Raw genomic sequence first — 57326 nt, 5'->3', positions numbered from 1 at the left:
GGAATCTCTAGATTTATTTAGTGAACAAACTGCTAAATTAATGTCTTTAAGTCCTCATAAATTACCTTATTATCAACGAGGTCATCGCGCCGAAATGCTTATCCAGTCTACCTTTGAGCTATAGTTGTCGCCCCGTCAGGCGATTATTGCGAAATTTTTGGGTATGACGCAACCTAAAGACTTTCTTTATCAACTTCTTCTTGGGTAAATTTGACTTTATTATATATATCATCTAAGGGAATTTGAAATTCTACCGAATTGAGTGCGAGCGCTTCGTCTTCTGCATCATATTCGCCAAATGACCAGCGCTTTTTCCCAGTCTTATAAAATTGTTCGACATGAACTTTGGTTTGGTCGATTAAGATATACTCTTCAAAACTAGGCAGAGTGCGGTAAGCCTCAAATTTACCACTTTTGTCATATCCCTTAGTTGACTCTGACAAAACCTCAATAACCGCTTTCGGATTTACAATCGTATCAATGCGGTTATTAAAATATTCTGGTTCTCCTGCTACTATCATTACATCAGGATAAGTGTAGATGCGTCGCTTGGCTATCCACAGGCGCACGTCACCCATATACACTCGATAATCCAGCTTTTTGAAAGCAAAGTTCAGTTCGGCATAAAAATTGCCAGCAATTTGATTGCGATCGGTAGATCCGCCTGTCATAGGAAAAATTTGACCGTCAATGTATTCGCTTTTATAGTCAGCTACTTCTTCCAGTGCTAGGTATTCTTCTGGGGAGTAGTATCGCTGTTCGGTAAGCTGCATAGTTCAACAAAGCAAACGCTTCATCTTAGTATAACATTGGCGCTCGCAATAGTGTATGGACAATTATAACGATGAGTTGTTTTTCATAGCAGTTAATTTAAAATAGAATAAGCGCCGGATAGCGTCCAAAGGATAAACTATTTAAATCTCATATTGTGACACAAGATTTGCCGCTCAAAGAACGTTACCGCTTGGTTAAACCAATCGCTCAAGGCAGATTTGGCAGAACTTTCCTGGCTGTGGATGAAGCTCAATCTCCTGCATCTGCTTGTGCGATCGAACAATTGCGACCCCAAGAGCAAACGCCAGCAGCTTTAAAAAAAGCTGCTGAATTATTTTATCGGTCAGCGCAGCGACTAAAAGAATTAGGTAAACATCCACAAATTCCGGCAGTTTTAGATTACTTTGCATCTGAGGGAAATTTCTACTTGGTGCAAGAGTTTATTGATGGCAGCAATTTGGCGGAGGTCGTCGAGTCGGAGGGTGTTTTTAAGGAAGATCGAATTTGGCAACTTTTAGATGAGTTGTTGCCAATCTTGCAGTTTATCCATTCTCAGCAAGTAATTCACGGCGATATTAAACCACAAAATATCATTCGTCGCAGTTCGGATAATCGCTTTATATTGGTTGATTTTAGTGCTACCGAAGCTGTGACGATCGGCACGAGTAGCGGTAGTGCGGAATATGCCGCACCGGAACAAGCGCAAGGAAAGGCGATTTTTGCCAGCGACCTTTACAGCTTGGGAGTAACTTGCATTTACCTGCTGACGGGGATTTCTCCGTTTAATTTGTTTGATGTGGGGAATAATTGTTGGGTTTGGCGACAATATTTGACCGATAATGTGAGCGATCGCCTCTCTTACATTTTAGATAAACTCCTCCAAAATGCCGTTAACCTTCGCTTTCAATCCGCTGACGAAGTTATGCAAACAATCGGTATCCAATTCAAAATCCCAAATCCCAAATTCCAAATCGAAAATTCTGGTTGGCGCTGCATACACACCCTCACCGGACATTCTGGTTCATCTGCTTGTGTGAATGCAGTTGCCATCAGCCCGGATGCTAAAATTATAGCCAGCGGTGGCGATGACAAAACTGTTAAATTGTGGAATTTAGAGACTGGGGAATTGATTTCTACTTTCTCCGGACATTCGCACTTTGTTAAATGCGTTGCCTTTAGTCCGGACGGGTCAATTTTAGCAACGGGAAGCGACGATCGCACAATTAAATTGTGGCACGTCAGCACAGGTAAGGAAATGGCCACCCTCACCGGACATTCTCATGCTGTTAAGTCACTCGCGTTTAGTCCATCCCATCTCACAGGCGGGACGCCTCTGCTAGCCAGCGCAAGTTGGGATAAAACAATTAAATTGTGGGATATTAATAGCAAACAAGCTATTTGCACATTAGTTGGGCATCAGTTGCAGGTGACTGGCGTTGCTTTTAGCCGATATAATCTCACAGGGGGGACATATAATCTCACAGGCGAGACGCCTGTGCTACTCGCCAGTACCAGTTTCGATCGAACTGTGCGATTGTGGGATTTAACTTCTCTCGATCGTTCCGAATTTTGCCCCCAACTTCGTTATACCCTTGCAGGTCATTCCTGGCCGGTCTTTACCGCCGCATTTAGCCCTCAAGGTAATCTCCTCGCCACCGGTAGCGACGATAAAACCGTCAAATTGTGGGATGTAAAGACCGGACGAGAAATTCGCACGCTTGCGGGTCATTCTTGGACAGTCGTCGCACTTACCTTTAGTCCTGATGGCGAAATGCTGTTTAGCGGCAGTTGGGACAAAACTGTAAAAATATGGAGGGTAAGCACTGGTGAAGAAATTGCCACCCTCGCCCAGCATTCAGATTCCGTTTCTGCACTTGCGATTAGCCCTTATGGAAATATCCTTGCCAGTTGTAGCAAGGACAAGACCATCAAAATATGGCAACTTGTTGACAAATTTTAAGCGCTACCTGTAAAAGCTACTTCTGGGAATTTACCCTGAGCTTCAGACATCGGGCGGCGTCTGCCTTCTTCCTGCCAGTAGTTAATCACTTCTGTAGCTTTGTTGAGCAGATCGACACGTTCGTGCTCGGAGATCCAATGTTTGGCTTCCAGCTCGCTTTTGAGTTCTTCCCAAGCATCGTTCCTGGGCCAGAAAAAGTATTTTGTTAAAGGGCTGGTTCCTTTACCTACAACTTGGTCAACAGCGATCGCTACATCTTTCTCCAGCCAGAGAACCTTTAAAATGAACCTCGACAATCACACCTCCGAGTTCGACTCAGACTTTCAGTTACTGTACAACCTTACTATAATAGCGTACTGATTGAGTCTATCGACAAATAGATTAGACATCTCCAAAAATTCTTGTGGGATAGGCATCCTGCCTGTCTTTTCGATTCTTTTCGAGGAGATGTCCATTCCCAAAATATTACCAGGTACAGAACATTGACCCAAGCAACTAGCCGCCAATCAAACTCAACCGATGCGATCGTAGTTTTCGATATTGATGGTGTCGTCCGCGACGTGGCGGGGTCGTATCGCAGAGCGATCGCCGATACGGTAGAGCATTTCACTGGTGGCGCTGATCGCCCAACACAAACAGATATGGACAAGCTCAAGTCGGAAGGCATCTGGAATAACGACTGGGAGGCTTCCCAGGAGTTAGTGTATCGATATTTTGAGGAACAAGGCCAGCAACGCCATCAAGTTGCGTTAGACTACCAAATCCTCATCGACTTTTTCCAGTCCCGGTATCAGGGGCCAGATTCTCAAAATTGGACAGGTTATATCTGTGACGAAGCGTTATTGCTACAGCCAAGCTATCTGGAAAATTTGACCGCAGCTGGCATTCCTTGGGGCTTTTTTAGCGGTGCGCCGCGTGCTGAAGCTGCTTATGTTTTGTCAGGACGCCTCGGTTTAAACTCGCCGGTACTGATCGCGATGGAGGATGCACCCGGTAAACCCGATCCTACAGGTTTGTTGGCAGCTGTGCATCAGTTGGAGAACCAGTCATCAATAAATGCTGCAACACCTGTTATCTATGTGGGAGATACGGTTGCCGATATGTTGACTGCTGAGAAGGCGCGTTTAGTCCAACCCACTCGCCGTTGGATTGGTGTCGGAATTTTGCCACCCCATCTTCAGCATACGCCCGATCGTCTCGATGCCTATACCGCCAATCTCAAGCAGGCTGGTGCAATTGTAATTTTTAACAACGTGCAAGAGTTGACTCCAGCTCGAATTCGCGAATTGTTACAGACATCACTATAGTATTATTTTATACATAACCATGCGGTTGTCCCTACTACTATTTGCTTGATAATTTAGAGTTATTAATTAAAATAAATGCTTGTGTGGCAATGCTTTTTCTCTGCCATACGCAGCATTGACCTTTAGCTCTAAAAAAGTATTTCAAGCTGAAATACATAGTCTTTTGTTTGTTTTTATACTTATTTTAAATTTGTGCAAAATAGAAAATATATCCGCGACTTCCTGGAATTTACTAATAATTTTTGTTGTAACTTTATATATTTTTCACACGCTTAAGCTTTTGCGTGCTAATTATTCAAGAAGAAGGTTAGATAAATAGCTTTATATTGCCAAAATACAAGTATGATAAAACTGATCGGTTACGATATTTCCGCTTTAATTTATGAAAGTACCAATTCCCTTGTCTATCGGGGACGCCGAAGTCGGGATAATTTACCTGTGATTCTCAAAGTTCTCAAACAAGACTATCCGACGCCGCAAGAACTCACGAGATATAAGCAAGAATATGAAATTACCAGCAACCTGGACTTAGAGGGTGTTATCAAAGCTTATGATTTGCAACAATATCAGAACACTCTGGTGATGATACTGGAGGACTTTGGCGGCGAATCGTTAAAAATATTGATGAGTCATCGAGAGTTCACGCTATCAGATTTTTTCGTAATAGCCATTCAGGTAGTTGATATTTTGGGGCAAATCCACCAGCAGAATATCATCCACAAAGATATTAACCCATCGAATATTGTTTTTAACCCAGAAACACAGAAAGTTAAAATTATAGATTTTGGTATTTCCACAGTTTTAACACGCGAGCAACTGACATTAAAAAATCCCAATCTTTTAGAAGGAACTTTGGCTTATATGTCGCCCGAACAGACGGGCAGAATGAACCGATCGCTAGATTACCGGACAGATTTTTACTCGCTGGGAGCCACTTTTTACGAACTGCTGACAAACAAGCTACCTTTTGAGGCGATCGATCTCATGGAGTTGGTGCATTGTCACATCGCCAAACAGCCAAATGAAGTCAAAAGTCAAAATTCAAAAATCAAAAGTGAAGAAATTCCACAGGTTATTTCAGATATTGTCATGAAATTGATGGCAAAGAATGCAGAAGATCGCTATCAAAGCGCCTGGGGAATCAAAGCAGATTTGGAAAAGTGCCTTTGGCAATTAGAAACAGGTAATCTTGCCGAATTCCCCCTTGGCACCGAAGACATTTCCGATAAGTTTCAAATCCCGCAGAAATTATATGGCAGAGAACGAGAAATAGAAACTTTACTCGCCGCGTTCGATCGCGTCAGCCAAGGCGAAATAGAAATGATGTTAGTGTCGGGTTATTCCGGCATCGGTAAATCCGCACTCGTACAGGAAATTTATAAGCCTATTACCCAGCAGCGAGGCTATTTCATCAGCGGAAAATTTGACCAATTGCAGCGCAATACTCCCTACAGCGCCGTAATTAAAGCCTTTCAAGAATTAGTCGGGCAACTGTTAACTGAAACTGAAACTCAGCTAGATTCATGGCGGAAAAAATTAAGCGCTGCTCTGGGGCAACAAGGTAAAGTCATAGTAGATGTAATTCCCGAAATAGAATTAATTATTGGGCCTCAACCACCAGTCGCCGAACTTGGGCCATCCGAATCGCAAAACCGCTTTAATTTAGTCTTCCAAAACTTCATCCGGGTATTCAGTCAACTGCAACACCCCTTCGTTATCTTTCTAGATGATTTACAGTGGGCTGACTCCGCTACGCTCAAATTGATAGAGTCGATCGTGACGGATACCTATACTCATTCTCTGTTTCTGATCGGCGCGTATCGAGATAACGAAGTCGATCCCACCCATCCGTTAATGATAACTCTCGATCGTCTGCGTTCCCAGTCTGAGCCTGGGAAAGAGGGAGTGATTATCAACGAAATTAGTTTATTTCCCTTGAACATTATCCATATTACTGAGTTAATTGCTGACACTTTGCACGCGGAGCGGAAATCGATCGCACAATTTGCCGAACTCGTACTGCGTAAAACAGAAGGAAATCCCTTCTTTATCAATCAATTTCTCAATACTTTATATGAAGAAAAGCTACTTGTATTTGACTTAGATCGCAAAATTTGGCAATGGGATATAGCTCAAATTGAGGCGATGGGCATCACTGACAACGTAGTGGAGTTGATGACAGCAAAATTAAAGAAACTCCCAGAGTCAACGCAGCAAGTTTTACGCTTAGCAGCTTGTGTGGGGAATGAATTCGATTTAAAAACGCTTTCGATCATTTATGAAAAATCTGAGGCGGAAACTTTTACAGAACTTTTACCAGCTATTCAGGAAGAATTAATTGTTGCGACTTCCGAGTTACAAGCTACAACGGAAGAGAAAGCGATCGATTCTCATTTGGTTATTTTAAATTATAAATTTTTGCACGATCGCGTGCAACAAGCTGCTTATATCCTAATTAATGAGAAACAAAAAAAAGCAACTCATCTTAGAATTGGCAGGCTCTTGCTGGCAAAGGTCACATCAAAAGAACGCTCGGAAAGAATTTTTGAGTTAATAGACCATCTCAATGCTGGGCGGGAATTGATAACTGCAAAACCAGAAAAAATCGCCTTGGCCAAATTGAATCTAGAAGCTGGCAAAAAAGCCAAACAAGCTACGGCTTATATTTCTGCTATAGGCTATCTAAAAGCAGGTATGGAAGCTTTGACTGACAATAGTTGGAAAAGCCAATATAAATTAACTTTAGATTTGCACACAGAAAGAGCAGAGGTAGAGTATTTAACTGGTAGCTTTGCTTATTCAACCAGCTTAATTAATTTGATTCTGTCTAAAGCGAGATCCGCAATTGAGAAAGCAGAAATATATAATTTATTGATTGTGCAACACACACTAAACGGCCAGTATCAAGAGGCTATACAAGCTGGGAGAAAGGCTCTTCTTTTGTTGGGAATTGAATTGGCGAATTCAGATTTTCAAGCAGCGCTATTTACAGAAATTAATGAAGCAAAATTAAATTTGCAAGACCGAAAAATCGCCTCGTTGCTTGACGCAAATATAATGGAAATACCAGAAAAAATACTAGCTTTAAAAGTTCTGTCAACACTGATAGCGCCAACAAGTGTATCCGATCGAGATATTTACCCTTTAGTTGCTTTAAAAATCGTTAATATTTCTCTCAAATATGGTAATCAGCCAGAATCTTCTTTCGGCTATTCATCTTACGGTCTGATCCTATCTTGCTTTTTGGGAGATTATGAATCAGGGTATGATTTCGCTTTGCTAGCTTTAAAGCTGAGCCAAAAGTTTAACAGCCTAGCTTATAAATGTAAAGCTTGTTTCATGCTTTCCGAGTGTTTTAATCATTGGTTTAACCATACGAAGGAAGCCCAGGTTATTTGTCATGAGGGATATCAAGCCGGCTTAGAATGCGGAGATTTACAATTTGCCGGCTACATACTGGCATCTAAAACATTTCATATGTTCTATCAAGGCAAAAATTTGAAACAAATCGTTCCCGAAGCTGCTAATCATTTAGTTTTTTTACAAAAAACTAATAATTATTTATCAAGCGATCTAATTCTGGGATTAGAAATATCGATATTCAACTTAATTGGGTTGGCTGGCGAAAAATTTGTTTTTGCCTCGGGTCGTATTAGTGAAAAGCCGTATGTAGACAATTGCCATACCAATAACAGCATGGGTGCGATTTGCTTATATTATATTTTAAAATTACAAATTTTATATCTGTATGGCCAGTATTCAGAGGCACTAAAGTACTCTTTATTATCAGAAAAAACTATTTATTTTATTTTTACCCATATATCAGTCGCGGCACGTAATTTTTACCTATCTCTCACCCTGGTAGCGCTATACCCAGAAGCTACCGAATCCGAACAAAAACAATATGATGAGCAATTATCGGAAAATCAAAAACGGATGAAAACTTGGGCAGACAGATGTCCTGAGAACTTCCTAAATATGTATTTTTTAGTAGAAGCGGAAATAGCCCGCATTTATGGTAAATATTTAGAGGCAATAGATTTGTACGATCGAGCTATTCAGTCAGCCCATGAAAATGGTTTTATTCAAAATGAAGCATTAGCCAATGAACTAGCAGCTAAATTCTGGTTAAGCCAAGGAAAAGAAAAGTATGCCAAAACCCATATGACAGAAGCTTACTATGGCTACCAGCATTGGGGAGCCAACCGCAAAGTCCAAGATTTAGAAGAAAAATATCCCCATTTGATTGCCACAATACAAAAGGGCTTGCAGATGACAGCAGTCTTAAACTCTGTCACATATACCTCTAGTGGCAGCGATGCTACCCTGCTAGATTTAGATACAGTAATGAAAGCATCGCAAGCTATTTCCGGCGAAATTGTGCTGGCAAAATTATTGGCTTCTTTGATGAAAATATTGATTGAAAATGCCGGAGCGCAAAAAGGATTTCTTATTTTGATAAGGGATGGAAAACTGCTGATAGAAGCATCATTTTCAGTGGATGAAGAAGAAGTAATCGTACAACAATCTACTCCAATCGAATCCAGCCAAAATTTGCCTCTGACAGTAATTAATTATGTGGAAAGAACTCGCTCTGATGTAGTATTAAGTAATGCTGCCACAGAGGAAAAATTTACTGCCGATCGCTATATTGCAGAGCAGCAATTAAAATCAGTATTATGCACTCCTATCCTTAACCAAGGAAAACTTATCGGCATCCTTTACTTAGAAAATAATTTAACATTTGGGGCGTTTACTCCCGATAGGCTAAAAGTTTTAAGGTTGCTTTCTTCCCAGGCGGCTATCTCTCTAGAAAATGCTCGCCTCTATGCTTCGGTAGAGCAAAAAGTGGCTGAAAGAACCCAGCAATTAAACGAAAAAAATATCCATCTCGAACAAATGCTGCACGAGCTTAAACGCACTCAATCTCAACTTATTCAAAATGAAAAGATGTCTAGTTTGGGACAGATGGTGGCGGGTGTGGCTCACGAAATTAACAACCCGATCAATTTCATTTACGGGAATGTTGATTACGCCAGCAACTATGTGCGCGATCTGCTCAATCTGATTGATGTTTATCGGCAAGAATATCCGCATCCTACACCTTTAGTTCAAAAGACAAATGAGGATATAGAACTGGAATTTTTGGTAGAAGATTTGCAAAAAATCCTGGATTCGATGAAAGTCGGTGCAGAACGCATTCGGAATATTGTACTGTCATTGCGAAATTTCTCGCGCCACGATGAGTCGGATATGAAGCTGGTAGATATTCACTCTGGTATTGATAGTACTCTGGTAATTTTGCAGCATCGACTTTCGCAGGCAAAGTTTAATATTGAAGTAATTAAAGAGTACGATCGGCTACCTAAGATTAGCTGTTTTGCTTCCAATCTCAATCAGGTATTTATGAATATTTTGAGTAATGCGATTGATGCTTTAGAGTCACGCTTCGCGATCGATACTTTGTCAGAAGGAAAGAATAAATCCCAACTCGAACGTCTCCCCGTTTTACAACCAGGGGAGAAAGATAGAGGGGCAGTGGAGGATTTTTTAACCCTAAATCTAAAATCTTCTCTTGCGAAGGTGGACATCGTGACGGGAACCGCCAAGACGCCCACTTCGCGCCAAATCGAAAATCCCCAAGTTCGTATTCGCACAGAAGTTAAAGATAGCGATCGAGTGCTAATTCGGATTGCAGACAATGGGCCCGGTATGAGCGAAGATGTCCAAAAAAGAATTTTTGACCCCTTTTTTACGACAAAGCCGGTGGGTAGTGGCACCGGCTTGGGATTAACCGTTTGTTATGAAATTGTGGTACAAAAACACGGTGGGAAATTGACTTGTGTTTCTGCACCAGGAAAGGGAACGGAGTTTATCGTTGAGATTCCCATTCAACCGAAAGATTAATTCGGCACGACAAAATTAATTAAATTATTTGCGATCGCAACTATTCAAGGTTAATGAACTTTTCCAAAGCACTCACCACCGTAGGAGGCCAGCGGCGGATATTTTTGACCCAGTTGATATCTTTATAACGCGGGTCGAGTCCAACAGCTGCTACCCAGTTACTTTCTGCTTCGCCGTGTTGTCCGTTTACCCAAAGAGCTGCTGTCAAAGCTGCCCGCATATCAGGGAATTGAGGATATTTGCGAATGATATTTCTCATCGTCCGAATCGCTACTTCTATTTGACCTGTTTGATAGAGCGCGAGGGCGTAGTTGGCACGAGCAAAGGCAAAGTTGGGTTCTAATTCAAAGGCTTTTTCGTAATCTGCGATCGCTTCTTTCCATTCTCCCAAACCCGCTTTCGCATTCGCCCGGTTGTTGTATCCCATCGCATCGTTGGGACTCAGTTCCAGGAGATGATTGTAATCGGCGAGAGCTTCATCAAATTTTCCTTGCGCTTCTAGAACTGAACCCCGATTCAAATAAGGATCGGGAGCGTTGGGTGCCAGTTCCATCGCTTTGTTATAATCTGCGATCGCTTCTTCTAATTTATTTTGACTAGCCTTAGAATTACCCCGGTTACTCCACAGCGCTGGGTTATCCGGTAATAATTCGATCAGCTGAGTCCAATAAGTTTCAGCCGTCGCAAAGTCACCATTTTCTGTAGCGCTAAACGCTTTTTTTCCCAGTTCGTTTACCTTTTCCTCTAACTCCTTTTCGCTAATACTCGATGGCGTTTCCGTTTCCGTAATACTCGATGGCGTTTCGCTGACGCTTGATGGCGTTTCCGTTTCAGTAATACTAGCTGGCGCTTCGGTTTGTGCCATCACTGGCGAGATATTAACAAACCCAATTGAAATAGCAACAAGCAGTACAGTCAGTAAAGTTAGAATGCAACGAATCATAGAACGATCGCAAAAGCTAATGTTGTGTTTTGGGCTGGTATGTAGGGACTGTTGTCAGCAGTCAGCCTTTACTTACATTACACCATATATAGTCATTTTTTTGTAAATCGCCTTTTTTAACTGTCAACATATTATTTGTAATCGTCATATTTAAGCAATCCTTCAAGCTTTATTTTTTTATCGTATGCCTCCTTTAATGCTTCAGGAGTTGTTGCCAGTCCTAACACCAGTGTAATCCCTTCATTACTAATAGTGAATGTATTAATAAACCATTGATTATCTTGCTTAATAATCTGGCCCTTTATTTTAGCTGATTTTTTGGTAAATTTTGCCTGTGCAACATAATCACCGACAATTAATTGGCCAAATTCTTGTTTGTTCAGCCCAGAAACTCCATTACAAATAGCTCCCGTGTAGGACTCCAGTTTACCGATCTGTTGGAAAAAATAATAGAAAACCCGTTCTAATTCTTCAGGCTGCACAGATTCAAGAAATTGTGGTGTAGCTCTTTTCAATAGTTCTAAATAATTCCAGTCTTTGATAATTTCCGAGACAGCAGAATCAACGTAATTTTGTGCATCCAGCCATATTTCTGCTCCTTGTGACATCATCTTAGCTGCTTTGGGCAGAAAAACCTTCAAAAGAACGACGATCGCAACTACCAAAGCCAGTACTAAAAGTATAAAAACAAGCAAAATCCCACCCAAAGCCGTCAGTAATTCTTTCATAAGTTTAGCCTCTTCTTTATATAATTTATCTCAACTACTTGTATCCCATATGTTGCCAAGCCGCTGGGGTAACCATACGACCGCGAGGCGTCCGCAGCATAAATCCTATCTGCATCAAGTAGGGCTCGTAAACTTCCTCAATTGTTTGCACATCTTCACCAGTTGCCGAGGCAATAGTTTCGATTCCCACTGGCCCCCCTTTGAAATTGTCTATCATTACACTCAGCACTTTGCGGTCTGTCCAATCCAAACCGCGAGGATCGACATTGAACACTTCTAATGCTTCGTCGGCAATTTTTCGATCGATCTTCCCCAGGTTTTTCACTTGGGTGTAATCGCGCACCCGTTTGAGCAAGCGGTTGGCAATGCGCGGCGTACCGCGACTTCGACCGGCAATTTCCTCTGCTCCCCCGCGATCGATCGGAGTTTTGAGAAGATCGGCACTTCGCAGTACAATCTCTGTTAATTCTTCTGGCTCGTAAAAGTGCAGCCGATGAATTAAACCAAAGCGATCGCGCAACGGCGAAGTCAGCGACCCCACGCGAGTTGTTGCCCCCACCAAAGTGAACGGCGACAGCGGCAAACTGCGAGTCCTCGCGCTCTGACCTTTACCTATCGCGATTTCGACTCGAAAATCTTCCATCGCAGGGTAGAGAAGTTCCTCTGCCATGCGCGTCAGGCGATGGATTTCGTCAATAAACAAAATTTCACCCGGTTTGAGACTCACCAGCAAGCCGACAATATCTCGCGGACGTTCTAGAGACGGCGCAGCTGTGATTTTGCAGGTGGTGCCCATTTCCGCCGCCAGGATCAGTGCCATTGTCGTTTTACCCAAACCGGGCGGGCCGTACAACAGCAGGTGATCCATCGTCTCGCCTCTACCTTTAGCTGCTTTGATGGCAATTTCCAAGACTGTTTTCAGGTCTTTTTGACCGATATAATCGGCAAATCGCTGGGGTCTGAGTCCCTCTTCCAGCTTCTCGGTTTCATCGCTTGCGGCTGTTGGTTGAAGTAAATCCGATTTTGGCGACACTTTTGGAGTTTTGCGATCGCCCTTTGACTCCTGACGCTGCTGCGGTTTGGGGTCTGGTTCTAAAGGCTGCTGTTTCGAGGAAATTATCGCCATAACTAGATATCTATATCAATAAAGATTAATTTTCCGATAGTCTCTAATTATCGTCACTTGGGGAGCGCAAGACACTGCCATGCTAGCTAAACGAATCTTACCTTGCTTGGATGTAAAAGCGGGGCGAGTTGTCAAAGGCATTAATTTTGTCAATCTCAAGGATGCTGGCGATCCGGTGGAACTGGCACAGGTTTATAACGACGCCGGTGCGGATGAGTTGGTATTTCTGGATATTACGGCAACTCACGAAGACCGGGAAATTATCATCGATGTGGTGTACCGCACCGCAGAGCAAGTTTTCATTCCTCTGACAGTTGGGGGCGGCATTCAGTCCTTAGAAATGATTAAACAATTGTTAAGAGCCGGAGCGGATAAAGTCAGCATCAATTCAGCGGCGGTACGCGATCCGGATTTTATCGATCGGGCAAGCGATCGCTTCGGCAATCAGTGTATCGTGGTAGCAATTGATGCCAGAAGGCGACAAGACCCAAATAACCCAGGTTGGGATGTCTACGTGCGCGGCGGGCGAGAAAATACTGGCAAAGATGCGATCGCCTGGGCTAAAGAAGCCGAGCAACGCGGCGCTGGAGAGCTTCTCGTCACAAGCATGGACGCCGACGGCACCCAAGCTGGCTACGATTTGGAATTGACCCGCACCATTGCCGAAAACGTGCAAATCCCCGTAATTGCCTCCGGGGGAGCCGGTAACTGCGGACACATTTACGACGCCCTCACCGAGGGTAAAGCCGAAGCCGCGCTTCTAGCATCTCTGTTGCATTACGGGCAACTTTCCGTAGCAGAAATTAAAACTTACTTAACATCCCATCACGTGCCAACCCGGTTGCTGTAGCATCTAAGAACTATACACTGAGATAGATTCAGCCCTTGCCACATCCCATCAAGTCAGCCGTGGCATATATTAGAATAGATAAAACTGTTACATTTCGTAAATATATGTTGATTGCTATTCTAATGTTTGATGTGGCCCTAGTGGCTTGGTCGCTGCACCTGATGCAACAGGCATTCGATCGCCAAGAGTTTTCCTTAATGCTCGCCGGTACTCTGGTCGCCATGTCCGCAGCCGCCATGTTGGTAGTATATTTCCTCATCGGAGGCTGCATGGGCTACCTAGCCCAGATGAGTCAGCACACTTATCCGCTTTATTAACGAAATTTGCGGCAAAGGTACTTGACAACATGGGGAGAAATAAGGCAATATAGAAAAGCATCGAAAGGGGCTATAGCTCAGTTGGTAGAGTGCTTCAATGGCATTGAAGATGTCAGCGGTTCGAGTCCGCTTAGCTCCATACAGAAATGTCGATTAACAAATTATTTGTCGTCGTTAACAAATTAATTCAGTTCAATCATAACCTAACGCAATTTTTCTGTTTGCCAATAGATGTAAGTCATAAATTGCTATACGGAAAATTATTTGGTTATAAGTAGACACAACACTACGCTTTATTCAGGCAATTAATTTACCATAAATTAGTTATGTTATATGATTTTTTAGTCAATTTACACAATCAACCATTGCTCGAATTACCTAAAACGGTTCAAGAAATATATTCAAGAGTAATTCAAGAAGCCAAAAACCAATTCCCTGATTTTCAACAATATTGCAAGTCGCAATATAAAAATCTCATTTATGATGATTCTCCTAAAGGTGCTAAGGGACAACTATACACGTTTTTTCATACTCACTTTTTTAAGTTTTTACATACTCTAATAAGGACAGAATTAGATCTTCTTACACAAATAGGCCGGACAAATATTTTAGCATATCCATCTGTCACTTTAGTAGATATTGGCTGCGGCGCAGGAGCTGCAAGTGTAGCTTTGTTAAGCTTACTTGAAAGTTATCATAAATTTTTACTTGATAATAATAAAACGCTTTCACCAATTCGAGTTTTTTTGATTGGTTTCGATCCAAGCGAAAATATGATATCTCTCTACATGAAAATGGTAGAGGAATACGCTCATAAGCTTTCTCCCTTATTAATCAATGTTCGATATGAGACTTTGATTGAGCCTTTTCCCCAAGGTGTTGAAAAACTCACGACTAGATTTCACCCTATAAATTCATATAGTGTGTTGCTAGGAATGTCAAATGTAATACGTCCGCTATTCGAGTCTTTTAATGCTGGTGAGACACCTTGGCTAGAGAAGGTAAATCAAGCATTAAGAGGAGAGCCAGTATCTTCCCCGGAATTTGCAATAGCAGAAGCCAGAGCAATTAAGTCGATAATTGAACAGTGGCAACTTGACCGAGTAAGTCTATTGAGTATTTGTACAAATGGTTATGAGCAAAAATTAAATCAAATGAGTAAGGTAATAGGACAACAGATATCGCCTCATAAAAGCAAAAGCGCAGGTCTAAGAAAAGAAAAATTAGAATTTATAAACCCTCTAGATTGCTATTTTAGCGCCGGCTCTAAATGTCCAACTGAATATTACTTTAACTATTCACACTTTCTTCATGAGTCTTATACGAATGACAAGCAATGGCAAGATATCCTGCAACTAAGTAATCTTACCCAAGCTTGGGCGCGTTCTCGTAGATATGCACTTCACGAAGTTTTAGCTGACGAGACTGAAATTTTTCTGTTTGACTATGAGGTAGAAGCTAAACTTGCTAGATTACATAAACAGATCCTAGCCCAGGAGTGGAAAACTTTAAACGTAGAACATACTTTATTCTTTGATGCTCCGAAGAAACCAGGCGCTCCACGGCCAAAAACAGTCACAAGGTTGGAGGAACAGATATTAGCGACTGCTTTAATCCAGCGTCGAGGTATTAAAAAACAAAAGCTTAAAGCAAGTTATAGTTACTACCTAAACGATAAAAAGGATGAATTTTTATATGACAATTGGCTAGGAGCATGGAAAAAATTTATAAAAGAAGCCCACAAAATTGCTAAGTATAGCAATAATGTATTGCGTGCAGATATCAAAAAGTTTTATCAGAAGATTTCTCAAAAGAAATTATTAGATGTAGCAAAACGTATTCTGGGAATTAAGGAGAGAACAGAGAAGCTACTTGAAAAACTTTTATTGCGCGATTGCGGGCCAAGTCACGAATCACATTATGGTATTCCTCAAGGTCATATAGCTTCAGGTTTTTGGGCTGATATTTATCTAGCGGAACTTGATTCCTTGTTTTTGGAAGAACTACGAGGAATTAAATTTGCTCGTTATGCTGATGATATGGTATTTGCTGTTGATTCAGATATTTGCAAAGTAGAGATAGTTAAATCAGAACTTAAAAATAAACTTAATTCAATATCTCTAGAGCTATCAGATGAGAAAACTTTTCCCCAAGAGGGGAGTGAGTATGTCAGCGAGACAACCCTAGATAAAGAAATAGAAAAACTTAGTAATGAATTCGATCGTGTTGTTAAATATATTTACACCATTGGCAAGGATTATCGTGTCTTATATAAATCGGAACCAGTTGATTTTGTTTACAAATACAACAAACTACTGAGATTAATTCGGGTTTATGTATCAGAGCCTTGGCTTCGACGAAAGTTAGAGAAATCTGAGCATGATAGTTGGTTAAAGCAAGTATTTTTTTGGTGGAAGAAATCATATTTGCTTACCTTTCCGGACTTCCAAGAGCATGAACAAGAATGGCTAAGGGAGTTTCGCGATAAAAATGCCAACTGGATTAAACAAGTCGAGCAATTACGAGCTGATTTCATCAATTTATGTTTAACCAGTCTAGAAATCCTGTCAAAGGAAAGTAATGGAGAAGAGACTAAAAGACAAGAAGCTGAGGCCAGACGTAGACTAAAGTTCTCAGTAGGTCGCCTTTGTACACTGGGGTTAGATGAAGTGGCAGATTTGCTAGCTACTGAGATTATTCAGCGTCCTTGGCAAGTTCCAGTTAATATTTTATGCCGGGGGCTTGCTAATTGTGAGCGCGGCCCTGAATTATTACTCCGCATTTCCAAGGACAGCGACAATCCTTATGTTAAAGCATTAGCTATTCGTGCGTTGGCAGAAGTCCGTCCTCAACCACCGATAGAGGGTATCGAGCATATGTGGGCAATGCTTCAAAGTGATAGTACTCAACCCCATGAAAAGCTCAAAGCTTCTGAAGCACTGTTATTTGCCGAGCGGTGGGAAACAGCAGATTTTACAGTTTGCCGACAATTAATTGAAACAGAAAAAGACCCATACCTTTTGAAAAATTATATATTAATGATTGGTCGAGCGTTCAAATACACTGTTCGTGATTACCTAGAGGTTTTGCAAACAGAACATTTCCAAAACTATATTCAGTGCTTGAATGGAGACTGTTCGGATAATAAGTGCCATAACTTGATTGTCATTGATGCTATTCAGTATGTACTACGAGAGCTAGATAGAAGTAACCAGAATTGCAGCAATAACACAGATAATGAAGAAGTAAATCTGGCAATTTATCAAAAGGAATGTACTTTATTTAATCAGGGTGAACCAGAGATTTTATTTAGCTACTACTCGGCGTATTATCCAGTTTCCGAGTCAGAAACTGTAACAAGGACTGGCTCACCCTAGCGTTAGTATGTTTCCATTAGTGGGATCTATAAGCTTTGCTCTCTTTGCATACAGTTTTTTAAGGATACTTACGTCACCCAAACAAGCGCTACTGACTTTAAGCCAAGCGATCGAGTACTCTAGGAATTCAGCTTTAGTACAAAGGTACTAATTAGTTAAGAGTATTATACTCACTTATCTAAAAAATGACACTCAATTTGTTATGGCAAATAAAAAGTTTGGAATTAAGCAATTTTAGAAAAGCGACAACTAAAGTGTTATTATTTTGAATAGGGACAAAATTATACAGATAAAAGTCCAAGAATTTCAATCATTTGTTAAAAATATTTACCGTAAACGATAGGTTTTGAGCAACTGTTTCCTCTTTGGGGTCTTTGTCAAGTTTGTAGGGTTGATTGATGAATTGTTTTCGGGTGTTCGCGAAGGGAGAGGGAAAGTCAAAAGTCAAAAGTCAAAAGTCAAAAGTCAAAAGATTAATTCCCCCGCTCCCCCACTCTCCCCCTCTTCCCTCTCCCTTATTAAGCAAAAGCGGAAAAACCACAATCCGGCGGGACATCCTGCAAACGTCCCGAACCTACTGCTTGGATTGCTTCTTGGAGAGAAACGTCACCAGTATACAGGGCGCGACCGACGATCGCACCTTTTACTCCCAAGGGTTCGAGGGCCAGCAAACTCAAAAGATCCGTGAGGGAACTCACGCCGCCAGAAGCAATGACGGGGATGGAAATGCTAGTTACCAATTCTCGCAATGCTTCTAAGTTCGGCCCTTGCAGCGTACCGTCGCGATGGATATCGGTATAAATTATTGCTGCACATCCTAACTCGGCCATCTGCTGCGCTAGTTGTACTGCCGCAACTTCAGAGGTTTCTAACCAACCGCGAGTTGCTACCTTGCCATTACGGGCATCAATTCCTACCACAATTTGTCCGGGAAATTCCCGACACAGGTCGCCTACCAGTTGGGGATTTTCCACCGCCACAGTGCCCAGAATTGCTCGCTGCACGCCCATATCCAGCATTTGGGCGACTCTGGTGCGATCGCGCAAACCGCCTCCCACTTGTATCGGCACCGACACCGATCGCACAATAGATGCGATCGCATTCAGGTTCGTCGGTTCGCCAGTTTTAGCGCCATCGAGATCGACTACGTGCAGCCGCGTTGCGCCTTGGTCTACCCACTGTTTCGCCACCAAACTTGGATTTTCGTCAAATACCTGCGATTGCGAGTAATCTCCTTGATATAACCGCACACATCGCCCTTCTAATAAATCGATCGCTGGGATAATTTCCATTCGCCTTTGTGTCAACGCCTTCTCAAAAAATCATTCAGTTTTCAGATTAGCTCGAATAGGTTTTTTAGGAGGAGCGGGGGAGCAGGGGGGCAGGAAGAAATTCTTAATTTTGACTTTTGACTTTTGACTTTTGACTTTTGACTTTTGACTTTCCCTCCTCCCGACGCCCTAACCCCTAACCCCGACGCCCTAGCCCCTAGTCCCTAATCCCCAACCTCCAATTCTTCCAGAATGGTAAAGCGGATGTGATTGATAGCTAACTCGCCAATGGAAATTTCTTCTCCACTTTCTTGAGTAGTATCAGTTTTCAGCTTTTCAAAAGAAATTCCTTTACCAATTTCAACGTGATACCAAGCTAATCCCATGAAGAACCGGGATGGGTATGGCCCGCGATCGATCACGTCGTCCGGATTGGATTCCATCGGCAACCAGCCGAAACCGGGTACGTAGAACTCCAACCAAACGTGATTGTAATCTGGATACAGGGGTACGCCCAGTTTATCTGCCTGTTGAGGACACTTGTAGCGCCCAATCGTGCGGCAAGCAATACCGTTTAAACGGAAGAGAGCGAGTAAAATACCAACATATTCGCCGCAGGAACCGACACCGCGTTCGAGGGCAACGTCTGGTGGGTCGATATGGGGTTTGATGCCGTAGGAAAGTTTGTCGTAAACGTAGTTACGAATCCGATAAGCTTTCCGCAACAAATTTGTTTCGGTGCCGATCGCTTCAATTGCAGCATTGCGGATAATATCGGTATCCATCGCCAACTCGTCATCATCCACTAAATAGCGCTGCTGAAATTCTGGCGAAAGGTCGGGAACCTTTTCCAAGTCTCGCGGTGTGAGGGAATACTTGATACCGTAAACTTCCACAAGTGCCTTCCAACCAAACAAATGGCGTTCGTCCGGTTTGAGGTTGTCAAACTTAAACACTGCTATCCGCTGTCCGTCTACAATTTCTTCTGTAAAGGGAAGACCGACGCCAGAAATTTGACGAACTTTTTGTCTGGGCGTCTCCGATGGTAAAGCGATGCGCCATTCCACGTTTTGTAAATGCACCGCTTCTAGGGGTAAAAGTTCCTCCACGTAGGACATTTCAATCAGAAAACCGTTAGATAGGGCGTAGTTTCCTTCCTGGTTGTAGTAAAATTGGAGGGGATGAATAAAAGTGCGATCGCGATATTCTAATTGATGTGGCGGATTGGCATTCGGATCGTCTCTGATGTAAGCCTCCTCCCCAGCATAGGCTACATACAAGCTATCCTTACCAGTTTGGGGGTTTGTCTGGAAAGCCAAACCAGTGGGATTCTCAAACGGCGTCAGAACGCTATACAGTATTTGACCAGTAGCCCGCTCCAGACAATATACCGTTTGTTCGATATCGTCGGAAACCCAGAGTTCCTCACCCCGCACCGCGATATATTCAACCCCAATCCCAGGTGAGTAGAATTGGGTAATCAGCCTAGCTGTGGCGCGGTTATAAATAAAAATGTAACCGGCTTTCTGGCAGGTAACGTAAACGGTAGATTCCCAAACCGCAACCCCATTCGCTGTATAGGGCAAAGTCACAAAATGCTGCGGCGTGAAATCCGTCCGAGTACAAAAGTAAACGGTGTCTTCTTTTGTGAACCAAATCGTGTCTTCCCAGATTGCCAAACCTGTGGCACCTTCAAATTGGAGGACGCGATCGGGGTTTAAGATAGAAGTATTCTCGCTGTTGAGATCGATCGAGAGCAAATATCCCCTGGCCGAGTCTAGGGCAATCAGCCGATCGCCCGCAACAGCAAGACCGTGGAGAGCGTAAGCCCCTATGGGTTGCAGCAAGTTTGTCTGGGAATTCGATCTTGGTGGAGGAGCAAGCATTTCTGTAATCATAGCCAAATCAGGTGAAAATATATAGTAATGCGAAAAAAAGAGCGCTCGCGAGCTAAGTGGGGGTTATGTAAAGAGCCTATACAGGTTTGCCATTTTGCAACTGCAAGAGCGGTAACATCACCTAAAATTAAGCCATTTTATCTGCTTATTGATTTCCCCAAAAGGGAAGAAATGCTATGACTCCAACACTGTTCGTTGCAAATATCGTCGAGCTTCGCTTAGTGTTATCGCTAGAACTGGTCGTTCCCATTCTGCTGCTCTCCTCGTTTGGTTACCAATACCATTATCGGTAGAAACCCAGACTCGAATTGAATCGTCTTTTACCAATACACCTTTGCTCAGCGCTGCTGTTGTGCCATGACTGCAATGAAGTCCTTCTTAAAGTTAATTACCTTTTGTATCGTCCTGCTGTTGGGTTTCGGGATTGTCACTCACTTCCCTACAACGGTTACGGCACAGTCACAACCGCCTACCAGCAGCCAAGGGCTACCGAATACTTGGGGAAACTACGAACCAGATCCCAGTATCGGCAAACCCGGTCGGCGCGAGGGCGGAGGAACGCGAGGGCCGTGCGCGTTCTCACGAGATCCTAACAAGACCCTGACTGCTTTAGTACCTGTGATACAACGTAAAGCGGGTAATTCGGACATAAAAACGGTTGCTTTTGGGGCAACCATAGAGAAATCTCCAACTTTCTTCTTTTACGTGCCTCCAACGGCGGCGCAAAGAGCGGATTTTTCCTTACAGGATAAGAACGACCAGAACATTTATCAAACTACTTTCCGCATTACTGGAGATACTGGAATTGTAAGCGTCACCCTGCCCAGTTTTGCGAATTCAGGATTCTTAGAGTCCAAGAAAGATTATTTTTGGAGTTTTGCGCTCAGTTGTAACTCAAGAGCTGAAGATTCGTCAGATAGATCCGGCGTACTGGCTGTCAATGGATGGATACAGCGCGTACAAGCCAACCCCGACCTCGCGCAAAAGTTGGGCCAAGCGACACTACGCGACAAGGTAGCTCTCTATACTAAGGCCGGTATTTGGTACGACGCTCTCAATGCTCTTGCAGAACTGCGTCGTAGTTCTCCTAATGATGCAAGTCTATCAGGTGCCTGGACTAATTTGTTACAGTCGGCTGGACTGGATAAACTTGCCTCCGAAGGATTGGGGCAAAATGCCTTGCTACCCTAAGAAAAGCCAAAAGTCAAAAAAGGGCGTCGGGGCTAGGGGCTAGGGCGTCGGGGCTAGGGAAGAAGGAAGAGGGAAGAGGGAAGAGGGAGGAGGGAGGAGGGAGGAGGGAGAGGGAGGAATTTTGACTTTTGACTTTTGACTTTTGACTTTTGACTTCCCCACGCCCCCACTCCCCTAGCAAGTTTGACAGAAAGCTGATGAAAAGGTATCCCCAGGCAAGCGGGCTAGGTAAAATTGCTTTTAGCTTGAGCTAGGTAACACTTTTGCTGTTGACTAATTGATAAGAACAACAAATAAATTGTTACTCTATTGGCAGCTAGCTTGTGAAATTATTCGTTTACCACACCCCCGAACTGACTCCAACCGATAGCGTTCCCAATTGCGCGATCGCTATAGACGTATTGAGAGCTACAACAACGATGGCTACAGCTTTGGCAGCAGGTGCCGAGGCGGTTCAAGTCTTCAGCGATCTGGAAAAATTAATGAGGGAGAGCGAAATTTGGCCTGCCGAGAAGCGGATTCGCGCAGGCGAACGCGGCGGGGCGAAAGTACCCGGCTGCGATATGGGCAATTCTCCCCTAGATTGTACGCCAGAGCAGGTGCAAGGACGGCGATTGTTCATCAGCACCACTAACGGCACTCGTTCTCTACAGAGAATCCAAGATGCTGCTTCGGTTTTGGCGGCGGCATTTGTCAATCGCAAGGCTGTAGTAGATTATATCTTGGCTCAGCAGCCAGAAACAGTCTGGATTGTCGGTAGCGGTTGGGAAGGCAGTTTTTCCCTGGAGGATACCGCTTGTGCCGGTGCGATCGCTCACAGCTTGGTGACGGCACAAAATGCCAAATTAGATGATATCGCTGGCAATGATGAAGTAATTGGTGCGATCGCACTTTACCTCCAGTGGCAAGATAGATTGCTCGAACTGATGCACCACGCCAGTCACGGTAAACGTTTGCTGCGCTTGGACTGCCACGAAGATTTAAAATACTGCGTTCAAATGGATCTTTTGAACGTTCTGCCTATCCAACGGGAAGCTGGTGTTTTGGTGAAGGGCTAGGGTGTCGGGGTTAGGGGTTAGGGCGTCGGGGAAGAGGAAAGAGGAAAGAGGGAAGAAATTCCTAATTTTGACTTTTGACTTTTGACTTTTGACTTTTGACTTTTAACTCCCCCACTCGCTCGATCGACGCTACATTAACTATTGAGCGTCTAGAAGCGATATCCACCAGATAGGCAAGTCTGAAGTAATTAACCATTTTTAACAGAGGCCGATATGCCAAGAACGCAACGCAACGATAATTTCATCGACAAAAGTTTTACCGTCATGGCAGATATAATTCTCAAAATTCTGCCTGCTAACAAAAAAGCAAAGGAAGCCTTCGTCTACTACCGGGATGGGATGTCCGCTCAAGGTGATGGTGAATATGCGGAAGCTTTGGACAACTACCACGAAGCGCTAAAGCTGGAAGAAGATCCATACGATCGCAGCTATATCCTCTACAATATCGGGCTGATTCATGCTAGCAACGGCGAACATGAAAAAGCTTTGGATTACTATCATCAAGCGATCGAACTCAATCCGCGCCATCCTTCAGCTTTCAACAATATTGCTGTGATTTACCACTACCAGGGAGAAAGGGCCAAGGAAGCCGGTCAATCCGATGAAGCTGAAGCTTTTTATGATAAGGCGGCGGAGTATTGGAAGCAGGCGATTCAGCTTGCGCCTAACAATTACATCGAAGCTCAAAACTGGCTGAAGACGACTGGGCGATCGCAAATCGATGTGTTCTTTTAATCATCGGTCATCGGTCATTGGTTTAGGACTTACGCAAAGAAACCGGGTTTCTCTGAACAATCTTTAGTTTGTCAACTAGATATCTAGAAATAAACCCGGTTTCTAGCCTCAGCACGGCAAACTAATAATTAATGACTCATTTCCCATTCCCCATTCCCTATTCCCCATTTTCAAAATTATGATTGACCGCGAACAAGTCCGCAAAGTTGCTCTTCTAGGCCGCTTACAATTAACGCCAGCCGAAGAAGAACAATTCACAACTCAATTGGGCAGTATTCTAGAATATTTTGAACAGTTGAGTGAGTTAGATGTGAGTAAAGTCAAGCCTACCACAAGAGCGATCGATGTTAGCAATATCACGCGAGCGGATGAATTGCGACCTTATCCAGATAGGGAAGCTATTCTCGATTGCTCTCCCGATCGAGATGGCGACTTTTTTAAAGTGCCGCAAATTCTAAGTTCAGACGAGTAGAAAATGTCCAAAAGGGTGATAAGTTTTTTGTTATTACCCTTTTGGGCAAATCGTCCATCAACTGATTGATTTTCGGCTCATCTAATGGTTTTCCTTGTAATATTTGCCAAACTTCATCCAAGGCTGTTCTCAATATGGATGGGTCGCCCCAAGCTTCTTCTCGATAAAAAACATCGTAGTTGGGAAGCAACCTCTCACAAATCGAAGCCGCAAACGCTACCCTATGAAGGGGAGGAAGTCCTTCTAGTTCTTTTTCTAAGGCTTCTAAATCGTCAAACTCTAACTTCATATAAAAATTGTTGGTTTTTTAGATAATTGTTAGCAAGTTAGCTACACCAGACTTTAGCTATATCTTTTATCGCATAGTATTAGGTTGAATAATTCTTATAATAAAATCGATTTTGTCTTCCAAATTATTCATTTGTTTTTTGACATCATCTATATCGGTTTGGAGTTTAGCTATTTTTTGTTCTGTGGATAGTGATAAATACTCAAGAGAGTCTACGCGGATATTTTTAGTTTCAGCAAGTTTATTGATATATTTATTGGTATATTCATCGATATATTCCTCGTTCAAACCAACCAAATCTTTAAACTTATTAAATAAAGGGCTAAACTTATTAAATAAAGGGCTGTTGTTCAGACCAACAAAAGCTCTAAGCCGATCGACTAAAGTTTTCTTTTGCTGGGTCATAAAAGGCTCCTTTAACAGGACGATTGTGTTTATGGAAATATGGAGCGGATTTTTGCAGGAAGATGGTGAGTTAGGGGTGTGCCTAACTCACCTACTGTTGATTAATTGTAAATGGTTGAGTTGCCCTGTAGCAAAACCTAACCTAGTCCTGGCCGCAAATTTGTTGCAGGGTGGTGGTAAAATCGGGATAGGAAATTGCCGCAGCTTCCGCACCGTTAACAGTAGTTGTACCGTCAGCGTTGAGAGCTGCGATCGCCAAACTCATCGCTATCCTATGATCGGTATGACTGTCAACATCAGTACCGGTTAAAGGCGTACCGCCAGTAATTTCCAAACCATCCGGTAATTCCGTTATTTTCGCACCCATCCTGTTGAGTTGGTTTGCCATTACAGCGATGCGATCGCTTTCTTTGACTCGCAATTCCGCCGCATCCCGAATTACTGTTGTACCTTCGGCAAATACTGCCGCTACCGCTAAAATGGGAATTTCATCTATCAAACGAGGTATGATTTCTCCGCTTATTTGACAAGCTTTTAACTTACTGTGGCGCACTCGCAAATCTGCCACCGGTTCCCCAGCGACAATCCGCTCATTTTCTAACTTTATATCAGCGCCCATCATACCGAGAGCTTCCAAAATGCCAGTGCGAGTGGGATTGACTCCTACGTTTTCAATCAGTAGCTCAGAATCTGGTACGATCGCACCAGCAACCAACCAAAAAGCCGCCGAACTGATATCCCCAGGTACGATCACAGATTGTCCTTGCAGTTTAGCAGGGCCGACGATTGTAGCGCTATTGGTTTGGGAGTCTACAATCACTTCAGCGCCAAAAGCCTTCAGCATCCGTTCCGAGTGGTCGCGAGACAGCGCCGGTTCAGTTACCGTCGTTTCTCCTTCTGTCATTAAACCAGCCAAGAGGATGCAGGATTTCACCTGTGCCGAAGCAATGGGAGAATTATAAGTAATCGGCTTTAACTGCTGTCCTTGAATTGCTAGAGGTGCCAGAGAATTGGCCTTCCGTCCCCAGATTGTAGCACCCATCTGCTGCAACGGTTTGACAACGCGGGACATCGGACGCGATCGCAGCGAACTATCCCCCGTCACCGTAAAAAACCGTCCGGGATGAGAAGCCAAAATTCCTAACATCAGCCTCATGGTAGTACCGGAATTTCCAGCATTCAAAATATCATTAGGTTCTAGCAGCTGACCGAGGCCAATACCCCGAACCCATACTAACTCAGTATTCAGCTCGGAAATTTCTGCCCCTAGTGCGCGGAAACATTCTGCGGTACTGCGCGGGTCTTCGCCTAAGAGCAATCCTTGGATTTGGGTTTCTCCTGTCGCTAAAGCACCCAGCATTAAAGCGCGGTGGGATATGGACTTATCCCCCGGAACTCGGATTGCGCTAGCGACATACAGCCCAGAGGTGGGTTTTTGGATGAGTAAAGACTGCCGATCTTCAGTAATTTTGTGCGTGACAACCGGAACTGGCATTGGGATAGACTGGTGGAAGACTGCGAAGTTAGATCCTACCCTTTCCCCTGCCTCGCTGGGTCATTTTTTTTGGAATTTTATCAGTTTAGCGATCGTATTTTATGCTGACGCATCATCGCAAGCCTGTTTGTCTATCCCTCGTTTCTACAGATCTGCCGATTTGGTCTGTGGTGGAAACTTCCGCTACTATATACCAAAAAGACCGCGATCGCTTCCATTTGCTTTTGAGCGAACCTCCTATTCACGAACAAGAAGCTGTTGATGATTCCCCGGTGGAGGGAACGATACCCGGTGTATCGCCTCGTCTGTTGTGGTTAGAAATTTCGCCTCGCCGCGTGATTATGACGATGCAAGGAAATGGTAAGCTGAGTTATCGTCATCTTTGGGAAAACGGCGTTTACGGTCTCAGCCGTTATTGGCTGCACACCCAATTATCCCAAGGACAAGGGCAGATACGCCTGCGTAACTTGACGACTGACTTGACTCTGGAAGGACGACCTTTACCTGAACATCTGCGTGTGGAATACGAATTGTGGTCTGAAAAAGTGCAATTGGGTCGCTATATTCTCAATTTAGAAATCCATCACTGAAGAATTAATAATTATTCTTTAAAAAGCTCTAGTGCCTTATCAAAGTTAGCTTCACCCGCTCTGCTTTGCAAAATTGAACGCGCTACTTCAATAAAAGCCAGGTCGGGTTTTTTGTCAGCTTTAATAATTTTGCTTGCGGGGTAGTAGCTGACATCATCTGAATCTGTTTCGCCAGTTGTGCCCGTACACAAACTGGGTTTGCCTTTATCCCATAACACCGCTTTACCTCGCAAAGTAAACTGAAACCAAATAATTTGATTATTTTGAATGTCAAAAAACATATCAAAATAAGACTCGTCGCCTTGATACCAAATTCGTTTTATGCTAGTATCTTTGGCGGATTTTAGTATTTTCTGATCGATTTGACGTAAGGAATTTGCCAGTGCTTGTATCTCATCTTTGTCCATAAGAGAATCCATTTGATAGCTAGGGGCGAGAAAGTCAAAAGTTAAAAAGAAGAGTGGAGTGGGGGAGTGGGGGAGTGGGGGAGCAGGGGAGTTGCAGAAAAACATTGAGGTTGAAAATGGGGTAGCAGACCCAGATTTGGTATTAATGTAAAAAATTTTAATCTAAGATACCTAACTCAGTAATACTAATATGTATTGCTTTTTTCAGGATATTAAAGACATATTGCCTATTTTAAGGAATCGCTAAGATGCTAATGATACCAACAATAAGCGCGGGAGAATAACGCGATCGACTCGTTTTGGCTCGGACATTTCCGGGGAGGCTGCTAATGGCTATTTGAATTGCCCATAAAGAAATTTAATTTGAAATCTGCAATTTGAAATTATTGTTGTGCAATTAGGCGTTAACAATTGGTGATATTTGTCCGGCTTCGACGGTGAGAATTTGAGAAGAATTTAACCAAGCTCGATCGAACGCGCTTAAGTGAGTCGTGGCGATCAAAGTTTGAAATCTTTCTTGAATGGTGTCCAACAGTTGATTTTGACGGTTAAGGTCTAGTTCCGCGAGGACATCATCAAGAAGCAAGAGGGGCGGTTCCCCAACAACTTCTTCGATTAATTTTAACTCTGCCAGCTTTAAGGCTAGCACCAAAGTGCGTTGTTGACCTTGGGAACCGTATTGACGAGCGGGTGTTTGGTTAATAAAAAACTCAATTTCGTCGCGGTGAGGGCCAACAAGTGTAGTACCTTGGTATTGTTCGGCGACGCTGCGCTGCTGAATCTTGTCGAAAAAAGCCTGCTGTACCCATTCTGAGTTATCTTGTTCCAGACCGATATTGGGCGCGTACTTAACTTCCAGCACCTCCAGACTACTGCTAATTGCTTGATGCCAAGTTTGTGCAATGGGAGCCAAACGCTGCAAAGCTCTCGCTCGACGCCTGGTGACGCGGGAACCCAGACTTACTAATTGTGCATCCCAGAGAGCTAATTCCGTATTTTGGGCGATCGGTTTCGCGTTTTCCGCCAGCAGCTTTAACAGAGCGTTGCGCTGACGGAGAATTTTATTGTACTGATGTAAGATGTGCGCGTAAAAAGGTTCGAGCTGAATTACCAGCGTATCCAGCCAACGGCGACGCGACTCCGGACTACCTCTTACCAGCTCCAAATCCAAACTAGAGAATTGTACCGCATTGAGCGTACCTAAAAATTCCATCTGACGCTTGAGAGATTCCCCTCTCTTGGCCACAGTACGGCGTCCGTTGCGGCGCAGAGTTAAACCCAAATCGACTGTGCCTGTTTCGCGTTCCAGGGTAGCAACAATTTTACCTTCTTCCGCTCCTTCGCGAACCAAATCGCGATCGCGCGTCACCCGATGACTCTTCAACGTCGAGAGCAACTCCACCGCTTCTAGCAAGTTGGATTTACCTTGTGCGTTATTACCCACCAAAATCGTTTTGGGGGCGCTAAACTCCACCGTTTGATTGAGGTAGTTGCGGAATTGATGCAGGTGAAGGGTTTGAAGGTACATCTGAGGGAAAGTCAAAAGTCAAAAGTCAAAAGGCAAAAGGCAAAAGACAAAAGACAAAAGTCAAAAGGCAAAAGTCAAAATAAGGAAAGGGGGTTGAGCGTCGGGAAGATGGGCCTTGAGCCCTGGGGCTCTGGGGCAAAATTAATTTTGTCCCTTTTTGTTTTTCCTGTTTTTTTTGACTTTTGACTTTTGACTTTTGACTTTTTTTAGACCCGACCTGCTGTTCGCCTGCGAATAAACAGCTTCTCCAACTCAATCCAAACAAACATCAGCATACTGAAGCCAAAGCAGATGGCGAGTTCCAATCCATCGAGGGTGTGAGTGCCAAAGAAAGCCCGCAGGGGTGGAACGTAAATCAGCATCAGCTGCAAGATAGTTGTGAGGATTACAGCACCCCAAACAAAGGGATTTGTCAAGGGGTTTAACTCGATCGTCAGTTGGGTGTTGGAGCGAATCGCGATCGCATGACCCATCTGTGCGAGGCAGAGAGTAGTAAACACCATTGTCTTCCAGCGATCGGGATTGCCGGACATATGGGCGTGCTGGTATGCCCACCACATCATTGCGATCGTCAAAATAGAAAATATCAAGCCAATGCGAACCATATAAGACCCCAATCCACGCGCAAAAATACTTTCGCGGGGACTGAACGGAGGACGTTTCATCACGTTGGGTTCTGCCGGTTCGACTGCCAAAGCGAGAGCGGGAACGCCATCGGTAACTAAATTCATCCACAGAATTTGTAATGGCGTTAAAGGTACATCTCCCAAACCGATAATCGGAGCGGCAGCAATAGTCAACACCTCACCGATGTTGGAACCGAGAATATATTTGATAAAGCGGCGGATATTGGTGTATACTACGCGACCTTCCTCTGTGGCGGCGACTATAGTGGCAAAGTTATCATCCAGCAATACCATATCGCTGGCTTCTTTGCTGACATCGGTACCGGTGATACCCATTGCGATGCCGATATCTGCCTGTTTGAGGGCGGGAGCATCGTTGACGCCATCACCGGTCATGGCGATAAATTGACCCCGACTTTGGAGAGCTTGTACGATGCGTAATTTGTGTTCTGGGGAGACGCGGGCGTAGATGTTCACCTGCTCTACCACCTGTTCGAGTTCTGGTTGGCTGAGCCTTTGCAATTCTTGACCGGTGAGGACGCGATCGCCTTGATTGGCGATACCCAAATCATAGGCGATCGCTTTGGCAGTCAGTTGGTGGTCGCCGGTAATCATCACCGTTCTAATGCTTGCCTGCTTACACTTGGCTACCGCTTCCCGCACTTCCGGACGCGGCGCATCGAGCATCCCCACTAACCCCAACCAGATGAGATCCTGTTCGATCGATTCATCCGGTTCTGCGGACAGTTGAGCGCCCAAAGGTTTGTAGGCAAAACCGAGGACGCGCAAACCTCGACCCGCCATTTGGTTATTGCGATCGAGAATCTCCCGGCGTTGGTTTTCCGTCAGTGGCACTTTGTCACACCCCACCTGGGATGAAGCGCAGCGTTCCAATATCAGTTCTGGGGAACCTTTTGTATAGATCGCCAACACAGAAGCGGAAGCCGGTTCCCCTGCTTCTGCTTCCCAATCTCCAGTTCCCGTTCCCTGACAAATCACGCTCATACGCTTGCGTTCGGAGGAAAAAGGAATTTCGGCTATGCGAGGCATTTGCGAACTTTGCGACTCTTTTTGGATACCGCCCTTACCTGCTAGAGTTAGCAGCGCCCCCTCTGTCGGGTCTCCTAAAATTATCCAGTTACCGCCAACACTACCGCGTGCGTTGTCGGCTTGACACTGCAATTCGGCGTCATTGCACAACACACAAGCAAGCAGGAGGGTTTGCAGTTCCGGATATCGATCGCTCGCTATGGGTCGATCGTCCAATTGAAACTCGCCTTTGGGGGTATAACCTTCACCCGTAACGCGGAATGTGACATCGCCGGTGGCAACTTCCTGCACCACCATTTTGTTTTGGGTAAGAGTACCGGTTTTATCCGAGCAAATCGTGGTCACCGAACCCAATGTTTCTACTGCGGGTAGTTTGCGAATCAGAGCGTTGCGGCGCACCATCCGCTGCGTTCCCAATGCCAAGGTTACGGTAATTACGGCTGGCAAACCTTCTGGAACTACAGCTACTGCCATACTCAGAGAAACTTCCACAAGTTCGATAAACCTGTTTAAGTTCCAGCCGCTTTGGATTAAGCCGATCGCTACTACAACAGCGACTAAAATTAAGGAGCCGCTTACCAAGACATTACCTAGCTGACCCATCCTTTGTTGCAGGGGGGTGGGTTCGCTCTCCACACCTTGCAGCATCGCGGCGATTTTGCCGAGTTCCGTCTGCATTCCGGTGTTGGTAACGATGACTTTGGCGCGTCCTTGCACGACTTCAGTGCCTTGAAAGACGAGGTTGATGCGATCGCCCAAAGATGTCTCTTCGTCGAGTTGCAATTGGGCTCTTTTGTTGACTGCCTCCGCTTCCCCAGTCAGCGCTGACTCGCGGATCTGGAGATTGGATTCTTCTATTAAACGTCCGTCTGCTGCCACCTGGACTCCGGCTTCCAGGAGCATGATATCTCCCGGTACAAGTTCCTTGCCGCTGACTTCAATGGTTCTGCGATCGCGAATAATTCGCACTTTGGGAGAAGAAAGGCGTTTGAGGGCGGCAAGTGCTTTTTCGGCGCGACTTTCTTGCAGGTAGCCCAAAACACCGTTGAGGATGACAATTGCCAAGATGGCGATCGTGTCTTTGAAGGGAACTTCACCGCCAGACCCTCCTGGCTGTTGCAGCTTGACTAAATCTACGATGCCGGATATCATTGCCACACCGATCAGCATCAACAGCATGATGTTGGTAAACTGATCCAGCAAGATCTGCCAAGCACTGCGACCGCCGGTTTCTTGCAGTTCGTTGGGGCCGTAAGTTTCCAAACGTTTTTTAACTTCGGCGTCAGTCAAACCGGAATTGCGATCGCTTTCCAGTCTGCGAAGCGTTTTCTCGGCATCCAAGGTGTGCCAAGCTACTTCCTTTTCTCCTGGGGAAGTGGTAGCCGGTGAAGAAGCGCCGCTAGGTGTTGCCCACAACACGCGCTCTTTTTTGCGATCGGATTTGAGCAAACCAATTACCCAACAAGCGCCACCCACCAGCAGACAGACATAAGGCAACCATCTTATTAGTTGAGCTGTAAATAAGTTAATTCCAATACCGCGCGGATCTGCAAGGTTGGTACTGCCCGTAATCAGAACGCACTGCTGGTTCGATCCAGCGCAAACTAGATAACCGGAGGCATAGGCTGCGGCTATCCCTATTAAAGAGATCGGTACTGCTGCTATCAGTAAATTTGTCTTTTTCACGTTTACCTCTCTACGAGCGAGAAACTGGGCAAGTGCTGCGGCTTAAAAATATTGTCACCCTTGGGGGGAGTGGGGGAGTGGGGGAGTGGGGGAGCGGGAGAGCAGGGGAGTCAAAATTCCTCTTCTTTCTTCTTCCCTCTTCCCTCTTACCTCTCCCTCTTACCTCTCCCTCTTCCCTCTTCCCCGACGCCCGACGCCCTTTTTTGACTTTTGACTTTTGACTTGCCAGTTGACGAATCTGTGGGACAGAGAGTTAGTAAGAGCAGTTGAGGTCACGGGAAATTCGAGAACGCCTACAAAAACTAATCATAAGGTTTTAGTTTGATGCGCGGATGGTACAAAAACGCTTATTCAGTTAAGCCAGGAATTTCTGATGACGTGGGCACGAAGACTGGCAAAGCTTGTGGTATGAGGCGGAATTTAGCCGGAGTGTAAGTGGTAAGCTCTCCATCGGTATTGATGGGACGAGGTTTAACCGTAATCACTTCAAACTCTTCTCCTTCCAGAGTGCGGACACCGAGCCATTGTGGGTGCTGTCCCAGGCCGACTGCTGGTAGCTGTAGCAGCAATTGCCACCAGTGCTGAATTTCCAGGCTGTATAGGTCTAGCCTTTGGTCGTCGATCTTAGCGTCATCGCGGACAACCATACCACCGCCGTAGTATCGTCCGTTGCCTACAGCAATTTGCACAGTTTTGACGCGAATTGTTTCGTTACCCTGACGGATATGCGCCCAGAAAGGTCGAGCTTGCCAAATCGCTTGGGAAGCAGTTGCCGCATAAGCGAGTTTTCCCCAACGTTGCTTTACTTCTTTAGTTAGCTGTTCGGTAATTTTCACGCTCAGTCCCAAACTGGCAACATTGAAGAAATGTTTGCCGTTTACCCAGCCTAAATCAATTCGCTGTATATGACCGTCGGCGATAATTTGGCAAGCTTCGGGTAGATTGGGAGAAATACCGAGAGTGCGAGCGAGGTCGTTAGCTGTTCCCAAAGGGAGGATACCCAAGGGCAGTTGCGTTTCGACGAGCGCATCGGCGGCGGCATTGAGGGTGCCATCGCCGCCACCGACGATCGCCAAATCGACGCGATCGCAGTATTTGTGAATCAGTTTGGGTAGATGCTTTGCCTGTTCGGTAGACTGCTCAAACAACTCGAAGCCTAACGCTTGCAATTGCTCGATCGCCTGGGAGAGGTTTTTTTGACCTCGCCGGGAGTGAAGGTTTACTAACAATAGGGCTCGCCGATTCATCTGGGATAGGGGATAGGGCGTCGGGGGGAGCGGGGGAGCGGGGGAGCGGGGGAGTGGGGGAGCGGGGGAGCGGGGGAGTGGGGGAGTGGGGGAGCGGGGGAGTGGGGGAGTGGGGGAGTGGGAGATTTCGGATTTCAGATTTATCAAAATCTTCCCTTTTAAATCTAAAATCTGAAATTCTCTTCCCTCTTCCCTCTTCCCTCTCCTTCTTCCCTAGCCCCTAGTCCCTAGTCCCTAGTCCCTTTTTTGACTTTTGACTTTTGACTTTTGACTTTGCCTAGCCCCTAACCCCTGAGAGATTAAGCTTATTATCTTTTATTTAAATACCGCAACCATCTGTAGTTATATTTGTGTTTCAGAATTGCCGGTGCTATCTATGACCTATTGCCTCCGCATTGCAGATATACCCAGCAGCGAGCGTCCGCGAGAGCGGTTAATGACTCATGGCCCCAAAAATCTTGCGACTGCCGAACTGATAGCGATTTTACTCGGTACGGGTCAGGGGCCGGGAAAACTTTCTGCGGTAGGCTTAGGACAATATATTTTGCAACAATTGAGTCAACACGGGCGCGATCCGCTGGCGGTGTTGCGGGATATCAGTGCTGCTGAGTTGATGGAAATTCCCGGAATTGGGCCAGCGAAAGCTACGACGATTTTAGCGGCGATCGAATTGGGAAAAAGAGCTTTTGCCTCGCGACCGCTCGATCGTACAGCCGTGGAAAGTCCCGCCGCTGCTGCGGCTGCTTTGAGTAACGACCTGATGTGGCAGCCACAGGAACGTTTTGCGATTTTGCTGCTGGATGTCAAAAATAGGTTGATGGGTACTCAAGTGATTACGATCGGCACAGCCACAGAAACATTAGCCCATCCGCGAGAAATTTTTCGGGAAGTCATTCGCCAAGGAGCTACGCGAGTCATAGTAGCGCACAATCATCCCAGCGGCAATGTCGATCCGAGTCAGGAAGATATTAATTTGACAAAGCAGCTATTACTAGGGGCACAGTTTTTAAGCATACCGCTGCTGGATCATTTGATTTTGGGCAATGGAGACCATTTAAGTTTGCGAGAAACAACTGGATTGTGGGATGAGTATCCCCAAGGTGATTGATATTGTTGACTGCCGGTTGTGGATTGGCGCTACCTGTGTTATATTAAAAGTTCTTGGGCGATTAGCACAGTGGTAGCGCATATCCTTCACACGGATAGGGTCACTGGTTCAAATCCAGTATCGCCCATTTGGAAAAGTTATATAGAGTAAGGATTACAGCGATTAACCGGAGATGACTATGCTCTGGTTTCCTATTTTTTTGGGTAAATATATTGCTTTTTGACTATGAACTGACTATGATGCGGTAAAGCACTTTTATTCATAGTCATAGTTAGAACAATGAACTCACAAAACAAGATTTCCAAAGGTTCTGTAGGTATTGAGTCATTCCAGGGACGTTTACGGCTACGGCTACCACGTCAAGTCTATGGCGGTAAGCAGAAGTACCTGACTCTAGGACTAGATGACACGAAGGAGAATCGCAAAATAGCTGAGGCTAAGGCAAAGCAGATTGAGTCAGATATCGTATATGAACGGTTTGACGCGACACTGGCTAAATACCGACCACAAAATCATCTAAGTTTGGTAGAGCCTGCAAAAGACAGTCTTAAGCAGCTAAAACTAAATGAGTTATGGGATATGTACGTTGAATACAAATCTAAATCTGTAGCTGTCAGCACACTCAAAAACACCTACAAGACAGTTTCTTCTCACATTCAGAAATTACCAACACAATCGATTAATGACGCATTAACCATCCGAAACTATTTGGTTAATAACCTGAAACCTGAAACAGCGAAAAAATACTTAACCAATATTTCTGCTTGTTGTGATTGGGCTGTTGAGTATTCTTACATCCCCAATAATCCATTTTTGGGCATGGCTCAAAAGATAAAGGCAAAACCCAAGGATATCGACGAAATCAAACCTTTTACTAAAGAAGAACGGGATGCAATAATACAAGCATTTGAAAATCACCATTATTACAAGCATTACGCTAGCTATGTAAAGTTCCTGTTTTTCACAGGATGTCGTACAGGTGAGGCTATTGGTTTGAAATGGAAACATATTTCAAAGGACTGTACAAAGATATTTTTTCAAGAATCATTTGTGCGGGGTGTACGAAAAGAAACTAAAACAGGTAAAACTCGTCTTTTTCCGTGCAATGCTTCCTTGCAAAATTTACTCAAATCGATTAAACCTGAAAATTGCGATCCTGAATCTTTAGTGTTTTCCAGTCCTGAAGGAAAAGAAATAGACGACCACAATTTTTTAAATCGTGCCTGGAAAGGTTATAAAAACAGACATGGTTCACAGGTTGATGGGATTGTCACCCAATTAGTAAAACAAGGCGTAGTGAGTGAGTACCGTTGCCAGTACAATACGCGCCATACCTTTATAACAATGGCGATAGAAGCAGGTGTTACTCCAGTTCAAGTAGCTAAATGGGTTGGGAATACACCAGAGATAATAATGAAACACTACGCAGGTACAACCCGACAAATACAAGTACCTGAGTTCTAGGATAAACATTTTATAATTTAAAAATAGACTATAGCTGCTTCTTCTCAAAAGATCAGTAATATAGTCACAAAAAAACCAGTGATAGCTCACTGGCTGATTGCACCTAGTCTAGCTTAAAGGTACCTATAGTAATATCTGGAACTTTCTATTTAATTGTCCGGCTTTGGGTTTCCTCCTCTGCTTTGGATGACTTATTACCGTTTTTCCCGATTAGGCATACACCAACAACTTTTACTAAAGCGTCTAATGGAACTCCTAAACTGACAGGGGAATAATTCTGACTAGGTAGGCCAATCGTAACACAACTAGCTAAACCAAGCAGAATAATACCGAGTCTGGGGTGCTTTTGTAGCAAACTGGTACTCCTTATAAATATGAGTAGTCATCTGAAAGCCCGGCTAGGTGCTTAAAGCAAATTGTCAAGGTACTTATTAGAGAATATCACCTAAGAGTTATTCTTCAAAATGTTTAAAAAGGAAAATAAATAACTAAACATACACAAAGTATTACTTAGATCGGTGATTAAAATCGTCTATTTAAGTGATTGCAATCACAATTTTTACGATTGTTTCAACTTTTAATTTTGGGATAATAACAATAAGCTGGAAAATAATTAATATAATATGGAATTTGCTAGATCGATATATCTTGGCGGTGAAGTTATTTATGCTAATGATAAAAGGTTGAATAACAACTCCTATAAAGAATGGGGGCTATATTGCCCTGAATGTGGTGAAGAAGTACATTTAAGGCATGGTTTAATTAGAGAATCTTATTTCGCTCATTTTAAGCAAATTACAGATACAGAATGCAATTTGAGAGTAAGTATAGATGGGAATAGCAAAGGAAAATGGACAGATTTAAAACTAGGTAGAGGTCAAAGAAGAGAACTATTCCAGGAACATTTTTTAAATATAATTGCAAGGAACGATTCTGTATTTTTTATAAAAATTCAGCAGGTTAAAGATATCATAAATACTGGGTCTTTAGTAGCTGTTACACAAGAAGTTAGACGCTATTTTATTAAAAATACAAATACAATAATAGAAGCATCTATTCAATGGTATAGAAGCAAGCATAACGAAACTAAATTTAAAGCGCTACAAGAAAAGATAATAGGAGAAGCTATAGAATATCTGTGCGTAGAATCAAGCTTAAATGTATTACAAGAAATAATTTATTATTGTGTTTATAGTTCGGAATGGATTTTTGAAGATGATGCTGTTAATAAGCTAATCCATAAACTATCGAAACTTATTGGTAATACTGATTGGACAAAAGAAATTTTTATCCTGCTTCAGGATAATTTATTACAACCAGAAGTTAAAAAAACCTTAATAGCTGAAAAAGCCTACTTGTCACCTGATTGGGAAGAACTACAAGAAATGATAGCTAATTATTCAACAGGACGGAATATTGTTATTTACTATGTAGGGAAAAGAGCAAATATTATTTATTCTGTTGGAAAAAAAGTAGATAAAACATTAAATACAATTACAATTACATCATCTTATACCATTGATACTGTAGCTACTAATTTAGATTGGATAAAAGTAACAGTTAGATTAATCAATAGTAAAAAATTTGGTGTTCATAAAGCAGGTATCGAACCTCTAGCCACATTTGTATTATCTAAAAAGATGGAAGTTAACGTCAAGTTTGAGGATAATTGTAATTTATCACTTGGGTTACTTGGTGATTTGACGCTTAATGGAACTACTAAGGTAAAAGTAGCCAAGTATGGTGATTTAGTCCTTGATTATATGAAACACTTAGATACTCTATTTGATAATCCGCTGGCTCTACTATTTAGTTACATTTTCGGCAAGTGTAAGCAAGCACAATCAGTCAATACATTGCATGATAATGGTTATGCAGAATATAAAGCAGATAAGTTTGTACCAATAAGTAAAGAAGATATTTTAATTTCAATGATACAAACTTATCAGATGCTAGCAGAATTGAACCACCCATCTGCACGCCATACCTACGGAAGTGCTATGGCAGCTTATAACAAATTGGCAGCATTACAAGCATCTACTGACTATCAATTGCCATCAATACTAGCAATTGATAATTCCAAAAAAACGCTAGAAAAAATAATTGATAATTGTAAAATAAAACCAGAGAAATTAGAAATAATAAACAAAGAATTAAACAGTAGTACAAAATTGATTCTAGATTTGCCAAAAAAAATCCAACAATTAGGATTTAGACCGACTGAAAAACTAATAAATAAACTAAAGCAAGAACAACAAAAACAACAAATGGCAACATCTCTATTAAACAAGAGAATCAGATTGTATAAGCGAATTATTATTTGTTCAATTAAACTACTAGACGGTTTAACTGATTACTTAGCAGCTTATAACCATGTACAATCCGCTGAACTACCTACCCGCGCTCAGTTAGGAAAGGTGGATTACAAGTTACTTACCTACAACATATTTATCTTTTCAATATGGAAGGATAAGCAGGCGTTAGCCAATCAATTATTACAAGACTGGTGGCAAGTATTTCAACGCCACTATATTAAAACACAACTTCACTACACTACAGCGGTTTCTAACTCCGTGTCGTACACTGGCAGTAATGAGTAAACTAATTTTTTACAACTGCTACCAGTATATTTAGTGTATGGGATTACAGCGAGAACCGCTGTATTACTGATTAGAGTTCTTTTCCCTAATTAATATAAAAAGTTGTATTATATATTAGTAATTTATAGCCATTTTAAATAAAAAATATTAATTGCTGTATTAGAGAAGAATTATCAATCTTTTTAGGCTATTTCGCATATCCTTCACACGGATAGGAACTACTTCAAATCCAGTATCGCCCATAGGATAATCATTTTTTAGCAACCTCGGCTGGATAATATTTATTCAGCCACGATCGAATCGAAGACTTCAAGATTGTTTTTTCCGTCTCTTTAATTCCGGCGGGGTCGAAGCGATCGCGGTAATGAAGCTCGACTATTGGTATTATATCATCAATTAAGTCCGATGCGGCTGACTCCTCTTTCATCCGTTTAATCCAGGATTTTAAAGACTCGGACGGGTGACGGGTTAATCCTAACTCATTTAAAGCTTTTTCGATTAAAGCAAATTCCGAATTCTTTGTAACAAAATCAGATTTAGTCTTTGCTTTCGGCAATATCCGTTTGGCAGATAAACGGCGCACACCTTTTTTATGACCAAATCTCCACATCAGAATAAATATCAACGGCAAAATCAGCCACCATCCATATTGTAAAGCCTGACTAGCGATGATATTTCCTAATTTGAAAGTCAACAGCGACCATAAATCAGATATAAATCCGAATTTAGAAGCACTTGCATCCTCAATACTTGTCCAATCCGCAGGCGTGGTATCTAAGACTTGCCATCTATTATTCAAATATACCATTGTCCAAGCATGAGCATGGCGACTTCGCACAATATATTGATTTTCCAAACTGCTAAATTCGCGAACGGAATAACCAACCGCATAACGCGCTGGGATACCTGCTGCACGCAACAAAAGTGTAGTTGCAGTCGCGAAATATTCGCAATGTCCGGCGCGACTTTTCAGTAAAAATGTTGATATTGGAGTCAAATTATTTTCTTTCCCCGTTAATTGGAGAGAATAAGTAAAGTTTTTCTGGAAAAACATATCGATGCGGTTTACTATTTCTGGCGGTGATTTACTTTGGATATCCAGTTGGCGAAGGATTTGGTTAAGTGCTGGCTTTTCTCTGTCGGGGATTTGCAAATCGTCTTCTGTTGGTGGGTTATCTAAAGAAAGATTATGATTAAAATGGATATGGTAAGTTATATGATTAACTTTTCCCGCTACTTTCACCGCGCCATACTTATTCTTCTCCATCCGACTGACTGGTAATTTGTCAATTTCAAATGTGCCATCTGGTAGAGTTAATAAACCTTGACCGCCACGCAGAGTAGTAGAAATAGTGATTGTAGAATGATTCGCGGGTTGATTTGCCAAACGCCAACTCGTACCATCTGTCTCAGGTTGTACGGGAGTAAAATTCGGTTTGGATGCTACCCACATGGAAGCTTTATACTTATTATAAGTTGCTTCCCTCAACAATCGGGGACGAGTTTGTTGATTTTCCGTAGCGACTCGGAACGCAATTTCATTGGATCGCTTCAATACGCCAATATCTCCCATATTCGTTTGTTTCTTCAACGAATTTGTCTCTAATTCGTTACCATTGCTGTACCATGTCGCCACCCGGTCTTCTAAGGTAAGATGGAGTTGATGCAATCCCAATTGTCCGATAAATCCAATACTTCCAGCAGTTAGAATGAAACAAAGCCAAAGCATCGGGGAAAATCGTTTAGACCGGACTGACCAAAGTGCGATCGCTAACAGTAGAAACATCCCAATATAAAAATAAATATCTCTAACGTTGGCGTTACTAGCTGCTAAAATACAAATACCGAAATAAAGATAATTAATATTAATGGTAAATCGTTTATTTTTGTTCGTTTCTTCTTCGTTGAATAACAAAAAAAGTGTCGTCACATCAATCTTCTCTTCCAGCGAGTAAGTTTGAGTAGCCAGCAATGGGAACGAGACAACCGGAAGCCACTGCAAAAGAGTATAGACGAAGTAAAAAGTGGGATTTTGAATGAGAAGATAAACAATTAGAAATATTAGAATAATCAGACATAAATTCGCTATCCGACGCACATCAGCTTTGGAGAAATCCCACCGCCAGGAAATGAAGCGAGAACCTTCGATAAGGATAGCCATTGGTATGGCAAAAATCCACATTCCCGTTTGCCAACCCCAAAAGATTAAACCTGCACCCAGCAGAAGCATTGGTGTTTTCATAATTGCATTAATTCCTCTTGGATTTTGCCTAAGTTTAAGATGCGGAAAGTTGCTATTCCATCTGGCATTGATTCGCGATCGAAGTTGTTTGTTTTACCTGGATATGTTAAAATTAAAACTAAACTATGAATACCCATCCCACTGAGATAATTAATTAACCTTTTTCGGTCATCATCCCAACAAAGGAAGATGCAGATACAGCCACTCAACAGCGAAACCCTCTCCATCACTATGGGAATAATCGAATCAAAAGATTTATCCGGACAAGCGACAACAGAAGCGAGGATTTCCAGCATTTTGTCAGTATGACTCAACCCTCTCCCAAAGGTAAAACAATAAGCCTCGTGTCCGACAAACATCAAATCTAATAAGGATTCTTGGGTTTGCACTTCACAGGCTAAAGAAGCGGCTATTGCTATTGCTTCTTCTAATATTTCACTATACTTAACGCTTTGAAATGTATCTAAAATCAGCGCATGGCGGACAAAAAATTCATCTTGTTCTTCTTTAACAATTGGTTTACCAACTTTCGCCCAACTTTTCCAGTGAATTTTTCGCAGAGAGTCTCCCGGACGATATTCTCGCAAAGACCGAAATTCTTCTGAATCTCCCACCGATGAAGCTAACGCGACACCACCAGATTGATATCTTCGCGAACCGGGAAGTTTAATCGGCGGTACGTTGTATAATTTGGGTAAAACTAATAAAGATTGCGGTAAATAATTGGTAACGCAAGCATTGAATAAACCAAAAACATCGGGTCGAATAACTGTCAAATCAGCAAACCGAATCAAGCCTCGGTATGCAGGTGCGATTTCATAGACGACTTCGGTTTTACGGTTGGGTGGAAGCGGAGGTAAATCTATTGCTTTTGCTGTTGCTACTCGTTTCCTCGCAATTAACCACACCCAGCGATAATATCCCACATATCTATCAAAAGCATTTCGTTTTTGTTCTTCAGGTTCCGGTGTTGCGATAAATTCTGGAAAAGTGGGACGGGGGTCGGCAAAACTTTCCAATAATTGCAGGTTGTTTTGGATTTTGTTGGTTTTGTTGTGAATGACAATGCGGTACTTGAGGTTGACGCCAACTGTTGCGAAGCGGGGGAGAATCCGAACGGCGCTAAAACGGAAGCTAAAAAAGCGACTGGAAACAATTGATATGATGAGGATTGATAAAAGGAAAGTAAATATCTGATAGGTTAAGTTTTGGTTGGTGTCTAAGCCAAGCATGGCTGAGATAATCAAACATAATAAAATTATTACTCCGCTGGTTGTCAATCGTCTGCGGCGCGATTGTTCGAGTGCGTAAGTGAAATGGAAAAGTCGATAGAGAAAACGTTTCATTGCTATTTGAATCTCTAAGTTAACGAGATTAGGTTGGGTTTCGTACCTCAACCCAACTAACAAACTAACCAACTGCGGCGCGATTGTTCGAGCGCATAAGTGAAATGAAAAAGTCGATAGAGAAAACGTTTCATTGTCATTTAAATCTCTAAGTTAACGAGAGTAGGTTGGGTTGAGGTACGAAACCCAACTAACCAAGCAATGTTGGGTTTCACTTACGTTCAACCCAACCTACACAGAAGAGATAATTGCTTTAAGATGACATGATTTGAGTCAGGAAAAATATCTGCAAGTCGATTAACCAATCGGGGAGAAAGATTATGGTCAAATAGTAATTTCATACCTGAATTAATATTCCTAATTGTACGAAAATCACTCTTTTCTTAGGGTTTAAATGATTAAACTTTTTACGCTCATCTTATCCTTTAAATCTAAGTTAACCAAGTTTTTAATTTTCCTCAAGTCGGAACGGGAACGGATTTCAAAATTTCTTCCACAACTCCGGCGGCGGTTTTGCCAGAGAAACGCGCTTGCGGTTCCATCACTAACCGATGTGCAATTACTGCTACCGCCAATTCTTGAATATGTTCTGGCGTGACAAATTCATAGCCATCGAACAAAGCTAATGCTTGGGCAATTTTCATTAAGGCGAGGGAACCTCTAGGACTTGCACCTAATTGTACGCTTTCTGCTGACCTAGTAGCATTGACAATATCGACAAGATATCGTTTTAATTCTTCACTAATCCTAACTTGTTTGACTTGCTGTTTTAATTTTATGATATCTTGGAGGTCAACGCAAGGTTGAATTGTATCGATCGGATGTTTTTGAATTTGATCTGAAAGTAGATTTACCTCGTCTTCCGGCGATATGTATCCTAAACTAAATTGCAGCGCAAATCTATCCATTTGGGCTTCTGGAAGCGGGTAAGTACCGCGAGATTCGACGGGATTCTGTGTAGCGATGACAAAAAATGGATCTTTAAGTTTTCGGACATTTCCATCAATGCTGACTTGAAATTCTGCCATTGCTTCTAATAGCGCTGATTGAGTGCGCGGTGATGCGCGATTGATTTCGTCAGCTAAGACAACATGAGCAAAAATCGGCCCTTCGTGGAAATGAAAAGTGCGATCGCTCGGATCTAGCATCGAAATTCCCAATATATCTGATGGTAACAGATCCGGTGTAAATTGAATGCGCTTGAAGCTGACATCGACGGAATAAGCTAATGCTTTGGCTAAAGTAGTTTTACCTGTGCCGGGATAATCTTCTAGGAGAACGTGACCGCCACTAGCAAAGGCTGACAACAGTTTTCTGATTGCTGTTGATTGCCCTTTCATCACCTTTTGAATATTGTGACAAATTTTTTCATAAATTTCTTTGCCAGATAAGGTATGATTTGAGTAGTTGCCATTATCCATTTTAGTTCGCGATCGCAATATTTTTGGCGAATTAGACGATGTGGTTGTGGTTGCTTACTGTAAATGAGATAAGGTTATTATAAGGCTGATTTAATCCTTCCGGAAGTCTGATGTAGCAAAACTTTGAATAATGCCCAGTATCGGGGCGATCGCACCAATAGAGTTCTCCTCCAAAAGAACCTCAAAGGCAGGCAGGATGCCTACCCCAGAAGAATTTTTGGAGATGTCTAATAAAACAGGGTAATTGTGCGTTGTTGTGAATGGCGATCGATCTGCAAGCGCGATCGCAATAGATCTCTCCTCCAAAAGAATCTCAAAGGGCAGGCAGGATGCCTACCCCACAATAATTTTTGGAAATGTCTAATACACAAAGTAATGCAAACAGACATAATATAAGTGCTAAACGATACTTTCGATCGCGATGGGGGGTTAGACCCCTCAGTGCGATCGCAAGACGATCGGACAACACCCTTCGACTCTCAGTCTGGATTTGACGGCGTTTGAGGTGATTGAATAATAGTATGTTCGGGAAAATGTAATAAGAATTGTATTGCTTTGACGACTAAAGCCACTTTAAGTTCATATACTAATTTCTGTATTCCATCGTTTGCAGATAAAACGAGGAGGCCCAAAATGGCTCACACTTATGAGGTATTGGTCGATATCAGAGAATCCTCTGCACCAAGCACCAATGCCTTTCGCTGCGGAACAACAAGGTACGAAATCGATGCAGAATCTAAAGCTTTAGCTGATAATATGGCACTAGCCCAAGCTAAAAGCGAGCATCCACAAGGTTGTGAATACGACGTCCGCGTGACCAGGTTACTAAAATAAAGGCAACACCGAATCTAACCTTAAAAATCGTTTCCGACGCGATCCACACCCTCAGTTTTGTTAAGTACTATTAATAATTCTGAATAACTGTAAGCTCAGCTATTTTGGCTGCGCGTCTGATGAATTGTGGCAATTCATAGTCGGAAACGATGCGATCGATTGCTCATCACCTCTGCACGATCGGCGATCGTTTTTATTCTGTTCGCTGCGCTGCTATTTTACCAGCACAGGAAGAATTGCGTGAATCTTTAGCATTTACCCCACACTCAGCAATTCATTGAGTTTGTTTTTCAAATCTGACGATACCATTAGCGGTTGATAAACTTCACCCTGGTATGGTTGCCAAACATATCCCGAACTGAACGATCGAAATGTTGGAGGCGATCCAATTTCCTGCCAAATTGTTTCAGCTAAAACTAACCCCGGAAAAGATTGGAGGGAAGTTTCTTCAATCAGTTCGCTATAAGTTCTAAATTCGTCTACTTCTAAACCAACTAAAGCATAGCGAAAGTTGGGAGCAAACCGTAAATGTTGATAGAGCAGAATACCAATTTCTGTCATAATATAAGCTGTTTCTGGTGTGTCTATTCCCACTTCACTTATGCCGCTGGGAGAAACTCGACACCACCAATTATCTTCGATATCCTGAAAAATTCCGGTGTGACATTGGGATTGGTTCTTATTTGAAAGAATCCAAGAAACTCGATCGAAATAGCGAGAAAACTGCTCGGCAGCAGTCTGTTCTGTACCACACTCAGCCGACAAACTAAATATCCATGACATTGCTGTTCTCCTTTTGATTTGATTAGGTTACTTTGCGATCGCATTTATCGTACTAAGTTTTGCATAGTTGGGATGGCGTTACGGGAGTGCGATCGCAAGTCTTAGCATTTAGCCCACATTGCTATTCTGTTGGCTGCATAGTGTTATTAGACTGCTGGGGCTGTGCAACTTGGATTAGCATTCTCAAGGCATCATTGACTGCCATATCATTAGGGAAAGCTCTGGCAACATCGGGATCTAAAAGTACTAAGTTAGTTCCTGTACGATATCGCTCAATATATTTTCCTCTCACGCCTCCCTGCATCTGAGAAAAATCATATTCTGAACGTAATTCATCTTCCATTTCGTTCTCAATTTCCTTGTTCATAGAATCTCCTCTCCTGGCGAGTAACTTGGCGGGCGCTAATAATTCTTACTTTTTCTACTCGATCGGTATGTACACAACTATATAATGGAGAGATGTACCTGACCTACCGAAGCGATAAATGGTTTCACCGGAATTACTTACTACTATACAAGGGCTTACCCGTGCAGATAAGCTCTACATTATGCAGGTTTTGATCTCTGAACTAGCCCAGCAAGAAACAGACTTAATCAAACCTGACCAATCTTATCCTGTTTGGTCGCCTTACGATGCGTTTGAAGCAGCAAATACTATGCTCAAAGTGCTGCAAGATAGCAAAATAGAAGACAATGAGTAACCCTGAAAGATATCCTTTTATCTGTGCTGACACTTCACTGGGCGAAGCTGGCTTTCGTCCATATTTACCTATTACTTTGGTCTATCAACAACGTTCTGTTAAAATATTAGGTTTGCTAGACACAGGAGCAACAGTTAATGTACTGCCTTATCAAATAGGTGTCGATCTGGGATATGATTGGGAGCGACAAACAACTGCTTTAAATCTGACAGGAAACTTAGCTCAGTATGAGGCGCGTGTAGTGATTCTTCGAGTAGCGATCGGACAATTTGAACCCGTACAACAGGTGTTTGCCTGGACTCAAGCTACTACAGTACCGTTAATTCTAGGGCAAGTCAACTTTTTTATGGAGTTTAACGTTTGTTTTTACCGATCGCAGTTATATTTTGAAGTCAGTCCAAAAGCAAAAACTTCCAATAAATGATGCGATCGTCTTTATTATACTAAGTTTTGTAGAGTTAGGATGGCGTTACGGGAGTGCGATCGCAGGCGAATCGATATCTTAGTGACACTTTTGAGCGAAAGCAAATAGTCAGAATTAATTAAACTCCTAATTAAGTTTCCCTTCTACTCACCTCCCCACAGAGCAGGGAGGTGGCACAATGCTCCAATTAACCACATCCCAAGATATGCTTGATGCTTTCAGCTACAGCCGCCACAGCCGCTATCTCTAAAAATGGCTGTAATGGTACTGTTATGGCAGTGAAACTAACACCAATTGCAAGACCTGCTAGAATCTTAGCAACTGCGGCAGGTATTGCAATCGTCATTGCTGGTACACTAGCAGTACCAGCAAAGGTCAAAAGTCCGCCTAGTACAACTGTGATGGCGATTAACTCCGCAGGCCCAACAGTATGGCAAGAGCTAGTTTCCGCCAGGAGCATTTGAGTAAATTGTAATGTTGTAAATAGGGGCATTTTTCTCCTTCAACACATACATTATTTGAGCTAAATTTCTTTCCGAAGAAAATTATTTTTTGTTTTCTTTCAACCTAAACCTATTTCTCACAGACTGGGTAGATACATCTATTAGAAAGTATACACAGTAAGATGTCAAGAGGGAATTTTTACGGTTTTATTTTCGTTAATTAAAATTTATTGTATATCGTAATTCTACGTTTTTATCCCTAACAAGAGCGGAATTTATTATTTAACATTCAGTATAAATACGGTTGAAATTCACATAGCCTGAAAAATCCTACTTACTTATAAATTCAGTAAAATTAACGTTTACAAAAAATCCATAATTTTTTATGGCTGTTTGCAACTCTGTGAGTTACAGGCTTGGTACGAGCTAGTTTAGCCATTATCCCTTTGTACAAACTGACATAATATCTGCAAAAACCGCGCCTACAGCAAATGAGTTCCAATACATACCAATTTCCAGTTAGCTCAAATAAATACCAGAAACCCGGTTTCTTGAAGAAACCGGGTTTCTAAATTACCGCACAGTTCCCCTCAGCGCTTCGGCGTCAATACCTTTGGTTAGATAAATTCGCACCAAATGACCGACAATTGATAGTTGCAATGGCAATTTACGCAACTTTTTCACCCATTTGGATTGAGAACTCCGATCGATCTCGGACATTTGCAAGTTCAAATCCGAACAACGATGCAAGCGATCGTAAAATTCTGGATGTTCGGTGTCGAGAACTGATGGGAATGCACGCGCTGCTGTTTCGTTGGTTTTGCGAATTACTTCCCGATCGAATTCAGTTGCATCGATTCCCAGCACGTTATAAAAACCAGTGCGTTCGTGAACGGTGAGGGTATGCGTCGCAAATACTGTTAGTAAGAAAAAGCGACTCCATAACCGAGATTGCCAAGTTTGCCAGAGTTTGGGTTGCGATCGCAATAATACTTTGAAAATATCTCCGTGGCGGTTTTCGTCCTGACACCAGCTTTCAAAGTAGCGGAATAGCGGGTAGAACTGATTTTCGGGATGTTTTTCTAAATGGCGATAAATAATGATGTAACGCCAATAGCCAATCTTCTCTGATAGATAAACTGTGTAAATTACCCACTCGATCGGGAAGAATGTATAAACTCGATTTTTTGTCAAGTAGGCTAAATCCATCGTCGAGCCAAAATCGCCCATTGCTTTGTTAAGGAATCCCGCATGGCGGGCTTCATCTCGCGCCATCAGCTGAAACATCTCGGATAGTACGGGATTGCGATCCTTGAGTTTGCGCGAGAGTTCCTTAAACAGCAGAAAGCCGGAAAATTCGGAAACGCAAGACCTCTCCAAATAATCGATAAATGCTTGTCGCGCTTCTCCAGTCAGGTTATCCCAAGAGCGATCGAACGTCTCATCGCGGACAAAGTGGTGCCGATTGTAATCCGCCCGCATTTCTGCCAGCATTGCCTGAAATTCGCTGTCCTGGGCTGACAAATCCAGCTTTGCCGCCGTTTCAAAGTCTGTCGTGTAAAAGCGGGGGGTGAGGATGTTTTCCTTGAGTGCTTTTGTTTTGCCTTCGGATACATTCAGAGTGGGCTTTGCCGGAGAAGTAACCATAGTGTGCGATCGGTTCCCTTGAAACTTCATAGCTATTAAGTTATAACACTTGTCGCTTCTTGAACAGACTCTTCAAAAAAAGTAATAAACTTCCTCTGGCCCAGTCCAGAAACCCGGTTGCTTCGTCGAGAAACATCCAGAAACCCGGTTTCTTGAAGAAACCGGGTTTCTATTCTTCAAGAAACCGGGTTTCTATGCAAAAAGACTTTGTTAAGTTATGCAAACTCTCGATCCCATTCATAGCTCGATAGCTATATAGTATGCAAGAGCCGTTTAATTGAACTGAAGCGTGCCTGCTCGACGATGTTACTGCACATTGCGCTCACAGGTATCGCCAAGAAAACAATTTCTTAAGAATGAGGGAACTCAACATGAGCCACGATTTAGCCAGCCGCCTGCGAGAAGGTACGAAACATTCCCACACCGTCGCGGAAAACACGGCATATATGAAGTGCTTCCTGAAAGGGATTGTAGAGCGGGAGCCATTTCGCAAGTTGCTGGCAAATCTGTATTATGTTTACAGTACGCTGGAAGAAGCGCTGCGGCGGCATTTGGAGCATCCAGCAATAGGAGGGATATATTTCCAAGAACTCAACCGCACGGCGAATCTGGAGAAAGATTTAGCATATTACTACGGTGAAAATTGGCGATCGGAAATTACTCCTTTACCTGCTGGTAAGATTTATGTCGATCGCCTAAACGAAATCGCCAATACCGATCCGGCACTTTTAATCGCACACGCCTACACCCGTTATATGGGCGATTTGTCCGGCGGTCAGGCGTTGAAAAATATTGTGCGATCGGCCCTAAATTTGCCTGCCGATATAGGTACTGGATTGCATGATTTCGAGCAAATTGCCACGCCAGAAGCCCGACGAGAATTCAAGGAAAAATATCGGCTTGCGCTCAATTCCTTACCGCTTGACGAAGCAACAATTCAACGCATTGTAGACGAAGCTAACTATGCTTTTCTACTCAATCGCGATGTCGTTCACGAATTGGAAGACGATGTAAAAGCTGCCATTGGCGAACACGTATTCGATCTGCTCACCCGTCAGGATAGACCCGGTAGCACAGAGCGAGTTCCGCAAAATTCCGTCAGCGAAGCTCCCGTTCTTCAACACAGCATTTAACTCAAGTTGCTAAGTATGTAGTTGGGCTTTAGCCCTGAGTATGTAGTTGGGCTTTAGCCCTGAGTATGTAGTTGGGCTTTAGCCCTGGGTATGTAGTTGGGCTTTAGCCCTGGGTATGTAGTTGGGCTTGACGCCTATTATTGCTACTGGGATAAGAGAAGAGGGCTAAAGCCCAACTACGTACCTGCCGTACCGACAATTCAGCACTTTTTCAAATATCCAGCTATCAAACAAGAAAGGAACTCCAGCGCATGAGCTTATCGCTACCCACCGTTCAATTTGACTCAGAATTACTCCGCAAATACGACCAAGCTGTACCGCGCTACACCAGTTATCCGCCGGCGACAGAGCTGAAACCTGAGTTTGAATTAGTCGATTTCAGAGCTGGGATTGCAGTCGGTAATTATAAAAAAACGCCATTATCTCTCTACTGTCATATCCCGTTTTGCGAAACGCCTTGTTATTTCTGCGGTTGCAATACTGTGATTACGCAACGCAAAGAAGTAGCAGAACCTTATCTGGACTATACGGTGCGTCACATTCGCCAGATGGCAGATTTGATTGATTCCCGCCGCCTTGTCGAGCAAATGCACTGGGGAGGAGGGACGCCGAATTATCTTTCTTTGAGTCAAATTGAAAAGTTATGGGCAGCGATTAATCAGCATTTTCGCTTCGATCCAAATGCGGAAATTTCCATAGAGGTCAATCCCCGATATTTGGATCGACAGTATGTTTTATTTTTGAAAGATTTGGGATTCAATCGGATTAGTTTTGGCATTCAAGATTTTCATCCGCAAGTGCAGGAGGCAGTTAACCGCATTCAACCAGAAGACCTGCTATTTAATGTGATGGATTGGATTCGAGAAGCGGGGTTTGAAAGCGTTAATGTTGACTTGATTTATGGGTTGCCTTTCCAAACCTTAAATACGTTCCGCGATACTATCCACAAAACGATTAAACTCGATCCCGATCGCATCGCCGTATTTAATTTTGCTTATGTACCCTGGATGAAGCCAATACAGAAACGACTTCCCCAAGAAGCACTTCCCAAAGGGCCAGAAAAACTCGATATTTTGCAAATGGCGATCGAGGATTTGAGCGCCAATGGTTATGTGTTTATTGGTATGGATCATTTCGCCAAACCAAACGATGAATTGTCGATCGCACAACGGCAAGGAAAACTGCATCGCAACTTCCAAGGTTATACTACCAAACCGGAATCCGATTTGATCGGTTTTGGCGTAACTTCTATTAGTATGCTGCATGATGTCTACGTTCAGAATCACAAACGCCTGAAAGACTTCTATCGAGCTATTGATGAGAATGTTTTGCCGATCGAACGCGGAGTGAGTCTCAGTCAAGATGATGTGATTCGCCGCACGGCAATCATGGAGTTAATGTGTCAATTCCAATTATCTAAAGACGATTTTGAAGAGAAGTATCATCTCAGCTTCGATCGAGATTTCGATGAGTATTTTGGCACGGAACGATATGAGTTGAAAAAGCTGGAAGCTGATGGATTAGTTCGCCTTTATCACAATCGCATTGAAGTGACTCCAGCGGGACGATTGTTAATCCGCAATATTGCTTCTGCTTTCGATACCTATCTGAAGCATAAAACAAATACCAATTTTTCCAAAGCAATTTAATTTTTGATCAGCAGTCATTAGTCATCGGTCATTTGTAATGGCTAATGACTACTGACTGCTGGCTGCTGACAAATAAAATGAGGGAGGCAAATAAATAATGCGTATCCTGATGATTCAACCCAATTATCACTCTGGGGGAGCCGAAATCGCCGGAAATTGGCCTCCCAGTTGGGTGCCTTACGTGGGTGGCGCATTGAAGACGGCGGGCTTCAATGAAGTACGTTTTGTTGATGCCATGACTAACTATATTGAAGATGCTGAATTAGTGGAAATCATCCGCAATTATCAGCCCGATGTAGTTCTGGCAACGGCAATTACGCCGATGATTTATAAGTCTCAAAATACCCTGAGATTGGTGAAAGAAATCAATCCCGAAACAAAGACTATTATGGGTGGCGTTCACCCAACTTATATGTATCGGGAAGTATTGAACGAAGCGCCTTGGGTTGATTATATTATTCGAGGTGAAGGCGAAGAAATTACTGTTAATTTAATGCGTGCGATCGCAGATGGTACAGACCTGTTAAATCGGCGTAATATTCTAGGTATTGCTTTTCTCGAAGATGACAAAATTGTAGCAACTCCAGCCCATCCTCCCATCAAAGATTTGAATACGCTTACCCCGGATTGGAGTCTTTTAGAATGGGAGAAATACATTTATACGCCTCTCAATACAAGAGTTGCGGTTCCCAATTATTCAAGGGGTTGTCCTTTCCGCTGTCGGTTTTGTTCCCAATGGAAATTCTGGCGGAAATACCGTTCGCGATCGCCCAAACATTTCGTTGATGAAATCGAACGGTTGGTAAAAGAATATAAAGTAGGTTTCTTTATTTTAGCAGATGAAGAACCGACGATCAACAAATCCCGGTTTATGGCGCTATGTCGCGAACTGATCGATCGCAATCTCGGCGTACATTGGGGCATCAACACGCGAGTCACCGATGTTTTGCGAGATGAAAAAGAACTGTCTTTATATCGCAAAGCGGGATTGGTTCACGTTTCGTTAGGAACAGAAGCAGCCGCCCAATTAAACCTGAATTTATTCCGCAAAGAAACTACGATCGCAGATAACAAAAGAGCAGTACAACTGTTAAGACAAAACGGCATTTTAGCGGAAGTGCAATTTATCATGGGATTGCCTACCGAAACGCCAGAAACGATCGAAGAAACTTATCGAATGGCGCGGGATTGGCAGGCGGATATGACCAATTGGAATATGTACACGCCTTGGCCATTTTCCGAACTGTTTCAGGATTTAGCAGATCAAGTTGAAATTCGCGATTATTCTCACTACAACTTCGTCACGCCGATTATTAAGCCGGAAAAGATGACGCGGGAAGAAGTTCTCAAAGGCGTACTTCGCAACTATGCTCGTTTTTATTCTTGGAAGTTTCTAGAGTATTGGTTGGAAAAAGATCCATTTAAACGCCGCTATTTGCTAGGATGTCTGTGGGCATTTGTGAAGACGACTTTTAACAAACGCTTCTACAATCTCAAACGAGTTAAGCAGAAAGGTTTACACACTGAAATTGAGTTTGGCTTTGATGAATCGAGAATTTTGAGTGCCGAACAAATGGCTAATTTGAGACAGGAACGTCCGGCTGATATAGATTTTGTGGGAACTATTTCAGCTTGTGGCGCTCCTAACGATTTGCAGTCAGGCAATACTTATACCAAAGCGCATCAGCAGCATGATATAATTCAAGTTGCCGTGATTGAGGACGATCAACAAACTCGGATCGATTTGCGCGTAAATCTGCGGGCGCAAACTGGCATTGAAGTTGCTAGCGAAGCCACAAATGCGGAAACAGGCTTAGTGCTATTAGAATCGATCGATGTTGATGTTGCTGTGGTGGATAGCACTTTACCGGATATGGATTTGGTAAAATTCATTCGCAACGCCCGTAAAGTGCAAGCCAATTCTTACGTGATTCCGTCCAAAATTTTGGTTCTGGTAAGTCCCGATGGACAAGAGCTTTTGTGCGATGCACTTGCGGCGGGAGTCGATGGTATTTGTGCCAAGAATGCTCCAATTGAAAAATTAGCAGAAGCGGTACGAATAACTCATCGGAATGGCAAATACCAAGACCCTGCGATCGCGCATCTTTTGCCAACAACTGTGACCGCCGGATAAATACAGGACTTATGCACTGGCGATCGACCGGGTTTTTGAACGAAAAGTTTACGTTTTCAGCTTGAGTTAACTGTAAAAATCCGGTTTATGACCCTGGTGCGAAACTGGCGAATCTGACAATTCGATTTGAGATTTTAGCCAGAGATTTTAGATTTATTCATCAATAAATCTAAAATCAAAAACCTTTTTTGTGGTTGAGGAAGTATTAATGACATTCGATTCCGTACAAACATCACCTGAGAATCAACCAGGTTTAAATTGGCTCATCTTTATTTTTTTTGCGATCGTACACCTGTTCGCATTATTGGCTTTTTGGTGTTTCTCCTGGTCAGCATTAGGAGTTACGATATTTCTGCACTGGTTTTTAGGAAGTATCGGCATTTGTTTGGGCTATCATCGCTTATTGAGTCATCGCAGTTTTCAAGTTCCGCAATGGCTGGAGTATGCGATCGCTTTTATCGGTGCATTAGCGCTTCAGGGAGGCCCGATTTTTTGGACAGCCGGACACCGTTTGCATCATGCCTATACCGAGGATGAATACAAAGATCCCTATTCCGCCCGGAAAGGATTTTGGTGGAGTCATATGTTATGGATGATCTTTCCTCGGAAAGAATTTTTCAACTACCAACAGTACAAGCGATTCGCTCCCGATTTAGTGCGAGAACCGTTTTACTGTTGGCTCGATCGCTACTATCTTTTTCTGCAAATTCCTCTAGGAATTTTGCTCTATGCGTTAGGTGGCTGGTCGTTTGTAATTTACGGTGTTTTCTTGAGAGCCGTTCTACTTTGGCATAGCACTTGGTTTATTAACTCCGTTACTCATGTATGGGGATATCGGACATTTGAAACCAATGATAATTCTCGCAATCTTTGGTGGGCAGCAATTGTTACTTATGGCGAAGGCTGGCATAACAACCATCACGCGCATCCCAACGTAGCCAAAGCAGGCTGGCGCTGGTGGGAAATCGATGTTACCTGGTGGGCAATTTGGTTGCTGAAAAAGTTAGGCTTAGCCCAGAAAGTAACGATGCCGCCCGCTTCAGCTACCGGGAAGCTTTAAGTAATGTAATAAAGGCGTTTCCATTACTGCCATCAAGCATATAATCCTAATAGCAATTAGGAGGAAGGGTCGAGTAGCGATCGACCCTTTCTGATTGATTAGGAGTAGATAACAGGAAAGACAAAAGGAAAAAAGCAGTATTTACTTTTTCCCTTTGCTCCGCATCCTTTTTAGCTGACAGCTACAGTTTGCGTTGGCCGCTCAAAGAATAGCTCCCTGGCTGTTTTTTCTGGTTTTGGTAGGCCATAAAAACCTGCTTCGGCTTCAATTTCATCGACTAAATCCCAAGCTTCAGTGGCTTCTTTGGAGTCATTACCAAAGTTGGCGGCAGCTGAACGAGCATTCGAGATAGCCTGCTGAAGTTTTTGTTCGAGATATGCCAATTTCGGGTTTTCTAGGAAATCACCTTTGTTCAAAATATCGGTGACGGAAATGATACCCAATAAGTCACCTTGAATGACAGGCGCACGCCATACGCCAGTATTAGCAAACAACCGCGCTACATATTCCAAACTCAGGTCGGGATTAACCACAATGCAGGGTTTACTCATAATTTCGTAAACGCGCACTTCTTTGGGGTCTTTCCCATAAGCAACGACTTTAGCTACAACGTCTGTTTCGGTAACAATGCCGTAAGCATCTTCTGAATCGCGAGCTTCTACTATCAGCGCCCGGACTTCTTTTAGCCTCATTAGCCTGACGGCTTCAGCTACAGTTGCAGAACCGCGAACAGTAGCTACATCCTGGGTCATAATATCTTTGGCCTTCATAATTGTCCTCCTTTTAGTTGGTCGAGTTCAGCCAAGTAAAGGGTTATAAGCTGTTGCAATGTTTGTCAGTATGAAAACATACTTGACTCAGATGCAATCTGCTATTGTGAGAAGACTGATTGACCAATTCAAACAGAAAATAGCTTGAATCAGTTATTGGCTTTTCAGCAAAAATTGAATCGAATTTGTCTTCGATAGCAAGGAAGAATCACGTTGTTTACAAATATTTGGTTTTCGGCATATTTGTCAATCGCTCGATGGAGACTTGATTAAAACCACGTAATATCTCCCTCAATTAATAGCGCTCGGTCAAGTTTTTATTGCAACAACTCAACCCTGCAAATATAATAACACCAAAATCAGGCTTATTGTAGCTGTTTTTACTGAAGATTATAAAATAAATATTAAAATTAACATTTTTTGAATTTGATACACACTTTCTTATATTTGTCATTAGGAATTTCTAAAATTTTATTAAAAACTCAACGTCTAGTATTTAGATAATAATTAATAGGGTTTTCAACCAATGTAAATAGTAGAGGCAAAATTTAATTGCCCCTACTAAAAGTTATAAAAATACTTGAAATTAGGCGATTTTCGCTCGCAGATACTTTACTCTGACATCATCAATAACCTCACTGAATTAAGTTGAACGTGCTAAGGAAAGGGACGATATTTTAAAGTATTTTTCCGTCTGTTTCATTAGGAAAACTAAAGGTGTTCGGATGGTTGAAAATGTTTGTTTTGGTGTTGACAACGAGTGCTTTCGGCCAGGAAAGTAAATCATCGTCATTTTATTTTCTGCTATGTATGCTACCAATTCATTTAGCAACTATCACCCACAGAAGAAAATTAAACAAACCTTAATTTTTGACTAAATTACATGGTGCTAACTAGAGAGAATATCTGGTATTATAAAAACGTAAAATTTTGAAAGCCTTTAGGTAAAAACATGAAAATTAGCGCTCGTAATGCTCTCAAAGGTAAGGTAAAACAGGTTACACCAGGAGCGGTTAATACAGAAGTAGTCATAGAAATTTCTCCTGGTGTCGAAATAGTTTCCATCATCACAAAATCTTCAGGGGAAAGCCTGGGGATTGAAGTAGGCAAAGAACTTTATGCTATCATCAAGTCAACAGATGTAATGGTTGCGGTTGATTAAAATTTACCTACAGAAACTAGCAGTTAGTCATGGTTGGCTACTAAAGTTAGGTAAATTTAGAGAAGCGAATCAGTTAACCGAACGCAAATCGATCGAGCGAGGACTCGATCGATTTCTAGCCAATGCCGATCGGCTTTGACTAAAAAGGTAGGTAATTGCTGTTCCACAGTAATAGTGATACCGGGGGATATGCCCATTTGATTTAGCTTTTTAATCATCTTTTCATCTGCATTGCGAAAACGAGTCACGATTCCTTGCTCTCCAGGTTTTAGCAACTCCAGTGGAGAAAGACAAACTGTAAAGCCTTGATTCCACATTTAACACACCTCTGTTTGGTAACTCTTTAATTAAACGAACTGAAATTAAATCTTTTTTACTTCTGGGAGACGATCCAATGTAGTTCTATCGATTTCAGCTTTTAAATGTAAAATTGCAGATTTAAAAAATTGTTATATTTTAAATCTGCAATTTTAAATAGCTCGGTTTATCGCGTCGATCCAGTAAATCTTTAAACAAGGTACGCTTCTTGATGCGTGCGAATCGTACAATCAGATTTAGGATAAGCAACACAAAGTAGAACAAATCCCTTAGCAATTTGTTCGTCATCTAAGAAATTTTGATCCGACTGATCTACTTGACCTTCAAGCAACTTTCCAACACAACTAGAACAAGACCCAGCCGAACAAGAGAATGGTAAATCTATTCCTGCGTCTTCAGCAGCTTTGAGAATATAAGTATCCTCATCTACATCAATTACTGTATCTAATTTGTACTTTTTACTTTGCAAGCGCACTTTGTAGGTAGTCGTCATTGTTCTATACCAAATCGTTGAAAATTCCGAAAAACTTACTTAAACAAAACACTGCATAAGGCTTGAGAAACCAGGTTTATAGACCCATAATCTGGGTCTTCAAGTTTAGGCATTTGCAAAAAACCGGTTTCTGACAAGCGGTGCAAGAACTGAGTTAACTGCAAGAAACACCTGCGGGAGTGCAATCACCAGCTTTGAAAGATTTGCCACAACCGCAGCTATCAGTCGCGTTAGGATTGGTAAACTTAAATCCCGATTCAATTAAACCATCGACGAAATCAATCACAAGTCCTTCGAGTAAAGATGCGCTGTTGCGATCGACATAAAAAAGCACTGCATCTTGTTCCACAACCAAAT

At 42.8% G+C, this 57326-nt stretch carries 50 protein-coding genes and 2 tRNA genes (1 of these 52 only partly in view); 25 read left to right on the top strand and 27 right to left on the bottom strand.

Translation table 11 applies throughout. The features are described 5' to 3' along the window. Positions 1-173: 173 nt before the first annotated feature. The gene (locus tag ACE1CD_RS19970; RefSeq protein WP_374826080.1) at positions 174-773 is read right to left on the bottom strand and encodes a Uma2 family endonuclease; all 600 of its coding nucleotides are present in this window, start codon (positions 771-773) and stop codon (positions 174-176) included. Positions 774-928: 155 nt separating this feature from the next. Between ACE1CD_RS19970 and ACE1CD_RS19965 the strand changes: the two genes are divergently transcribed. Continuing rightward, positions 929-2734 (top strand): protein kinase, encoded by a 1806-nt coding sequence (locus tag ACE1CD_RS19965; RefSeq protein WP_374793842.1) that lies wholly within the window; start codon positions 929-931, stop codon positions 2732-2734. Here the strand turns inward: ACE1CD_RS19965 and ACE1CD_RS19960 are convergent. After that, positions 2731-3030, bottom strand: a complete 300-nt coding sequence (locus ACE1CD_RS19960; RefSeq protein ID WP_374793841.1) for a 30S ribosomal protein PSRP-3 — start codon at positions 3028-3030, stop codon at positions 2731-2733. The genes ACE1CD_RS19965 and ACE1CD_RS19960 overlap by 4 nt on opposite strands. 186 nt (positions 3031-3216) lie before the next feature. Here ACE1CD_RS19960 and ACE1CD_RS19955 point away from each other — a divergent pair, with 186 nt between their 5' ends. Then, entirely contained in the window at positions 3217-4041 is an 825-nt protein-coding gene (locus ACE1CD_RS19955; protein ID WP_374826079.1) for a TIGR01548 family HAD-type hydrolase, read from the top strand. Positions 4042-4383: 342 nt separating this feature from the next. Beyond that, positions 4384-9948: an AAA family ATPase gene (locus ACE1CD_RS19950; protein WP_374826078.1), complete on the top strand. Its 5565-nt coding sequence runs from the start codon at positions 4384-4386 to the stop codon at positions 9946-9948. A 40-nt stretch (positions 9949-9988) separates the two neighbouring features. On the opposite strand, the gene ACE1CD_RS19945 is transcribed toward ACE1CD_RS19950, so the two are convergent. The 3 genes from ACE1CD_RS19945 to ruvB all read right to left on the bottom strand — a co-directional run bounded on the left by ACE1CD_RS19945 (position 9989) and on the right by ruvB (position 12745). Then, positions 9989-10891, bottom strand: coding sequence for a tetratricopeptide repeat protein (locus ACE1CD_RS19945; protein ID WP_374826077.1), 903 nt, complete (start codon positions 10889-10891; stop codon positions 9989-9991). A gap of 131 nt (positions 10892-11022) precedes the next feature. After that, the gene (locus ACE1CD_RS19940; RefSeq protein WP_374826076.1) at positions 11023-11619 is read right to left on the bottom strand and encodes a hypothetical protein; all 597 of its coding nucleotides are present in this window, start codon (positions 11617-11619) and stop codon (positions 11023-11025) included. A gap of 34 nt (positions 11620-11653) precedes the next feature. Further along, a complete protein-coding gene (gene ruvB / locus ACE1CD_RS19935; protein WP_374793836.1) occupies positions 11654-12745 on the bottom strand; it encodes a Holliday junction branch migration DNA helicase RuvB in 1092 nt (363 codons plus the stop codon). Positions 12746-12824: 79 nt separating this feature from the next. On the opposite strand from ruvB, the gene hisF reads away from it, so the two are divergent. From hisF to ACE1CD_RS19915, 4 genes are all read left to right on the top strand, one after another. Further along, on the top strand, positions 12825-13595 hold the full coding sequence (gene hisF / locus ACE1CD_RS19930) for an imidazole glycerol phosphate synthase subunit HisF (protein ID WP_374826075.1): 771 nt from the start codon (positions 12825-12827) through the stop codon (positions 13593-13595). Positions 13596-13699: 104 nt separating this feature from the next. Beyond that, positions 13700-13912, top strand: coding sequence for a hypothetical protein (locus ACE1CD_RS19925; protein WP_374793834.1), 213 nt, complete (start codon positions 13700-13702; stop codon positions 13910-13912). 66 nt (positions 13913-13978) lie between these two features. Continuing rightward, positions 13979-14051, top strand: a tRNA-Ala gene (locus tag ACE1CD_RS19920). Between the two features lie 187 nt (positions 14052-14238). Then, positions 14239-17289, top strand: coding sequence for a reverse transcriptase domain-containing protein (locus tag ACE1CD_RS19915; RefSeq protein ID WP_374826074.1), 3051 nt, complete (start codon positions 14239-14241; stop codon positions 17287-17289). Between the two features lie 518 nt (positions 17290-17807). On the opposite strand, the gene hisA is transcribed toward ACE1CD_RS19915, so the two are convergent. Both hisA and ACE1CD_RS19905 read right to left on the bottom strand, forming a co-directional pair. Continuing rightward, positions 17808-18581 carry a 1-(5-phosphoribosyl)-5-[(5-phosphoribosylamino)methylideneamino]imidazole-4-carboxamide isomerase gene (gene hisA, locus ACE1CD_RS19910; RefSeq protein WP_374826073.1) on the bottom strand — a complete coding sequence of 258 codons (774 nt, stop codon included), beginning with the start codon at positions 18579-18581 and terminating at the stop codon, positions 17808-17810. Between the two features lie 203 nt (positions 18582-18784). Further along, complete coding sequence (locus ACE1CD_RS19905; protein ID WP_374826072.1) at positions 18785-20458, bottom strand: transglutaminase domain-containing protein; 1674 nt, start codon at positions 20456-20458, stop codon at positions 18785-18787. 357 nt (positions 20459-20815) lie between these two features. Between ACE1CD_RS19905 and ACE1CD_RS19900 the strand changes: the two genes are divergently transcribed. From ACE1CD_RS19900 to gatC, 4 genes are all read left to right on the top strand, one after another. Beyond that, positions 20816-21649 (top strand): DUF928 domain-containing protein, encoded by an 834-nt coding sequence (locus ACE1CD_RS19900; RefSeq protein WP_374793823.1) that lies wholly within the window; start codon positions 20816-20818, stop codon positions 21647-21649. Positions 21650-21972: 323 nt separating this feature from the next. Beyond that, positions 21973-22707: a 2-phosphosulfolactate phosphatase family protein gene (locus ACE1CD_RS19895; RefSeq protein WP_374793822.1), complete on the top strand. Its 735-nt coding sequence runs from the start codon at positions 21973-21975 to the stop codon at positions 22705-22707. A gap of 213 nt (positions 22708-22920) precedes the next feature. Beyond that, positions 22921-23442 carry a photosystem I assembly protein Ycf3 gene (locus ACE1CD_RS19890; protein ID WP_374793821.1) on the top strand — a complete coding sequence of 174 codons (522 nt, stop codon included), beginning with the start codon at positions 22921-22923 and terminating at the stop codon, positions 23440-23442. 178 nt (positions 23443-23620) lie between these two features. Beyond that, a complete protein-coding gene (gene gatC / locus ACE1CD_RS19885; RefSeq protein ID WP_374793820.1) occupies positions 23621-23914 on the top strand; it encodes an Asp-tRNA(Asn)/Glu-tRNA(Gln) amidotransferase subunit GatC in 294 nt (97 codons plus the stop codon). Here the strand turns inward: gatC and ACE1CD_RS19880 are convergent. The 3 genes from ACE1CD_RS19880 to aroA form a co-directional block, all read right to left on the bottom strand. Further along, the gene (locus ACE1CD_RS19880) at positions 23880-24203 is read right to left on the bottom strand and encodes a DUF416 family protein (RefSeq protein WP_374793819.1); all 324 of its coding nucleotides are present in this window, start codon (positions 24201-24203) and stop codon (positions 23880-23882) included. The two genes, gatC and ACE1CD_RS19880, sit on opposite strands and share 35 nt — an antisense overlap. Before the next feature lie 66 nt (positions 24204-24269). Beyond that, positions 24270-24608, bottom strand: a complete 339-nt coding sequence (locus ACE1CD_RS19875) for a hypothetical protein (RefSeq protein ID WP_374826071.1) — start codon at positions 24606-24608, stop codon at positions 24270-24272. A 142-nt stretch (positions 24609-24750) separates the two neighbouring features. Beyond that, entirely contained in the window at positions 24751-26103 is a 1353-nt protein-coding gene (gene aroA, locus ACE1CD_RS19870) for a 3-phosphoshikimate 1-carboxyvinyltransferase (protein ID WP_374826070.1), read from the bottom strand. Between the two features lie 101 nt (positions 26104-26204). On the opposite strand from aroA, the gene ACE1CD_RS19865 reads away from it, so the two are divergent. Then, positions 26205-26693: a hypothetical protein gene (locus ACE1CD_RS19865; RefSeq protein ID WP_374793816.1), complete on the top strand. Its 489-nt coding sequence runs from the start codon at positions 26205-26207 to the stop codon at positions 26691-26693. An 11-nt stretch (positions 26694-26704) separates the two neighbouring features. On the opposite strand, the gene ACE1CD_RS19860 is transcribed toward ACE1CD_RS19865, so the two are convergent. The 4 genes from ACE1CD_RS19860 to ACE1CD_RS19845 form a co-directional block, all read right to left on the bottom strand. Beyond that, positions 26705-27100: a hypothetical protein gene (locus tag ACE1CD_RS19860; RefSeq protein ID WP_374793815.1), complete on the bottom strand. Its 396-nt coding sequence runs from the start codon at positions 27098-27100 to the stop codon at positions 26705-26707. A gap of 397 nt (positions 27101-27497) precedes the next feature. After that, complete coding sequence (gene recF / locus ACE1CD_RS19855; RefSeq protein WP_374793878.1) at positions 27498-28628, bottom strand: DNA replication/repair protein RecF; 1131 nt, start codon at positions 28626-28628, stop codon at positions 27498-27500. A gap of 206 nt (positions 28629-28834) precedes the next feature. Next, complete coding sequence (locus tag ACE1CD_RS19850) at positions 28835-31645, bottom strand: cation-translocating P-type ATPase (RefSeq protein ID WP_374793877.1); 2811 nt, start codon at positions 31643-31645, stop codon at positions 28835-28837. Positions 31646-32337: 692 nt separating this feature from the next. After that, complete coding sequence (locus ACE1CD_RS19845; RefSeq protein ID WP_374793814.1) at positions 32338-33237, bottom strand: lipid kinase; 900 nt, start codon at positions 33235-33237, stop codon at positions 32338-32340. Between the two features lie 376 nt (positions 33238-33613). Here ACE1CD_RS19845 and radC point away from each other — a divergent pair, with 376 nt between their 5' ends. The 4 genes from radC to ACE1CD_RS19825 all read left to right on the top strand — a co-directional run bounded on the left by radC (position 33614) and on the right by ACE1CD_RS19825 (position 38409). Further along, positions 33614-34345, top strand: coding sequence for a DNA repair protein RadC (radC, locus tag ACE1CD_RS19840; RefSeq protein WP_374793813.1), 732 nt, complete (start codon positions 33614-33616; stop codon positions 34343-34345). A gap of 55 nt (positions 34346-34400) precedes the next feature. Further along, positions 34401-34472: transfer RNA gene (locus tag ACE1CD_RS19835), tRNA-Val, on the top strand. A gap of 152 nt (positions 34473-34624) precedes the next feature. Next, positions 34625-35809: a tyrosine-type recombinase/integrase gene (locus ACE1CD_RS19830; RefSeq protein ID WP_374793812.1), complete on the top strand. Its 1185-nt coding sequence runs from the start codon at positions 34625-34627 to the stop codon at positions 35807-35809. A gap of 623 nt (positions 35810-36432) precedes the next feature. Beyond that, complete coding sequence (locus ACE1CD_RS19825; RefSeq protein WP_374793811.1) at positions 36433-38409, top strand: competence protein CoiA family protein; 1977 nt, start codon at positions 36433-36435, stop codon at positions 38407-38409. A gap of 250 nt (positions 38410-38659) precedes the next feature. On the opposite strand, the gene ACE1CD_RS19820 is transcribed toward ACE1CD_RS19825, so the two are convergent. The 5 genes from ACE1CD_RS19820 to ACE1CD_RS19800 form a co-directional block, all read right to left on the bottom strand. Then, the gene (locus ACE1CD_RS19820) at positions 38660-40651 is read right to left on the bottom strand and encodes a transglutaminase family protein (RefSeq protein ID WP_374826069.1); all 1992 of its coding nucleotides are present in this window, start codon (positions 40649-40651) and stop codon (positions 38660-38662) included. Next, on the bottom strand, positions 40648-41997 hold the full coding sequence (locus tag ACE1CD_RS19815) for a DUF58 domain-containing protein (RefSeq protein ID WP_374826068.1): 1350 nt from the start codon (positions 41995-41997) through the stop codon (positions 40648-40650). Before ACE1CD_RS19815 ends, ACE1CD_RS19820 begins: the two co-directional genes overlap by 4 nt. Positions 41998-42218: 221 nt before the next feature. Next, positions 42219-42338 (bottom strand): DUF5615 family PIN-like protein, encoded by a 120-nt coding sequence (locus ACE1CD_RS19810; protein WP_374826067.1) that lies wholly within the window; start codon positions 42336-42338, stop codon positions 42219-42221. A gap of 117 nt (positions 42339-42455) precedes the next feature. Next, positions 42456-43418: an AAA family ATPase gene (locus ACE1CD_RS19805; protein WP_374793808.1), complete on the bottom strand. Its 963-nt coding sequence runs from the start codon at positions 43416-43418 to the stop codon at positions 42456-42458. A 90-nt stretch (positions 43419-43508) separates the two neighbouring features. Continuing rightward, the gene (locus ACE1CD_RS19800; RefSeq protein WP_374826066.1) at positions 43509-43724 is read right to left on the bottom strand and encodes a hypothetical protein; all 216 of its coding nucleotides are present in this window, start codon (positions 43722-43724) and stop codon (positions 43509-43511) included. Between the two features lie 327 nt (positions 43725-44051). Between ACE1CD_RS19800 and ACE1CD_RS19795 the strand changes: the two genes are divergently transcribed. Continuing rightward, complete coding sequence (locus tag ACE1CD_RS19795) at positions 44052-44252, top strand: hypothetical protein (protein ID WP_190462818.1); 201 nt, start codon at positions 44052-44054, stop codon at positions 44250-44252. Positions 44253-44401: 149 nt separating this feature from the next. Continuing rightward, positions 44402-44533, top strand: coding sequence for a hypothetical protein (locus ACE1CD_RS19790; RefSeq protein WP_374826065.1), 132 nt, complete (start codon positions 44402-44404; stop codon positions 44531-44533). On the opposite strand, the gene ACE1CD_RS19785 is transcribed toward ACE1CD_RS19790, so the two are convergent. Both ACE1CD_RS19785 and ACE1CD_RS19780 read right to left on the bottom strand, forming a co-directional pair. Then, positions 44508-45035 (bottom strand): hypothetical protein, encoded by a 528-nt coding sequence (locus tag ACE1CD_RS19785; RefSeq protein ID WP_374826064.1) that lies wholly within the window; start codon positions 45033-45035, stop codon positions 44508-44510. The genes ACE1CD_RS19790 and ACE1CD_RS19785 overlap by 26 nt on opposite strands. 121 nt (positions 45036-45156) lie before the next feature. Further along, a complete protein-coding gene (locus ACE1CD_RS19780) occupies positions 45157-45402 on the bottom strand; it encodes a hypothetical protein (protein WP_374826063.1) in 246 nt (81 codons plus the stop codon). A gap of 118 nt (positions 45403-45520) precedes the next feature. Between ACE1CD_RS19780 and ACE1CD_RS19775 the strand changes: the two genes are divergently transcribed. Then, positions 45521-45736: a hypothetical protein gene (locus tag ACE1CD_RS19775; protein ID WP_374826062.1), complete on the top strand. Its 216-nt coding sequence runs from the start codon at positions 45521-45523 to the stop codon at positions 45734-45736. After that, entirely contained in the window at positions 45729-46160 is a 432-nt protein-coding gene (locus ACE1CD_RS19770) for an aspartyl protease family protein (RefSeq protein ID WP_374826061.1), read from the top strand. Before ACE1CD_RS19775 ends, ACE1CD_RS19770 begins: the two co-directional genes overlap by 8 nt. 187 nt (positions 46161-46347) lie before the next feature. On the opposite strand, the gene ACE1CD_RS19765 is transcribed toward ACE1CD_RS19770, so the two are convergent. Both ACE1CD_RS19765 and acsF read right to left on the bottom strand, forming a co-directional pair. Next, positions 46348-46653 (bottom strand): hypothetical protein, encoded by a 306-nt coding sequence (locus tag ACE1CD_RS19765; protein ID WP_374826060.1) that lies wholly within the window; start codon positions 46651-46653, stop codon positions 46348-46350. Positions 46654-47176: 523 nt separating this feature from the next. Beyond that, positions 47177-48250, bottom strand: a complete 1074-nt coding sequence (gene acsF / locus ACE1CD_RS19760) for a magnesium-protoporphyrin IX monomethyl ester (oxidative) cyclase (protein WP_374826081.1) — start codon at positions 48248-48250, stop codon at positions 47177-47179. A 371-nt stretch (positions 48251-48621) separates the two neighbouring features. Here acsF and ACE1CD_RS19755 point away from each other — a divergent pair, with 371 nt between their 5' ends. The 4 genes from ACE1CD_RS19755 (at position 48622) to ACE1CD_RS19740 (ending at position 54226) form a co-directional block, all read left to right on the top strand. Continuing rightward, on the top strand, positions 48622-49383 hold the full coding sequence (locus tag ACE1CD_RS19755; protein ID WP_374793801.1) for a heme oxygenase (biliverdin-producing): 762 nt from the start codon (positions 48622-48624) through the stop codon (positions 49381-49383). A gap of 251 nt (positions 49384-49634) precedes the next feature. Then, a complete protein-coding gene (gene hemN / locus ACE1CD_RS19750; RefSeq protein WP_374793800.1) occupies positions 49635-51032 on the top strand; it encodes an oxygen-independent coproporphyrinogen III oxidase in 1398 nt (465 codons plus the stop codon). Positions 51033-51129: 97 nt separating this feature from the next. Then, entirely contained in the window at positions 51130-53166 is a 2037-nt protein-coding gene (bchE, locus tag ACE1CD_RS19745) for a magnesium-protoporphyrin IX monomethyl ester anaerobic oxidative cyclase (protein WP_374826059.1), read from the top strand. Between the two features lie 208 nt (positions 53167-53374). Continuing rightward, positions 53375-54226: an acyl-CoA desaturase gene (locus tag ACE1CD_RS19740; protein ID WP_374826058.1), complete on the top strand. Its 852-nt coding sequence runs from the start codon at positions 53375-53377 to the stop codon at positions 54224-54226. A 170-nt stretch (positions 54227-54396) separates the two neighbouring features. On the opposite strand, the gene ACE1CD_RS19735 is transcribed toward ACE1CD_RS19740, so the two are convergent. Continuing rightward, positions 54397-54996, bottom strand: coding sequence for a CBS domain-containing protein (locus ACE1CD_RS19735; protein WP_374826057.1), 600 nt, complete (start codon positions 54994-54996; stop codon positions 54397-54399). A 952-nt stretch (positions 54997-55948) separates the two neighbouring features. On the opposite strand from ACE1CD_RS19735, the gene ACE1CD_RS19730 reads away from it, so the two are divergent. Beyond that, complete coding sequence (locus ACE1CD_RS19730) at positions 55949-56158, top strand: molybdopterin-binding protein (RefSeq protein ID WP_190462894.1); 210 nt, start codon at positions 55949-55951, stop codon at positions 56156-56158. Positions 56159-56214: 56 nt separating this feature from the next. Here ACE1CD_RS19730 and ACE1CD_RS19725 read toward each other — a convergent pair whose 3' ends face one another. The 3 genes from ACE1CD_RS19725 to ACE1CD_RS19715 all read right to left on the bottom strand — a co-directional run. Beyond that, positions 56215-56475: a FeoA family protein gene (locus ACE1CD_RS19725; protein ID WP_374793796.1), complete on the bottom strand. Its 261-nt coding sequence runs from the start codon at positions 56473-56475 to the stop codon at positions 56215-56217. A gap of 191 nt (positions 56476-56666) precedes the next feature. Then, positions 56667-56969 carry a 2Fe-2S iron-sulfur cluster-binding protein gene (locus ACE1CD_RS19720; protein ID WP_374793795.1) on the bottom strand — a complete coding sequence of 101 codons (303 nt, stop codon included), beginning with the start codon at positions 56967-56969 and terminating at the stop codon, positions 56667-56669. Between the two features lie 154 nt (positions 56970-57123). After that, positions 57124-57326, bottom strand: partial view of a HesB/IscA family protein gene (locus ACE1CD_RS19715; protein WP_374793794.1) — the 3' portion only. Its footprint extends 181 nt past the window's final position; only the last 203 of its 384 coding nucleotides appear in the window; its start codon lies off the right edge, out of view — the gene reads right to left on this strand; the stop codon is at positions 57124-57126.

The sequence above is a fragment of the Aerosakkonema sp. BLCC-F183 genome, from assembly GCF_041929145.1.
Lineage (GTDB): Bacteria > Cyanobacteriota > Cyanobacteriia > Cyanobacteriales > Aerosakkonemataceae > Aerosakkonema.
The sequence above is the reverse complement of the archived record's forward strand: the minus strand, read 5'-3'. Positions and strand labels throughout refer to the sequence as shown.

Bases quoted from the DNA above. Each gene is read 5' to 3' on its own strand.
- ACE1CD_RS19970 (WP_374826080.1), bottom strand. From the start codon at position 773: ATGCAGCTTACCGAACAGCGATACTACTCCCCAGAAGAATACCTAGCA.
- ACE1CD_RS19950 (WP_374826078.1), top strand. From the start codon at position 4,384: ATGATAAAACTGATCGGTTACGATATTTCCGCTTTAATTTATGAAAGT.
- ACE1CD_RS19945 (WP_374826077.1), bottom strand. From the start codon at position 10,891: ATGATTCGTTGCATTCTAACTTTACTGACTGTACTGCTTGTTGCTATT.
- ACE1CD_RS19940 (WP_374826076.1), bottom strand. From the start codon at position 11,619: ATGAAAGAATTACTGACGGCTTTGGGTGGGATTTTGCTTGTTTTTATA.
- ruvB (WP_374793836.1), bottom strand. From the start codon at position 12,745: ATGGCGATAATTTCCTCGAAACAGCAGCCTTTAGAACCAGACCCCAAA.
- hisF (WP_374826075.1), top strand. From the start codon at position 12,825: ATGCTAGCTAAACGAATCTTACCTTGCTTGGATGTAAAAGCGGGGCGA.
- ACE1CD_RS19925 (WP_374793834.1), top strand. From the start codon at position 13,700: ATGTTGATTGCTATTCTAATGTTTGATGTGGCCCTAGTGGCTTGGTCG.
- ACE1CD_RS19915 (WP_374826074.1), top strand. From the start codon at position 14,239: ATGTTATATGATTTTTTAGTCAATTTACACAATCAACCATTGCTCGAA.
- hisA (WP_374826073.1), bottom strand. From the start codon at position 18,581: ATGGAAATTATCCCAGCGATCGATTTATTAGAAGGGCGATGTGTGCGG.
- ACE1CD_RS19905 (WP_374826072.1), bottom strand. From the start codon at position 20,458: ATGATTACAGAAATGCTTGCTCCTCCACCAAGATCGAATTCCCAGACA.
- ACE1CD_RS19900 (WP_374793823.1), top strand. From the start codon at position 20,816: ATGACTGCAATGAAGTCCTTCTTAAAGTTAATTACCTTTTGTATCGTC.
- ACE1CD_RS19890 (WP_374793821.1), top strand. From the start codon at position 22,921: ATGCCAAGAACGCAACGCAACGATAATTTCATCGACAAAAGTTTTACC.
- gatC (WP_374793820.1), top strand. From the start codon at position 23,621: ATGATTGACCGCGAACAAGTCCGCAAAGTTGCTCTTCTAGGCCGCTTA.
- ACE1CD_RS19880 (WP_374793819.1), bottom strand. From the start codon at position 24,203: ATGAAGTTAGAGTTTGACGATTTAGAAGCCTTAGAAAAAGAACTAGAA.
- ACE1CD_RS19875 (WP_374826071.1), bottom strand. From the start codon at position 24,608: ATGACCCAGCAAAAGAAAACTTTAGTCGATCGGCTTAGAGCTTTTGTT.
- aroA (WP_374826070.1), bottom strand. From the start codon at position 26,103: ATGCCAGTTCCGGTTGTCACGCACAAAATTACTGAAGATCGGCAGTCT.
- ACE1CD_RS19865 (WP_374793816.1), top strand. From the start codon at position 26,205: ATGCTGACGCATCATCGCAAGCCTGTTTGTCTATCCCTCGTTTCTACA.
- ACE1CD_RS19860 (WP_374793815.1), bottom strand. From the start codon at position 27,100: ATGGACAAAGATGAGATACAAGCACTGGCAAATTCCTTACGTCAAATC.
- recF (WP_374793878.1), bottom strand. From the start codon at position 28,628: ATGTACCTTCAAACCCTTCACCTGCATCAATTCCGCAACTACCTCAAT.
- ACE1CD_RS19845 (WP_374793814.1), bottom strand. From the start codon at position 33,237: ATGAATCGGCGAGCCCTATTGTTAGTAAACCTTCACTCCCGGCGAGGT.
- radC (WP_374793813.1), top strand. From the start codon at position 33,614: ATGACCTATTGCCTCCGCATTGCAGATATACCCAGCAGCGAGCGTCCG.
- ACE1CD_RS19830 (WP_374793812.1), top strand. From the start codon at position 34,625: ATGAACTCACAAAACAAGATTTCCAAAGGTTCTGTAGGTATTGAGTCA.
- ACE1CD_RS19825 (WP_374793811.1), top strand. From the start codon at position 36,433: ATGGAATTTGCTAGATCGATATATCTTGGCGGTGAAGTTATTTATGCT.
- ACE1CD_RS19820 (WP_374826069.1), bottom strand. From the start codon at position 40,651: ATGAAAACACCAATGCTTCTGCTGGGTGCAGGTTTAATCTTTTGGGGT.
- ACE1CD_RS19815 (WP_374826068.1), bottom strand. From the start codon at position 41,997: ATGAAACGTTTTCTCTATCGACTTTTCCATTTCACTTACGCACTCGAA.
- ACE1CD_RS19810 (WP_374826067.1), bottom strand. From the start codon at position 42,338: ATGAAATTACTATTTGACCATAATCTTTCTCCCCGATTGGTTAATCGA.
- ACE1CD_RS19805 (WP_374793808.1), bottom strand. From the start codon at position 43,418: ATGGATAATGGCAACTACTCAAATCATACCTTATCTGGCAAAGAAATT.
- ACE1CD_RS19795 (WP_190462818.1), top strand. From the start codon at position 44,052: ATGGCTCACACTTATGAGGTATTGGTCGATATCAGAGAATCCTCTGCA.
- ACE1CD_RS19790 (WP_374826065.1), top strand. From the start codon at position 44,402: ATGCGATCGATTGCTCATCACCTCTGCACGATCGGCGATCGTTTTTAT.
- ACE1CD_RS19785 (WP_374826064.1), bottom strand. From the start codon at position 45,035: ATGTCATGGATATTTAGTTTGTCGGCTGAGTGTGGTACAGAACAGACT.
- ACE1CD_RS19780 (WP_374826063.1), bottom strand. From the start codon at position 45,402: ATGAACAAGGAAATTGAGAACGAAATGGAAGATGAATTACGTTCAGAA.
- ACE1CD_RS19775 (WP_374826062.1), top strand. From the start codon at position 45,521: ATGGTTTCACCGGAATTACTTACTACTATACAAGGGCTTACCCGTGCA.
- ACE1CD_RS19770 (WP_374826061.1), top strand. From the start codon at position 45,729: ATGAGTAACCCTGAAAGATATCCTTTTATCTGTGCTGACACTTCACTG.
- ACE1CD_RS19765 (WP_374826060.1), bottom strand. From the start codon at position 46,653: ATGCCCCTATTTACAACATTACAATTTACTCAAATGCTCCTGGCGGAA.
- acsF (WP_374826081.1), bottom strand. From the start codon at position 48,250: ATGGTTACTTCTCCGGCAAAGCCCACTCTGAATGTATCCGAAGGCAAA.
- ACE1CD_RS19755 (WP_374793801.1), top strand. From the start codon at position 48,622: ATGAGCCACGATTTAGCCAGCCGCCTGCGAGAAGGTACGAAACATTCC.
- hemN (WP_374793800.1), top strand. From the start codon at position 49,635: ATGAGCTTATCGCTACCCACCGTTCAATTTGACTCAGAATTACTCCGC.
- bchE (WP_374826059.1), top strand. From the start codon at position 51,130: ATGCGTATCCTGATGATTCAACCCAATTATCACTCTGGGGGAGCCGAA.
- ACE1CD_RS19740 (WP_374826058.1), top strand. From the start codon at position 53,375: ATGACATTCGATTCCGTACAAACATCACCTGAGAATCAACCAGGTTTA.
- ACE1CD_RS19735 (WP_374826057.1), bottom strand. From the start codon at position 54,996: ATGAAGGCCAAAGATATTATGACCCAGGATGTAGCTACTGTTCGCGGT.
- ACE1CD_RS19730 (WP_190462894.1), top strand. From the start codon at position 55,949: ATGAAAATTAGCGCTCGTAATGCTCTCAAAGGTAAGGTAAAACAGGTT.
- ACE1CD_RS19725 (WP_374793796.1), bottom strand. From the start codon at position 56,475: ATGTGGAATCAAGGCTTTACAGTTTGTCTTTCTCCACTGGAGTTGCTA.
- ACE1CD_RS19720 (WP_374793795.1), bottom strand. From the start codon at position 56,969: ATGACGACTACCTACAAAGTGCGCTTGCAAAGTAAAAAGTACAAATTA.